Below are 51,451 nucleotides of genomic sequence, written 5' to 3' on the forward strand. Positions count from 1 at the left end.
TTTTGGAATATAGTGAAGTTGTCAATTTTAAAATTGGCAAACCGTCTTTGTCAACTGTATGTAGGTTACTGTAAAAAACAACATAGTCTGATTTGGAAGTGTCAGCAAGAGTTTTCAAGCTTCCTATATCTGTCCTTTGATTTGGTATTTCAATTATCGTCGAGAAAGGTTCGTATTCGTTGAAATAGAAATTATAAACCTGTGTGGAATATTGAGAAATTGTTTGATAGTATTTAAACTTCTTGACATTTTCCTCTTGAGCTTTCATCAGTGGAATTTCTTTTTGCAATCTTGTTTGCGTCTCTTTAAAAGATTTTTCCATTTCTTTTGAGTAGTCCTTAAAATTCAAAAGGTCTTCATAACGCTTTAATGTAGAATAATAGGATTTTAAATTGTCGGCTTCAACACTGTCTCTGTCGCCAAATAATGATTGGTCAATTATTGCCGTGTCTGGCTGAATAACTAAAAGTTTAAAAGGTTTCCATCTTCCTTCTTGTCCGTATGAAGCCAAACTAAAAACCAATAAAAATGTCGTGAAAATTTTTTGCATATTAGGGTATCAAAATTTATTGCCTACAACGAGAAAGTGTTGCTGTCAGTAGGTGCATTTGGAAAACTGCAGCTTTACTCTCATTTTGTTGCAGATTAAAGATAAAAAGTTAAACGAATATACATTAGCACCTATTGCAGTAAAACTATGTTAGCGGCTTTGTAGTTTTGTTTTCAAAAATGTATTGTTCCTTTTCTAATTCCAAGTCGAATTAATAAAGCCATTAGCAATATAATTGACAATGTCAGGCAAACTGGCAATATTTTCCTTCCTCTGTAGATTTGGCTGTCGGTAACAGGGACTTTATCTAATTTTTTTGGATTAAAAACAGTCGAAATTAACAGTATCGGTAAGCCAAAATATAAACTTGCTTTGAACCATTGTATGCCTTTGCTTTCGTCTGAGCTCCAAGGTATAATGAATTTTGAAGGAATGTCGAATATAAGAATAACGGAAACTATGTTCAGAAAGAATAGGAATACAATAGTTGTGATAGCTCTAAAGTGTGGAATATCCAATCCACGGTCATCATAAGTTCGATAAATTATCGCAAAGAGTTTATAAATAAAGTTCATCCTGATTTTAACTTAAATAATGGCTGCTATAACATTGCCGCTAACGGAATGGGTATTTATGCAGTGGTGGCATTTCTTGTTCCGTCAGTTTTGGTTTAAAGATATAAAGCTGAATTGAAAATCTAAAGCCAGTAATATGGACGTCAGCCACCATTGCATGAATACTATGTTACCTGCTGTTTTCGTCCTGCTGCACAAAAGAAAAGCCTTTTGCAATAATGTATGTGTCACCCAAGAACAAAACCTTTAAGTCTTGGCTCTCCAAAATGTATTGCTCGCCGTCCCAATACTTTGCCGGTCTTTCTCCGACAATTGTGAAGTCCAGACCATTTTGCTTTAGGCAGTCGGCATATTTCTCCATTAGCTTTTTTGAGCCTTGTGTCAAAAGTCCGTTGCTGTACTGGAAAGGCTTGAAATAGGGTGTCTCCTCTCCAAAGGAAATGTTGAAGCATTGATGTTTGCCGAAAAGCCTTTTATGTGTAGCATAAAGGTCGAAAAACAGTTTTGCAGTGTCTTTACATTGCCCTGTAAAATAGAGTTGACATTGTGTATCGGTAAATTCCCAAAGCAACGGGTGGTCGTCCGTTATTTGCATGAAGTCAGCAAAGTCAAAAGACACATGGTTTTTTCTGTGTCCCGCTACTTTAATTGTCCAGTTTTGAGATATGCCGCCTCTTTCATTGATGTCCTGAACATTGAGTGTAAAGTCAGTAATGAAATTGTCACCCGAAAAGTCGGCTCTTGTAATGTAGAGGTCAAAGTCGTCTTCGTCAAACTTGCTAAATATGTCTTCTAATTCTTTTGGAAACACGGGGTGACTGTTTTAAATAGCAGGTAACGGTTAAGAGCTTTGCGAAGAAGTGGCAATAGAATTACAACTTTTCAAAACCCCATGTCGTTGAATATTGTTTTGCTTTTGAAATTTAGTGCAAAAGCCACTTTTTTGCAAAGTTCATGTTAGCTGAAGCCTTTTAGTAGTACCAGTTTCCCTCTATTCTTTTTGCTGGAAATTGATTGACGTGGTCAGTAGAGGGAAAATAGTATATACCTTGATGCTCATCTAAAAAACCAGAAAGGCAGTAAAAAATACCTTTTGTGTCCTTCATAATAAAAGCAACCCTAGATTCTTTAAAGAACTCATTAAGGGTTCGCTTTTCTGAGTCACTAAACTGGTCGGACAGATAGCTTTCAAAGTTGGAAGCTATGTTCATATCTCCTTTAGTCAATAAGATGGCATTGACATTTTCTAACAGCTTTTGGTTTTGGTCAATATAAGTTTTGAAAGACGCTTTAATAAGGTTTGGCTCAAACAATTGTTCTACCAAAACAAAGAGAACAACGACAATAGTCCAAATTATCTTATTTATCTTCTTGTCCTTCCATAAAACCAGCATATAACCAGCAGCCGACAATAGTAGGCCGATGATTAAAAGCAATTCATATTGACTGTGCTTCCTTCCAAAAAAGTAAAAACTGATAAAAACAGCACTTATGCCAAATAATAAAACAATATGTCTAAGTGAAAACCGCATAAGGTTTCAGCTAACGTTTTAAAGCTTTAAGCAGTTGCGGCATTCATTGATTTTTAATCCACTATTACACAAATAGCTGCGTAAAGATATTTCGCTGAACCTTTGTAGTCAAGCCGCAATTGCTAAAAGCTTCTGTTGGCCGCTGTCCGTCCAATTAAGCACTCACCAATTTCATTCTTCTCAATTCTTCAACGTGTTGGTTGTAAAATTCGGCTGAACAAGAAAAACAATCTGGATGATAATCATCGGCTATCAGAAGTTGCATCTTATCATCGTTGTAAACTGAAAGTGCATGTGAGTTTGTGACTATCTGTCGTGTAAATTCCAGCGACGCATTTCTTGGTTCAAAAGCGACAAGTAAACTACTGTCACTATAATTGCGTCCTGCAGTTTTGGGAAGGTCGACAAGTGCGGCATGCTCCATCAGCGTCGCCATCATAGCAGGCTCTGAATATTCCACTACGCATATCGAATGACGAAGATCGGCTTGGTCTAACGCCCACTTGACAAATTTGTCTATGTTAGTCGGTACAAAAAACTTTTCCATTAGAGAACATCCGATTGCGGCCAACGCAAAGGGTTGGCACAGTGGTGGAATTCATAGCTTCCATGTTCAGCCCTTAATTAAAAGATAAATATAGTTACATATGTTTAGCTTCTGTTCGTCTGCCACCATTTGGCCAACCCCATTGTTGCCTGCATGTGCTTTTGTATATGCGTCACTGTGTGTTGTCAGCCGAAACCAACTTTAAATATTTATGGCTTTTCCCAGTCCAAAAGGAATTTTGAAGATACCTTTCTTTGTCTTGGTAAACGATTTCAAATGATAGTTGGCTGCTGTCGACAAATGTAAGATCCACTTCGTCGATGTCCCACCGGCGATACTGCCACTTTCCCTTGCCAAAGCTATTGATGCTGTCAAGTTTTGCAAGTTCAAATGTTTTGTCAGCATGAAGATTGAGAACAACTTGTCCGGTGCTGTCAAGAGCATAACTGCCGATTAACGACTTTTCATTTCGTGTCTCACCCTGATGAACAAGAAATGCATGAAGAAAAGGTAGCGATAAGAGCAGAAAGCCAAATCCAATTCTTTTGCGTCCGTGTCCTTTGTCAGCATTGAAGCCTTTGAAAAGAAAAATGATACCAGTCGCCGGTATTATGAGGTAGAGTGGTATCATCCAAACAAATTCCATTAATTGTCTTTTTTGTGTCTGACTGAACTAAATGAGTGCTTGTGTCAGCATTGCAGGCAACGTTAGTATTTCTGCTAATATACGCTGTTTTTTTATCCACGACAATATGACATATCTCTTGTAAATGAGGCAGATAGAATAATAAACGCGGATTATCCTTTATAGCGCAAATACAACTTATAGTAGCTTTAGATCATCCAGAGGACTGACAATCTTTAATATATTTTTATTGCTGGTATGCAGATAGCGTAGGGTCGTTTTGATACTATTATGGCCCAACAACTTTTGGATCATAGTAATATCAGTTCCTCTTTCAATTAAATGTGTGGCAAAGCTGTGTCGCAATAAATGAATGCTCCCAGGTTTCAATACACCAGCCTTTCTTTTTGCTTCCTGGAGCACCTCCTGAAGACTCCGGCTACAATAAGGGCTTCCTTTGTGCCTGCCTTCAAACAAATAGCCCTTTTTATCGGGCTTGTATTCTTTTGCATATTCTCTAAGCATGACCAGCAGCACCGGGCTTAAAGGAATTATCCTGTCCTTTTTGCCTTTAGACCTTTGCAGAAATATGATCATCCTGTCACTATCTATATCTATTGTTTTTAAAGATACCACCTCGCTTACCCGTAAACCACCGCTATATGCAAGCATCAGCATGGCTTTGTGCTTTATATTTTTTACACTATTCAGTAAAGCAGCCACTTCAGCCTGGCTCAAAATTTTAGGTAATGTTCCCGGCTTCTTTGGCCTTGGTATTTCCCAAAAAAACCTCTCTCTTCCCAGCACCTGTTCAAAATAAAACTTAATGGCATTGATACGGCTATGTAAGGTATTTTCAGAAAGGTGAAGCTTCTCAAAACAATAAACAAAATACCTCCGGAGGTCATCCGTGGTCAATGTATCTACAGGTTTATTTTTCAATAACTGCAGCAATTGCAAAAATTCGTTGCGGTAGGTCTTTAATGTGGAAGCACTATAAGCTTTCAATTTCAATTGTTCTATAAACCTTTGAAGAGCAGCAATATTTTCCGAACACAATTTCCAGTCAGCAGACCTGGTTATATTCCGATTGGGCTTTATACCGGCACCAGAACTAAAAGAAGCTAACCGGGTTTTTATTACCTGTTCCTTCTTTTTACAATACTGTATCAACATAGTATCGTCTAAAACTGCAATTTCTTCTAATGATTCTTTTACCAGCTTTTGTGCAGTTGGAGTAAAAGGCAGGTACCAGCACCGGTGTGATTGGCTCCATTTGATTCCTTTGATTTGCCGGATGATGGTTTCCAACTCCCGGGAAAGTATACATTGAATAGCTATGGATTCCTGCCCTTTATAAAACAAAGGACATAAACTAACAATAGCCTGCATGACAGTTTAGATTTGGATGCAGCATTAAATTAAAATAAAATTTGATGTTGTCCAAAACCTATAAAGTGGGGGAATAAATAATACATTTTACGCAGCATGTACCAAGTATTTGCCATTGCCCATAGAAGAAAATCCCGGCTGGACGTTGAAACGCCGCTGGAAGAGATGTTTAAACATCCTTAACCGATGGTACTCCCATACCAACCAGGGCTCTGCCAACTCCCTAGATATCCCAAAGATATCCCATAGATGTCCCATAGTTGTCCCATAGATGTCCCATAGATGTTCCAACTTTATAAACATTGGGACATCTATGGAAGGTCTATGGCAGATTTATGGAAATTATGTGTGACAACTATTGCTTTTTTGGTCATTTAATATTAATTTTTCCACTTATTAGTAAAACTTACCCTATGGCCAAACTAAACGGACCCTTTGATTTTGAAGGTAAACTGGGCGGTTTATCCGCCTATAAAATGAAAGGAGTTAAAAAAACGATCCTACGCAGACCTGCTGGCCCTTCCAGCAAGGATATCAAGACAAAAGACAGTTATGGCATTACCAGGAGAAACAATTCAGAATTTGGTGGCTGCTCCAAAGCTGGCAAGTTTACAAGAAATTGTTTTCATCCATTGAAGCCTGTTTTTAACTTCAATCCTACCGGCTCTATTAATTCGCTTATGCAAAGCATAAAGCTTCTGGATACCGTGAGTGAATTTGGTAAACGTAACGTGCTGATCTCCAAAGCTGCCTACCTCCTGGAAGGTTATAATTTCAATCAAAGGAATCCATTTGAAACCATGGTGCGCAATCCCCCGGAAACTTCAATAGAAAGGTCCACATTGAGTGCATCAGTGAAGTTTCCGGCGCTTATCCCCCATGTGAATTTCTTTCCTCCCGGTTCTCATTCCTATTTCAGAATTGTAGCGGTGCTGGCGGTGTTGCCCGATATTTTTCATAAAGAAGAAGCATATGCTCCCGAAGGAGAATTTTCATTCTATCCTGAAAGGGTTGTGAGTGAATGGCTGGTTGTAAAGACAGGGTCTGAGGCCATGCAACTGGACCTTCAACTTCCTGGTGCTCCCTCCTTCAACAGCTATAGCCTGGTGCTCTCTGTAGGTATAGAGATGGGCAGGGCTGGCAATGAAGGCGCCATTGAAACCATCAGGCACACGGGTTGTGGAAAGATACTGGCAACAGCTTGACCTTTAATTCCTGAACATGAAATGATTGATCGATATTTCCTATAAGGAAAGAAAAAGATCAATGAAACGCACGGCCTACCAGGTAAACAGGCAAATGATATTTGATTCCCTTCAGGTAAAGGTTGATGGCATCTGAAGCTGGTGGATCTTCCAGAAGATCATATACCTCTTTCGATACAACAAAGCTGTTATTTAATTCCCTTGTTGCAGCCTGTAATCTAGATGCTACGTTAACTGGTAGCCCCATTACCGTCAGGTTATTATTGACGCCTATGCCCACATTTCCTACAATGACATTACCGGCATGAAGCCCGATGCCTACCTGGAAAAAATGATTGAAATACTTTCCCAGGTATTGCTCATTGAATTTATCCAGCTCCTCCAAAATAGAAAGGCCTGCCTTTGAAGCATTGTTAACCGAAGTGGTAATATCTTCCTTAAAACCAAAAACAGCATAGAGCCCGTCACCCGCGGTTTCGATGATCTGGCCAGCGTGCATCTCAATACATTTCCTGAACAATCCAAATAAACGGCGCATCACATGTATCACATCAAAAGCAAGGTAGTTTTCTATGAAGGGCGTAAAATTTTTTATGTCAAGAAACAGTAAAGCCAGTTCTTTTTCTTCACCAATGTTTTGAAGATCAGATTGTGTATCCTCATCTATATACAAATGGATGTCGGTTTCGTCGCGGATTATGCGGTGCACATGTATGGGCGATCCCTCTACGTAACTCTGGCAGGCCAGGCGAACATTGGGAGGAAAGAAGAGTATTTTTTGCAATGCTTTTTCAGCTTCGGTTTGCGGAGTGATATGCTCAATGCCTTTTATCACCAATATGCGGCAGGTGGAGCATTTGGCATTGCCCCCACAGGCATGGTAATGTGGAATGCCGGCCGCCAGGGAAGCACTTAAAATGGTCTGACCTTCTTCTACCTTAATAGAGCGATCACCAATAAACTCTACCCAATAACTTCTTATTGCATTCATTGATTATATACCTGCATTAAAATTAGACAGGAAAGGTGAACATTCAGCCCTGGCGATAATAGCCCGCTATTGGGATAATTTTTTAACCATTTACATGTATGGGATTAACTACTGGTTAACCTCATCTTAAAGATCTAATGCCTAACTTAACTGGTTCATTCAGGCACAGTTTTTAATACACATATGTGTATAAGTAAGCCGTAAAAATTACGGATTGTTTTATTTATCTTGTTAAGATAACAAGCATTTGTACCTGGAGTAAACACCGGCTACGCCATGACACTGCAAATGATCAAAAAGGCATGACCGGCAATTTTGAACAACGAAAACCTGAAACGAATTTGAGAGACACAATTATCAACCTGGAGACCGTTAACCCTATTGAATTTTTTGGAGTGAATAACGGAAAGCTGGATATTTTAAAGAAGAAATTTCCCCTGCTTAAGATACTTTCCCGCGGAACACAACTGAAGCTGAGCGGAGCACCTGAACAGGTAGACGGGGCCCGGGAAAAGATCGACCTCATTGTGCAATACCTTGAAAGAAACGGCCATATGAGCGAAAACTATTTTGAACAGATCCTGGGTGGCGATGATGCCGAAACCGTGGACAATTTTGTGGAAAGAAACCCCAACGATGTTTTGGTGTTTGGACCCAATGGAAAAACGGTTAGGGCCCGTACAGCCAACCAAAAGCGACTGGTAACTTCTTCTGAAAAGAATGATGTTGTTTTCGCCATCGGGCCTGCCGGTACCGGTAAGACGTATACAGCGGTAGCCATGGCTGTAAGAGCTTTAAAAAATAAGGCGGTTAAAAAGATCATCCTGACCAGGCCTGCGGTGGAAGCAGGTGAAAGCCTTGGCTTTTTGCCTGGCGACCTGAAAGAAAAGATCGATCCGTACCTGCGTCCTTTATATGATGCGCTGGACGATATGATCCCTGCTGATAAGCTTGGGTATTATATGAGCACGCGTACCATAGAAATAGCGCCTCTTGCGTATATGCGCGGTCGCACCCTGGATAACTGTTTTATCATATTGGATGAAGCACAGAATGCCACCGACCTGCAATTGAAAATGTTCCTTACCCGTATTGGCGCCAATGCCAAGGCGATCATAACAGGCGACCTGACGCAGGTGGACCTGCCACGCCATCAACGAAGCGGGTTGGCTAAAGCCAGCAGGATACTGCGCAACATAGATGGTATAGGCTATATAGAACTGGATGAAGAAGATGTGGTGCGTCACAAACTGGTGAAAGCTATCCTGAAAGCCTATGATAAAGAAGGACAGCGGGAAGCTGAAATTGAGGAAACAGAAAAGAAGGAAAGAAAAGAAAGGCGCTGGGACAGGCATGATTCCTGATGCTCGTAACAATGAATAGTAAAGTGCTCCTGGACAAGGAGCACTTTTTTTATAAACCGGATCTATATAAATTGATCAACAGGTTTCGCTGCCATAACCAATAGCTCTCAATGTTGGGCGTTACCTTATTTTTGCGTTATGAGAGGATGTACATGGATCTGCCTGGCCTTATTTCTTGTAATGGCAGGTTGTGCTAATGACAAGGAGGAGAACAAGGAAGTCACTTCAGAGAATGATGTAGATGCAGCAAGGAATTTCATTCGTTCCGCACTGGATGGGAACTGGAGGGAAGCGCGCAGGTTCATGTTGCAGGACTCTACCAATACCCAACTGCTTGATACGTATGAGAATAATTACCAAACGCATATGAACAAGGAAGATAAAAGAGGTTACAGGGAAGCTTCCATAACCCTTTTTGATACCCGTGAAGTAAATGACAGTGTGGCGATCATTAAATATTCCAACTCCTTCAAAAAACAAAAGGATTCACTGCGCGTGGTGCGCATGGATGGCACCTGGCTGGTGGACCTGAAATTTTCATTTCCGCAAACCGATACCTCTGCACATGCTCATTAATATCATATTAGTGGGATTGGGCGGTGCTTCAGGAAGCATTGGAAGATACCTTTGCCAGAAATGGGTGAATGAATCGTATGACCATAGCTTTCCATTGGCCACCTTCCTGATCAATATTACTGGTTGCCTTTTGATAGGCATTCTGTATGCGCTGGGTGAAAAAGGGAATATCTTATCCCAACAAACAAGACTGTTGCTGATCACAGGATTTTGCGGGGGCTTTACAACGTTTTCAACCTTTGCTTTTGAAAATGTCAGCTTAATTCGAACAGGCGATCTTTTTTACTTTTTACTATATAGCATTGGCAGTGTGATAGCTGGAATTATAGCTGTGTACCTGGGTAGCCTGGTAATCAAACTAATTTAAGATGAAGCTGCAGGGAGAGTCAAAGTTGCTACGCATATTTGTTGGTGAATCTGACAGGATAGGCCATGACCTGCTGTACGAGATGATATTACTTAAAGCCAGGGAAAAAGGACTGGCGGGCGGCACTGCCATAAAAGGGATCATGTCATTTGGGGCCAGCAGCCATTTGCACAGGGCCCGGTTGATAGAGTTATCAGAAGACCTGCCAATAGTTATAGAGATCATTGATCATGCTGAAAAAATAGAAGCCTTCCTTCCCATCGTTAACGAGCTGTTTGAACAATGCGGAAGAGGAGGATTGATCACCCTTGAAAATGTAGATGTTATTTATTACCAATCGAGGAAATAATTATGGAAAAAACAGTTTTACACCCATGGCACGGAGCCCATTATGGAGAAAATCCTCCAGAAAAAGTGAATGCATTGATAGAGATACCGCAAGGCTCCCGGACAAAGTACGAGATAGATAAAGAAACAGGGTTATTAAGGCTTGACAGGGTTATTTATTCCTCCTTCCATTACCCGGTCAATTATGGCTTCATTCCTCAAACACTGGGACATGACGGCGACCCGCTTGATATACTGGTGTTGTGCTCACAATCCATCCAGTCGCTTTGCCTGGTGGAAGCGACAGTCATCGGCAATATGCAAATGATCGATTCGGGCGAGAAAGATGATAAGATCATTGCAGTGGCTACCAATGATCCATCAGTTAACCATATTGCTACCATTGATGACATGCCACCGCATTTCATTAATGAGTTGAGGAATTATTTTGAACAATATAAGGTGTTGGAAAATAAACAGGTGTATATAGAGGAATTCCAAACCAAGGAGATCGCCTACCAGATCATTGAAGAAGCCATTGAGTTTTATAAAAAGAAGTTTGTGAAATAAGAACACCTACTTATTAAAAAGGGTCGCTTTTATGGCGACCCTTTTGTTTATAATCAATCTTTTGTGCAGTAATTAAAAGAATCGCCTGAGGGAATGCAACTGGTGTGTTCTTTTACCAGTAGTGCTGCTTACAATGCCTTCCTTATCCAGGGTATCTATTCTCACCCTGCCCGATGCATGTATGATCTTGTGTGTATCCCAAACAAGACCAACATGTGTTATACGTCCTGCTTCATTGTGAAAAAAAGCAAGATCTCCCAGCTTTGCTTCTTCTAATGTAACAGGCAGTCCCTGCTCTGCCTGTTGGTAAGCATCTCTGTAGAGCCTTATGCCAGCTAATTTAAAAAGCGTTTGAACAAAACCGCTGCAATCAACCCCCATTAATGTTTTGCCGCCCCATAAATAGGGCGCATTCAACCAGGCATGTGCTGAACGCACAAGGAGGTCTTTGTTAAATGGTTGCCGTATATCTTTAACGGTGCCATGGTATTTATAATCTTCAGTCCATAACAGGCGGGTTTCTGCATCATAGCCCACAAGGGCGGAGCCCATGGGTGCATTGAGTAATGAATCGGTCAATGTGATGGGGTTTGTTAATCCCGTAGCATAATAAAATACTTCCTGCCGGGCGATGCTTTCGGGTATTTCCTGGATCAAATGCCAGGTAAGCCAACCCTCGTACTGATCATACATACCCTTTACTTTCAGCCACTCACCTTTTTCTTCCAGCACTTCCATGGTATCACCAAAAAGTAATTGATTACTCATTTCAGAGCGATGTGAAGGTTCAGTTCTTACGGGAGCTGCAGGAACATTGCAAATAGCAAATTGCATAAACGTTTACCTATTTAATTATGCAAATTTGCAGCGTTTGCATCTTATTACAGGACACTATTCGTTAATAACCTGGTAAGGCTCAATAAGAAATATTTCCGGACCATGGCAGGCATTAAGTAGTAAGTTTGGAATGGCAGTACAATATGAAATCTATATAAATTGATGTGAAAGCAGGGCGTGTTGACCATATGACAGATTCGGAATTGCTGGAGCTATACTACCAGGATAAAGATCCTGAATGGATAGGCAGGTTACTGGAACGGTATACCCTGTTGTTATTGGGTGTATGCATGAAGTATGTGAAAGATGAGAACGAAGCAAAGGATTGTGTGCAACAGATATTTCTGAAAGTATTGACAGAAGTATCTAAATACCGTATAGATTATTTTAAATCATGGCTGTATATGGTAGCAAAGAACCATTGCCTGATGCGACTGAGGAATAATGGTATAAAGGGACCGAAAGAGTTGAAGGAGGAAATGTTGGTGCACACGGAGCCGGAAAAGGAAGAATTGATCAAAAACGAGCAGACTTACGATCTTTTGGAAGATGCCATTACCGAATTAAGTGAGGAGCAGCGACAATGTGTAATTTTGTTTTATCTAAAGAAGAACAGTTACCAGCAGGTAACAGAAAAGACCGGGTTTAATCTGCTTCAGGTAAAGAGTTATATTCAAAATGGCAAACGAAACCTGAAGATCATCCTGGAGAGAAAGCTAAAGGAAAAGAAAGCGCATTAAAATGAGCGAAAGCCTTAAAGACATATTATCCAATTTGAACCCTGACATAGACCAGGAAACCTTGCTACAATACCTGCAGGGCAAGCTATCTGCGGAGCAGCAACACGAGGTGGAGAAGCAAATGATGGATAATGATTTTGAATCTGATGCCCTGGAGGGGCTGGAAGGCTTTAGCGACAAGAAAAAACTTTCCAGCGTTTTGGATCAATTGAATTATGATCTGAAACAAAAGACCCTGAAAAAGAAAAAACGCAGGGGCAAACCGGAGCTATCTATTGATCCGTGGATCCTGGTTACCGTGCTGGTAATATTGATATTGGTGATCACCAGCTTTTTTATCATACACCGTTATTTACAGCATTAATATTATTTATAGAAAGGGCATTAAAAAGCCCCTGCCTTACCGGTCAGGGGCTTTTTAGATATTTATTACCGGTTTATTGGTATTGAATGTAAATAGGCTTGGGTTTCAGGTTCAATACATCCTGTTGAGACATCATCTCTTTCTGACCTGATTTTTCAGTGTCATTGACATAGAAAAGTTTAAATCCTGTGAACTGTACCGGCTGCGGAGCGATCCAGCTATAGTAGGTGCTGCGCTTCTTTTCAGGATAGCCCCAGCCATCCATATCCATTACAATTTGAAGTTCAGGTCTTGTTTTGATCTTATTGGCATTGGTAACCATTCCCTGTGTAAAACGGTGCACCATAAAGATCTTGGGAGGCAGGTTATTCTTTTTCACCAAACCAGCCAGGTAATCGCCTACAGCATTGATATCGGCTGCATCCAGGCTGCCGATAACACTTCCGGGTCTTTTATTTCCTTTGGCTTTCATGGCAAACTCGGGGTCTATACCCAGGTGCACATTGGGAAGGGACAGGTATTTTTCAAATACAGGAACTTCTGTCTGAACATCGCTCAGACCTACCTGTATGTCTATAAATACGATAGCATTGATCTCCTTAGCCCAGTTCAACAAGGTATCAATCTGGTGGAGCGGCATGCGGTAGCGCCATTTACCATCCTTACCAGGAGCTCCCTGGGCAGTAACGGCAATGTAGTGCAGGGCAGGAATAGATTTGATCACAGTATCGGCCTGGTTCCATTTCTTAACCTCGGCCAACAGTTTTGGGATCATTTCATTTTTAGGCCATTTGCCAAGGGCACCCATCCTGTTGGAATAAAGATTACCATAATAAGCAACTACACGGTTAAAGGGCAATATGGCACCAGGCAAAGGGTATGGAGCTTTTACCGGCCATCTCCCCGATGTATCTCCGTTAGCCAGGTATTTCTGCAGGTAATTATACCGGGCGGTATCCAGTGCAGGATATCCGTTGGAGCCCGTTTCAACTTTGGTTTCAGAAGCAGTAGAATCGGTTTGCTTAGCTTTTACTTCAGGTGCTGCAGAGCTGCCGCATCCCAATGAAAACAAAGCTATAGCAGGAACCAGTAAGTTTTTCATTCCCATGATATTGAACAATTGTTACGTTTTGTCAAAGAAAATGAAAATTATCATTGCACTGCAAGAGTTTCGACGATTTTGCAAAACTTTCTATGGCATGGGTTTTTAAATTACTTTGAAAAGAGACATATGGAAGACAAAGACAAAAAAGTAATACGCAACCGCCCGGCTGAAGATGGCAGGAGAAATGATCCCGATCTTAGAGATGAATCTGCAGCTCAGCCTGGAGCAAGTACCATCAGCAACAGCCCTACAGATGAGGAGAATGAACACCTTACCAAAACAGCAGGAGACAGTTTCAGAGCAGGTATGCCAGACAGGAATGCTGATAAGAAATTTGATGATAATACGGGCAGCGGGGAAGAATAGAGAGGGAAATTCAATATTACTACTTACAGGCCGGTTGGTAATTAACCCGGCAATTGAAACATAATGGAACTATAGTTACATTAAATAGATACGCCTGGATGAGATCCAGGCGTATCTAATGGTTACCAAGTCTGCACAATACCTATTCAGCACTACCACCGTTCTTTTGGCCACGCCTGTTTCCGGAGCTTTGACCACCTCTTCTTCCAATCTCACTCATGTGCTCGCGATTGCGGCTAACGATCTGACCGCCTTTGCGCCCAGCCTCCCTGGCTTCATCACTGCTCCATTCATGAGCTACACCCTGGCGGTGCGCTGCACGTCCACCTTCACTTGCAATTTCTTTCTGCTTTTCCGGGTCCATTGCTGCAAACCCCCGGTTAGAATTTCTTCTTTCCCGTGCACTTTCATCATCCCCCCTTCCATTTCCGGAGGATTGACCATTCGTTCTTGAAATGTCCTGTTGCTGATCATTCATAGATCCAGATCCGCGCTCCATCTGCTCTTCTCTACCCTGGTTTTCTCTTTCTGCCATAACACATTATTTTTTAAAAGGTTAACAATGGTGTTGGTTTAGAGTAAGACAACAAAATAGTGCCTAACCAACCTAAAGCAGAACAATGACCCCTTTGGGTAATTTTTGCTATACTCTTCAACATATTGAGCAATAGAGTGGGTAAGCGAGGTGAGCAGTCATTTTCAACGCTTTACAGATATAAAAAGCATTAATAACGGACTACCTGGAAGGAATTATAAGAGTAATCTTCTGTTTCGGTCACCTGCACTTTGGTGACTACAGCTCGTGGAGGGCCTTTTTTGCACCAATCAATAAACTGTTGAACCCTTTCCCTTTCCCCAAATGCCATGATCTCCACTTCCCCTGCAGGTGTATTCTTTACCCATCCTTTTAGTTGAAGCAATTCAGCCATTTCCTGGGCTGTGGCCCTGAAAAACACTCCCTGCACCTTACCCTGCACCAGCAGGTGCACAGATCTTAAATTATTCATACCAGGCAAATTTCGTTGATGGCATAACATTTTACCCTTTTACAGAAATCAATTTTTATGCTACCAGGTGATAAAAAGCAGGAAGAAACGGCCAAAAACGCTAACCAGCCAGGTGAAGAAAAACTGGCACAGAACCCAAACCCAAGGGCCAATGAAAACATCAGGGAGCGTACGGAACTGCCTGGAACTGAAAGCGCCGACATGGAGGATGAAGTAGGCACAGAAATCACAGATGGAGAAGATGGTTAATTGAACAATAAATATAAATTATGGAAGCAAAGAATGACAAGCAAAATGCCCGTGGGGCAGATACGAAGATCTATCTGACACCGGACAGCACCCTTCAAACTCCGTCGGAATCCCGCGAGGATGAAGGACATGATGTAAGAAGGGATGATTCCATTTCTGTATCACGCGATGACCTTCATGACCCGAATACAGAAAGGCAAACCAGTGATGAGGGAAAAGACAGCGAGGATTGATGAAATTTGATCCTCACCAATCAATAAGACCCTGTTCTTTTTCCTTTTTTATGGTGCGCAGCATTTCTGAGAAAGTACTACCGGCACTAAGGAAGCGTATGGTATAAACTATGCGCTTTGCTTTTGTGGCATCTGTTTTTGCAGATTCGATCCACTTGCTGAAATAATTCTGATGTCCTTTAGTAAGGCTATTAAATTTTTTCAATGCAAGGGGTTCGTCGGCAAGTATCTCCAGTAATTCGGAAGATGGCTTTAATTCTTCTGTATCTAATTCCATTTTCACAGAAAGCTGATCGCCTTTTTGTTTTTTTATTCCTTTTCTCATTTCAGCATTAAGGGCCATGATGAAGGCACCTTCTCCCATGGGCAATATGGCCACTGCCTTGATGGGGTATTTATCTAATTTCCCCTTAACCCTGAAAGACTTCTTTACACCAGGATTTAAACGATCAGCCATTTCCGGGGATATATCAATATAGGTCCATCCGGTTTTCTCACCCTGGCGGCCAAATTTTTGAATAGTAGTAATAAAAGAGACCATGATTATGCTTAGTAATTTGGTACCATTCTCATCTGTTCGGCATGTAAAATGATGAACTAATTTAGTAATACTACTCCACCTGGATGGATACTTTTAAAATAATTAATTATGGATAATAGAAGAACGATACTGATATGCGATAATGATTATGCATTTTTAAATGAAATGGAAAAAGGGCTTTCAAAAGAAGGCTTTGATGTGGATACCATTGACAATGCATCTGATCTTATTCCCAGCGCTATTCGCTTGCAGCCTCATGTTATCCTCGTAAACCCGGATCTGCCTGGGTTCAATGAATATGATGTATGTAAAAACATCATCCAGGAACAGCGCGCCCAGGTGATATTGCTGGTGGATCCACACTCTACTACAACGTCTATGGTGGGAGAATGCATGATAGAAGATGTATTGACCAGGCCAGTCAAGCTTGCAGACCTTGTATTCCTGGTGGTTAAGCATTTGTCAGTGGATCAATAGATACATGGGTTTTTAACTTGCCTGAAACATTCATGGCATCACTTTGGAGGCAAAGTGGCAAAAGGCGCAGTGATGAACAAGATGAATCTGGGAAGTAAATTCATGTTTGCAACGGGCATAGAAAACAGCTATCCAACCATACAGTTACCCGATGGCAGCATCAAAAGAGTGGATGAAATGGAAAAGTGCTGCCATTACAAAAACTGGGAAAAGGATTTTGAATTGACCAAAGAGCAGGGAATAGAATTTCTGCGCTATGGCCCGCCCTATTATAAAACGCATACTGGCCCGGGAACTTATGATTGGGACTTCACCGATGCAACATTCAATCGCTTAAAAGAACTGGATATTACGCCTATTGTAGATCTATTACATTTTGGTGTGCCTGACTGGATGGGTAATTTTCAAAATCCAGAGTTCCCTGAATTATTTGCAGAATATGCAGGTGCCTTTGCGGAACGATTTCCAGACCTGCAATTATATACTCCTATCAACGAGATATTTATTACTGCATTGTTCTCTGCACAATATGGATGGTGGAACGAAAGACTAACATCAGACCACGCATTTGTGACAGCTTTGAAGCATTTGTGTAAAGCCAATGTTATGGCCATGCATGCCATATTAAAAGTAAGACCAGATGCCATCTTCATTCAAAGTGAATCATCAGAGTATTTTCATCCAATGAGGCCGGAAGTGCAGAAACAGGCCAACTTCCTGAACCGTAAAAGATTTCTTGCGTTGGACTTAACCTATGGTTATCCTATTTCTGTGCAGATGTATGAGTACATGTTGCAGAACGGTATGACATCAGGGGAATATTACTGGTTTGAACAAAACCAGGTAAAGGCAAGGTGTATCATGGGCAATGATTACTATGCTACCAATGAGCACCTGGTGTTGCCCAATGGAACAACGGAGGGTTCAGGAGATGTCTTTGGTTATTATGTGATCACGCATCAATATTATAACAGGTACCGGTTACCGATCATGCATACGGAAACCAATATGAAAATGCCCGATTCTGTGAATTGGCTGTACCGGCAATGGGCCAACCTGCACCGGTTAAAACAAGACGGAGTTCCTATAGTGGGTTTTACATGGTATAGCCTCACACACCAGGTAGACTGGGATACTGCCCTCAGGGAGGATAATGGCCGCATACACGAAGTGGGATTGTATGACCTGGAACGCAATATTACGCCTGTAGGAAAAGCTTACAAAAGACTTATAGAACAATGGAAGGATGTACTGGCGGCAGAAACATTCGGTATGGTTTACACCCATTAAATGGTGGAAAAGATTTCCTATTGTTCTGCAGCTGTAAATACTTGCGTCAAAGCATAAACACTGATTCTTTTGTCATTCTTAAAAGACACATTGATCATTGCTTTGGCAACAATGCTTGCCGGTACAGGTTTTTGCTTTAAGGCAATTCCCATTTTGTTGAGCAGCCGGATAACATAGAGACCTATCTTTTCCCCTGGACGGTTTTCTTTCCTGTTTCCTTGTAGCATGCCGGGTTGCATGATATGAATGGCCTGGAACGGCAATAATTGAATATCTCTTTCCAATTCGCCCTTCATACGGGTATAAAATATCCGGGATGATACTGAAGCCATAGCCGATGATACGAGTACATAAACTGGCACCTGGTTTTGGGCGGCGGCCTGCGCGAAATTATATTGATAGTCATGGTCTATTATATATTGGGCTTCTTTAGAGCCTGCTTTTTTCAACGTGGTACCTAAGGCAGAGAATAAAACATCACCTTTCACCAGGTGGCTCCAGCTTTGGGGTTCATCAAAGTTGATGATGAACTCCTGCAGCTTTGAATGCGAAATACCCATTGACCTGCGCACAAATACCAGCACTGCACCAAACCTGTCATCTGCCAATAGCTGGTGCACCAGTTCATTGCCTACAAGGCCTGTGGCGCCAATAACAAGGGCTGTTTTTTTCATGTAATAAAGTTATTGAACAATCATGTCAGCATCCAGGTAATTAATTATCATACCTGACATGGGGTATGTTAATAGGAGTAGTAACTTGAGGAATGAGACAGATAGAGGTTATACAGGGAGACATTACCAGGATGAGTGTGGATGCTATTGTGAATGCAGCGAATAGCTCCTTAATGGGTGGCGGTGGAGTTGACGGCGCCATTCATCGTGCAGCAGGTCCGAAGCTATTAGAAGCATGCAGGCAAATAGTGGCCAGGCAAGGTGGCTGCAAAACAGGTGATGCTGTAATTACTACTGCAGGAAACCTTTCTTGTAAGTATGTCATTCATACAGTGGGACCAGTATGGAGGGATGGGAACAATGGTGAAAGAGAGAAATTGGCAGCCTGCTATAATAATTCACTTGACCTGGCCGTAGCAAATGGTATCAGGACGATAGCCTTTCCCAATATCAGCACCGGCATATATGGATTTCCAAAAGAAGAAGCTGCAATGATAGCTATTGCCAGTGTGCACTCTTATGTAAAAAAAGAGACCACTATAGAAAAAGTGATCTTTGTTTGCTTTGATGCAGAAAATCTAAGGCTATATTCTTCTGCAATCAAAGGCTGAAACCATAAGATTTTATGAAAGTCTTTTCTTTAAAGAAGGATTGAGGGATGGAAATAAAATGGCTGCCCATTTTACCAGGAATGATGGCTGATCCTGCACTTTTTGACCTGCAGGCTTATAATAAGCCAGGTCACCCTTCAGGGCAGCATGTATAGCCGATTCAAAATCATGCAAAGCAAAGCCCATGTCTGCATCTTCATAAAATGCATGTCCATTTGTATGGGAAGCATGAAGACTGATACGTGTATACTGATCATTTAAAGGAAGTATCCTTACGTCAATAATGTATTGCAGTTTTTTATCTGCTTTATCATAAGTAAACCTGTAGGATTCAATGACAGGATTTTCAGATACCAGGACTATATGTGATACATAGGCTGGTATTGAAGAGAGCGTCTCCCTGGTTTGCTTTTCAGTAGCATCTACAAAAGATTCCCTGGAAAGAAAAGTTTGTCGTGGCATGGGTTTTCATTTTAAGGATACGGCGTTACGGATGCAAAATAGGCAAAGCATAAGGTATTGTCAATGGGTAAATACCTTTACTTATGGCAAGTAATTTCCCTATATGCCTGGTAGTAAGAAAAGAAAAAACATATGTCTGCGGCTGCCAGGTTCGCTGTTTAACACAAATAAGAACCACAGGTATCAAAGCTTATTAATAAAGGTTTTGATAGCATTTAAGATGGCACGCCTTTGGAGAGCCTATATAAGTACAAAGAATGAATTATGCCTACACAACAAATGAATGCCAGTGAGTTCAAAAGCAAGGTTTTTGATTACGATAAAGGTGAAGAATGGGAATATGCAGGAACGCTGCCTGCCATAGTTGACTTTTATGCTGACTGGTGTGGTCCATGTAAAGCCATTGCCCCTGCCCTTGAAGAACTGTCAAAAGAATATGAAGGCAGGCTGGTGATTTATAAAATTGATACAGATAAAGAAACAGAGCTATCGGGTCTTTTCGGCATTCAAAGTATACCAACCTTATTATTTATTCCCACCTCTGGCGCCCCAATGTTGCAAAAAGGCGCTTTACCAAAGAATGTTTTGCAACAGGTGATAGAAGAAAAATTATTACCCGGTGTCACTGCGGATAATAAGGATCAACAGGAATAAAGAATCATTTCCTGGTGATCAGCTCTTTTAGCCTGTCAGACACAAAATGTCCAAAAGGAGGATTGCTGTTTGAAAGGATAATGACAACGCTCTGGCTTTGGGGATAAATGTTCAGCTCTGTACATTCATTGATAAAACCCCCACTGTGCCCAACAACATGTTCTTTGCCTAATTTGTAATGTTCAGTCCCCCACCCGTATTGATCATTCAAGGGAGAGGTGTAGTTTAATAACTTAGACGTGGTATTATGGTTTAGGAGTTTATCGTTCAACAAGGCCCTGGCAAAGCTATACAGGTCATTAACAGTAGAAGTTCCTCCTCCTCCACCGCCGCCTGGCACGGAATGAGTCATCCCTGCTTTTGAAAAGATATTTTCCCTGATATAATTTTCATAGGAATCTCCTGTTATCTTTTCTATGATGATACCTAGCAAGACGAACCCGGTATTACTATATTGCCAGCTTTTGCCGGGAGAAAAAGCAAGCTTTTCTTCTTCTATGACCGGCAACAAGCCCATTTGGTCTTTAACACTGTCCTTTATCCTGTTGTAGGTGGGGCTCTCAAAAAAATCTCCCATGCCTGAAGTATGCGTTAATAATTGCTCTATAGTAATTGCTGCTACAGCCTTATTATTTAATTCTGGCAGGAACTTGCCAACAGCATCTGAAATATTTAATTTCCCTTTTTCCTGGAGCTGCAGGATGCTGATGCTTGTAAATATTTTACCCATTGAGGCAAGGCCAAATGCCTGGTTGATATCATTAGGCGCTCCTTTATCATTGTTACCATAAGACCTGGAGAATAGTACTTTGTCCTTGTGACTAATAAATACATTACCTGAAAACTGGTTACCTAATTTCTGATTTATATAGCTGTCCACCTGTTCACCAAGCTGTGAGAATTCCTGTTTACCAGTATGTACAAAATCATTGGGGAAACGGTCAGGCTTCACCAGTCTTTGTTGAAAGCGTTGGTTTGAGTCTGTAAGGATTGAAAACTTCCACCAGGAATCAAATTGTGCGTCTTTGGCCCATACATCTGCCTGGGTGGGAGATAAAAAATTGACCTTCTTTACCGTAACCTTTCCAATGATTGAATAGGTGAATTTATATCTATCCAGGAGGTGGTTTAATTCAGCACTGTCTTTGACAACCGGGTATAATAACTGGTAGTATTGAATACTGTCTCCTGAATTATATATTTTGAAGAACTGGTCAACTGTTTGTCCAAGTTTTTGCTGCTCATTGATGGATTGGCCCCGGGAATAGGAGCATATGCAAATTGAAACAAGGACGGCACATAATAGTTTTACTGACTGTAACATAGATCATAAGACCAAAGGGGTCCATTCCAGGTTACAGCCTGAAGTAAAATTATTTAATTACTATTTAAATAGCCTTTATCGCCTGTCCTGGCCTTTCTTCCTGCCTTCCATTGTTTCCTTATTACTGCTGGTATCTTTGTCCTGGCTAATGCTCCCTTTATCGGGTGAGCCATCCTTATTGACTTTTACAAAGGCTTTATCTGTATTTTTCAAAGGAGCGTCCTGCTCTTCAAAGCGTTGTTGATCTTTATTCATAAAGATTTGTTTTTATTAGCTTACGTAGTTTGCCCTTCCTGGTTTGTATTTTGATCATCCTGGTCAAAGTTGCCGCCTGTTGTACCATTATCCATATCCCCTTCTTCGCGGTCTAATTCACTAATATCCCGGCTGGTGTTTGCCGTTTCAGCTTCCTTTTCCTTTATAAAATTAGTTCGGCCAATTCCACCCAGGTTTGTTTTAGGGGGGTAACTTTCCTTGTCATTCATATTCTTGTTTTTTATTTCAACTTAAAAAAGAATTATGCCATTTTAATGAGTATGGATGCATGAAAATTATGCACATACATGTTTTGCGCTGAGCTAACTATGGTTATTTATTGGTGCTTAGTAGAATCACCCGGTGCCTTTTGTTGCCGTAATCTTGTGCCGTAGGGTCCTTCACCCGTATAGGGACTTTTGCCATTTACTCCTATAAAAGGACTGACCGTTCCAATGCTTCCCGGACTGCTGCCTGTACCTACAGCGCCACTTCCGGTACTCGTGCCAGTAGAGGTTGCCCCTTGCTGATACAAGCTTATTTTGCCATTGGCAAAACCGTAGGTACCAGAAGGCACTCCTATTAAGGATGATTTATCAATTGTAAAGGGAGATTCCTGAGCTTTTGCATTGAGCAGGTTAATTACGGGATCTGTTATTTGCAGGTTAGGTTTAGGAGCTGCATAAGCACTGTGAGATGAAGTATGCGAAAGGGTGTACTTCTTACTTTCCCTTGATTGTTCAAGATTTAAGTGGATATTCTTTTTTTGTGCTGATGCTGGGTTATAAGAGGAAATGGTCGAGTTTTTTTGCTGAGCCATTGATCTGTCCAGGCCCAGGAGAAAAAAGGTAACACCGATGAGCAAATATTTCATACCATGGCATTTTAATAATATGCAGCAAATGCATTGCCATATAATTACCAGGTGCACATCAATTGCGGTTGAGTTATATAGGTTTATGGCTGGGTTTACTGCATAAAAAGCCCCTGTGGAAACAGGGGCTTGCTTTCAAAACGTAATATTTACCTGTTTAGTAAATAAAGTGCAAAATGGCTTATTTTATGAAATAATGCAATAGTATTACTACCACGGTTATGTGCAGCCTATAATAGTATTATAGCTTAGTAATATGGTTATAAAGAATTACCAGAAGAACCAATATTGTTGTTCTTATTTTTCGAATCTCTTTCCATGCCTTGTCCAGATGATCGCTGTTCTTGCTGGCTTTCCATATTACCCTGGCTTGCCCTTCCATAATCGACAACGGGTGCACCAGGATCATTTAAAGTTTCATTTTTATTTTCGGTGCTCCTGGTTGAATTGTTTTCTAATTCACTTCCTTTAGATTGATTTTCCGGCATAATGTTGATTTTAATAAATGTCATCAGGAGTATTTCCCCTTTCGTCTCCCTGTATTCCTTCGCGCCATTGCTTTTGTCTATCTTTTAATGCTTTTTCATCGTGGTTTTCATGCTTTCTTTCATCGTCAAGGTAATTGATATGCTTTTCACGATTGGCTTCTGAAGGTGTGCTTAAAGCTGGGTCTATCCCAGGTGCAGGCCCTTGTTTCTTATCTTCTCTCATATAACTTTTTTCAACTAACCACCAATATGGTGCCACTAACAACTTGCATAGGTTGCTTAGCAGATATTTTGCCGGTATGAAGTTTATTTAAGTTGAACGGTATTGCAATTAACCAGGTCAAGCTTTTGACCAGCCTGGTAGTTAATTGAATTGTGATCTTTGTATAAAACGGTATCGCCTTTATTCACCATTGGACCTACACCTCTTATTAAACTATTACCAGATCTTAATAAGGCAATTTCCATCACAGACTGCATACCCTCTGAAAAGAAGTTATATAAAACGTAGATAGTATCCTTGTGCTCATATCCTTTTATGTCGCCATGACTTGAATCTTTTTCATAATTATCAAAGGACATTGCACCACTTATGGAGTCTCCATTTTGGTGAAGCTGGAGAAGTATAGAATCACGTCCGATCACATACCGGTAACAATTTACAGCCTTGCTTACCAATTGTAAAGTATCAGTATTACCTGGAGTTTCCAGGGAATCGGATCCACTTATTTGTGTAGAAGGACTTTGATTACAACCAATTTGTACCAGAACCAGGAACGAACATATAAATAGTATAACGTTGAATTTCATTACAATGTAATTATGGTAATCACCATTTTAAAAACAGGTATTACTATAACGTGGAATGACGGATCAGCAATGACCCAATAACCAATATATCAGGATGAAAACAACGATGGTACCTAAACAACCACCACCCATTTTTTTTGCTCCATATCCAGCTATTAAAGCCCTTAACCAATTTTGCATAGTCTATAAATTATAAGGCAAGCAGGTTAAAAAACTATGCCATATTCTTTTATCTACAGCCTTAGAATTAATTATGATGAACAAAAAGCATCATTGAACCTGCATACCGGGACAACATCAACATGTACAAGAACTAAAAGAAAAAGCCATTTCTGGTGAAATGGCTTTACTATAACACATGAGAGAAACAGACTGAAGTGCAATTATCTAAAGACAAAATTGATGATAGTAATACATATTAGCAACAGTATTAACACGTAAATATTACCGTTTTTATACGGTAATATTGGAAGCAGGTAGTATAAGCTTCTCCATTTATCCTTTTAGAAAAGCTATTAATCCTAATAAACATTATTAATTTTGGATTTACTTCCTGGTTCCCCCTTTTGTTTTGATTAGAAATCCCAAATAATCCTCATGCGCTCTAAGTGATTGATTACATGGCATTAAGCTAAATTTTTACCTCCTTAAATCTCCTTTGGTATCAAACAGGCCCTTCAGCAATAACTGCCATAAGTACAATGTGGATAAATTGCAGGAATGGGTTTATTTCTTTAGCCATTAACTTAAACCCTGTATGTGAATAAATTGTTTCCTTCAGGGTATGTGTACTTTCCACACACTTTTTATTAGATTTACTTTCGTCTAAAGTCTAAACCACCATGGAAAAACGAACCCTTAAGTTTAACTGCCTTATCAATATGGCTAAGTTTTCTAAGATGGTTGCTGTCGGGTACCTGATGAACACTAATAATTTTACACTGACAGGCCGCTTTTCAGATTCAGATATAATGCTTGCATCTGAAGAATATGGAGCCATTGAGATTGACACAACGGAAAAAGTATTTTCTTATGAATCCATGTAGTCTATCTGCTTATTATTAAATAAAAAACCCGGACTATGCCGGGCTTTTTTGTGAATATTGCTTTTATACTGTTTGAGGCTGTTCTACATCATTCCGGAATACCACTACCCCATCAAAAACATCTACCAGCACCGGGTGCATTTTATCAATATCACCAGCAAGGATCTTCTTGCTCAATGGATTGACGATCTCTTTCTGAATGAGTCTTTTTAATGGTCTTGCTCCAAATTGTGGATCAAATCCATTTTCCGCAAGGTAATCCAACAGGTAATCAGAGAATTGAAGCTGAATGCCGTTCTGGCCCACCAGTTTCTTTAATCCATCCAACTGTATTCTTATGATTCCGCGTATATCGCTTTTCATCAATGGCTGGAATAAGATGATCTCATCCACCCTGTTTAAAAATTCCGGACGGATCGTTTCTCTTAACCTGGCCATGACTTCCACCTTGGTTCTTTCCACTACCTGCTCTTTATTCTTTTCTGTTACATCGGCAAAGTTTTCCTGGATAATATCACTGCCCATATTGGAGGTCATGATGATTATAGTGTTTTTAAAATTCACTACCCTTCCCTTGTTATCAGTAAGCCTTCCATCATCCAATACCTGCAGTAATATATTCCATACGTCAGGGTGTGCCTTTTCAATTTCATCCAATAATACCACCTGGTAAGGTTTACGGCGTACTGCTTCGCTCAACTGGCCTCCTTCATCGTAGCCAACATATCCCGGAGGTGCACCCACCAGGCGGCTAACCGTATGTTTTTCCTGGTATTCACTCATATCTATACGGGTCATCATGTGCTCATCATCAAAAAGATAATCCGCCAATGCCTTGGCCAATTCCGTTTTACCTACCCCTGTTGTCCCAAGGAATATAAAGGACCCAATAGGCCTTTTGGGATCCTGTAATCCTGCCCGGCTTCTTCTGACTGCATCAGCAACGGCAGTAATTGCCTCATCCTGGCCAATTACTCTTTTATGGAGTTCATCTTCCAGGTTCAGTAACTTGTCCCGCTCACTTTGCAGCATTTTGCTTACAGGTATACCGGTAGATTTGGCTACGCTTTCGGCAATATCTTCTGCATCTACTTCTTCCTTCATCAGCCTGCGGCTATTAGCACTCAATTCATTCAAGCCCTCCTGCAATTCGGTTATCTTCTCTTCCTGCTCCTTTACCCTACCATACCTGATCTCAGCAACCTTACCATAATCTCCTTCTCTTTCAGCCTGTTCAGCCTGTTGCTTTAACCGCTCTATTTCGGCCTTTGCATTTTGTATTTTTTCTACCAGGTCTTTCTCTTCCTGCCATTTGGCTTTTAGTGTATCTCTTTCAACATTTAAGTTGGCAAGTGTTGTATTCAGGTCTTTCAGCTTGTCATCATCATTCTCTCTTTTGATTGCTTCCCGCTCAATCTCCAGCTGGCGTATCTGTCTTTCTAACTTATCCAGTTCTTCTGGCATGGAATTCATTTCCAGGCGCAGCTTGGCTGCACTTTCATCAATAAGGTCTATGGCCTTGTCAGGAAGAAAACGATCTGTTATATAACGCACTGAAAGTTCTACTGCAGCTATGATCGCTTCGTCCTTGATACGTACATGGTGGTGTGTTTCATAACGGTCTTTTAATCCCCTCAGGATAGAGATGGCATCTTCCACAGATGGTTCATCTATCATCACCCTTTGAAAACGCCTTTCTAAAGCTTTATCTTTTTCAAAGAACTTTTGGTACTCATTCAAAGTGGTAGCTCCTATGGCCCTGAGTTCGCCCCTGGCTAAGGCAGGTTTTAATATATTAGCCGCATCCATAGCGCCTTCTCCGCCACCAGCTCCAATAAGAGTGTGGATTTCATCTATGAATAAGATGATATCGCCTTCGCTGGTTGATACTTCTTTTACGACCCCTTTTAGGCGCTCTTCAAATTCTCCCTTGTATTTAGCACCGGCAATCAGCTGTCCCATATCCAGTGCATATATAATCTTGGACTTCAGGTTCTCCGGTACATCTCCATTTACTATCCGCATGGCCAGGCCTTCTGCAATAGCAGTCTTACCCACGCCCGGCTCACCTACCAGGATCGGGTTATTTTTACTACGCCTTGAAAGTATATGTAGGGTACGCCTGATCTCTTCATCCCTGCCAATTACAGGATCCAGCTTGCCCTGCCTGGCTAATTCATTTAAATTCTTTGCATACTTATTTAATGCATTGAATTGAGTTTCCTGCGTTTGCGAGGTCACTTTTGATCCTTTGCGCAGCTCATTTATGGCAGTGGTAAGCCCTTTTTCTGAAAGACCAAAGTCCTTTAATAATTTGGCCGTATTATCGTTACCCTGGGTTATTGCCAATAAAAGGTGCTCGGGTGTTATGAATTCATCACCAAACTGTTTTAATACTGCACCTGCTCGCAATATTACATTATTAGCTTCCCGGGATACAGACTGGGCGGGCTCCCCGCTTACTTTGGGTAGCTTTTCTATCAAATTGTCAAGGCGACTCTCCAGTTGCTGTGTATTTACTGCGTTTTTCTTAAGCAGGTACTCTATTGGTGAATCCTGCTGGTCAAGCAACGCTTTAAGCAAATGTTCCGTTTCTATATTCGCATTACCCAGGTTAAATGCCAGCTGTTGCGATTGCTGAATTACCTCGGCGGCTTTAATAGTGAAATTCGATAAGTTCATATTTGAATATTATAATTTGATTAGTAAATTTTCGTTCTATATTGTTTACAGAAAAATGGGCATAGTACCCTTTCTGCTGGTTGACTATTAACGCCACAAAGAACAATCCAAGCACAAATTCACCGTAAGAATGTCATATAAAATATATATTAACTGCCTGAAATTCAGTTTCCTTGCCTGTTTCATGTTATTTCTTCAGCCTGTCTTTGCCCAGAAAAATAAAAAGAATGATAAAGAATGGGGAATTGAAAAATATCAGCAGCTTAATGATTTGCTGGTTCAAAATCAAAAAGCTTTGGGTAATGATGTTGTTACCCTGGTATGGACAGATACCATTGTATTTAAAAAAGAAATGGGTGAGCTGACCGCAAAATCAGAATTACCAATGGCTGAAGCCAGTCAATGGTTAACAGCGGCGCTGATCTTAAAACTGGTGGATGAAGGGCGCTTATCCCTTGACGATAAAGTAAGTTCCTACTTACCCATATTTGAAAAATATGGCAAAAACTACATTACACTAAGACATTGCCTTTCTCATTTTACAGGAATACAGGCTGAGCCTGGAGTAATGGGTTTTTTCCAAAAAAAGAAATTTGCCTCTCTGCAGGAAGAAGTGGAATCTTTTGCTAAAAAAGAAATTCAAACCAACCCGGGTACTGAATTCAGGTACAATAATATTGGCCCTAAAATAGCCGGGCGGGTGGCAGAAGTAGTCATGAAGAAAAACTTTGACCAGTTGGTCAAGCAAAAGCTTTTAAATCCGCTTGGCATGTCTAAAACAACCTTCAGCACTTTAGATGGTTCAGCTGTTGATCCAGCTGCCGGGGCAAGGTCTATTCCGAATGATTATATTAAATTTCTTGCCATGCTATTACATAATGGAGCTTTCAATGGCAAAGAAATTTTAACAGAGAAGTCAGTAAAAGAATTGAGGACCATTCAAACCTCACCACAAAATATTAAATTGACACCAAAGGCAGGCAATGGATTGAATTACACATTAGCAAGCTGGGCCCTGGAAAATAATGATAAGGATAGCTCTAACCTGGCAACTGCTCTAAGCTCCCCCGGTGTTATTGCCAATTGGCCCGTTGTAGATTGGTGTCGTAATTATGTTTTTATGGTTTTTACCAAACCAGGCAAGGAAGAACAAAAGCCGGAACTGTTTCAGCAAATGAAAGCTGCTATAGATGAAACCAGGCCCATGAAATGTAGCACTCAGTAATAATGGCAAGCTTTAAATGACATTGCCCAATCCAGGGATTGGGCAATGTCATACCATGTAATATATCCTTAAGGATTACTTGTTTTTTTCACAAACACCATTTTGCTCCTGTCTGACCTGTAAACAGACTCAAAAAACTCCGCAAGTGCAACACCTTCTTTAGCTGCATACCTGCCTGCAAAATGCTCCCTGACCCGCTTATAAGTGATCTTATGACCAACAAGTTTCACACTGCTGGTATAGGTTCCAAACTTTGATTTCAAATTGATCTCAGATGGGGCAGATTCAAGTTCATACCCTTCCGGAAGGTCTATTTCATAAGTATCTTCCTGGCGAAAGGGATTATCATACACATAATCAAATGCCCTGTCCTTTTGATCATTTAGAACTACACCACCCCTGTTCAATATATTGGGCATGATAAATAAGCGCTTACCACTTATGGTTGCGTATTTGCTTACCAGGATCTCCAGTTGTTCATCTACTTTTGGCAGCACTTCTTTAGTTTCCTCATATTTGAAACTTTGTATGTCATAAGTAGAAAGCTCCAGTTCTTTTTGTAACACTTTCTGCACCTTTTCTTTTGAAAGCGCATTAATCAGGGAACTTACGTCATCCTGTTCAGTGCCACCATAACTTGCTTTCACACTCATGTTTAGATTTCCATCTTCATCAAGCTTTGCTTTAATAGCCCTTATTTCTGTATTTTCTTTGATGCCGTATTGAGGGGTTCTTACCACTACACCACCCTCCTCAGTAATCATTAATGCTTTCCTGTTTCCTGTAAAATCAGACATATAACCTGCAGGCAACGTCTGGCTGGTACATTCCAACCATACACTATCCTTTGCAAGAGGCACACAAAGAATTACGTGGTTAAACCTGTTGCTGGGGAAATCCTCGATCAATACATCTTTATTGGACCCGGCATACACTAAAGTATAGTTGGATTTTATGCCTGCAGCTTTTAATAGGCTATACATATAATTGGTCAAACCCTTACAGTCGCCGTATCCTTTGGTAGCTACATCTGTTGCCGGGAAAGGCTGCCAGCCACCTATGCCCAATTGAATACTTATATACCTGGTATTCTTCTGCAGGAAATTATACAGTATCCTGATCTTTTCTCTGGTATCAGACACACCTGCAGTAAGACGGTTTACTGTTTCTGAAATATTTGCCGGCAACACATCTCTGCCTGCATTCAAACTTGCCTGGAACTTTCCAAAATCCTTCCATGAACTCATGTTCCCTTTATAACCCTGGATCTCAAATTCGGAAGGGGCAAAGTATACCACTGTGGTCATTTCTTTCCAGGAAGGCGAAGCAAAAGGCAGTTTGATGGCTGGTACAGAGGTAATGTTCCAGCGCATCTTCTTTTTACCCTTTTCCATTGTAACCTCCGGCTCGCCCTTATAATTAAACGCCCTGAATCTTATGGAATAATCTGCAGGGCAAATAATGGTATAGCTACTTTGCTCAACAGCATATTTTTCATCTTCCTGCGGATACCAGTTGGGAAAGAATAAAGTATTACTAAACTTTTGTTCTACTTCATATTCAACTGTATATGGATACTCCCGGTAATAAAAATGGTGGGACTTCATACGGCTGTCATCAATAAGATTATTACCATTAACAGCGCTTAAGTCTGAAATATCCTTATTCTTTGTTCGCTTCAATACTTTTCCTGAAGCATCATATAAGGTGCCTTCCATTGAGGTGATGGTAATGAGCTTATCATAATATTCAGATATACCTGCATACTCATCGCCATTCTCATTTAATATAGTGAGCGCATATTTCTTATGCAATATGGTTTCACCGGTACTAATGATCTGGAAGCTAATTTCTTCCATACGTTTCACCACATCAGCGTCCTTTTTCAGGATTTCAGGAATAGCGCTGACAGGGTATTTGGGATCAGCAGCTTTCAGAGCTGTTACACAAAACAATAGACTCCATACTATTAAAATACGCATACTATATCTTCTTTTTCAATACAATTTGTTCACTTTGTTTGCTGACCACCATATTAAAGAACTCACGAAGGTTGGGATATTCTTCCGGCAGGTATAAGGATCTATTGAACTTTATCCGGCAACGGAATGAGATCCTTCCCTGGGAATTAGATATGCGGTATTCAAACAAACCCGATCCCTCTTCATCTACTTTGGCTATCATTTGTTTGGGCAATTCATCAACCTCGTATCCTTTAGGAACCTCCATACTCAATACAAATGTTTCGTCCATGGTATAAGGCATTTCTACAGGATAGTACCTTTCTGCTGCTGTAAAAAGATTCTTCTTGTATCCTTCTCCAAACATAGGATTCACATAAATGGTGCTCTCCCCATTAGTTAAGAATTCAACATCATAATGTAATGCAACCGGTGTTTCATAATTCTTTAAAGAATCTATAGAGGGAGATAAGATTTTTATATCAAGGCCAAAAGCTTTTTCAACCTCCTTAAAAAACTCTTCCTTTCCCTTGTCTTTTACTTTCTCCCTGATATCATAGGAGCCATAGTAGCCCGGTGTTTGCGACATCCTGCCTTTCCATTTTCCATTTTCATCATTATTGATGATGAGCAGGGTTGTTTTAGATTCAGTCAAAGAGTCCGGACTGAATACCAATGCATCAGCAGTTTCATTTACCACCCGCGCATGCCCGTTATAACAATCAAGCGGAAGCCTGTTAAAACCTAATAGGTTATCACTGGCATCAAGATAAAATACCTTTCCATTATCCTTCAGTTGAACAATAACATAATCAAAGCTGCTGGTCATTGGCGAGTATTCAATAGCATAACCATGCTTGGTGGTGCTTAAAATAACAGGTGTAGCATCAAGACCGGAATAGCGCAGCATGGTTGTAAGTAACAGGTTGATCTCTGCAACTGTACCTTTCTTAGTTTTAAGTACATTTTTTAGAGATTGGTCCATATAGATATAACCTGATTTACCAGTGCATGAAAAGTTATCTCTTACATAGTTGTATAATCTTCTTGCTTTTTCTTCACCAGAGTTTACACTGGCATAAACAGGCTTTATATCATCAGATAACCAGTTATTGCTATTATTCAAAATGCTGCCGAAGCTTTCATTTTGCAATAATCCTTTTGTCAACTCTGTCCAGCTTGTCCGGAAGTTTTGCACTTCCAGCGGATATTGCTTGGACGCAAGTTGAAATTCCATCCGCGAAATATGATTCATGATAGAAGAAGTAAAACTCTCGGTTTTCAATTCCGGAACATCCTTCATTACCCACCTGAAATCTGTCACTCCTGCATTAAAATTAAAAGACTCCGTACTGCTCGCTGTTTGTGTTTGCCTCACAGTGAAACTGGCAGTTCTGTCCTTTCTTTCATTGATGTCAATTCCATGAAAGCCACGGCTTAAAAAATTGTAGCTGAAGAATTCCGGAACAGAAAATACAAACTCACTCCATAGTGTTGGGGAAGAGGTACTTTGAAAAAGCCATGGGTCTAGATTACCTATAAAATCTGAAGTTACCTGGTAATCATATTCAATGATAGAGCCTTCTTTTACATTTGGCATAGTAAACTTTTTCACCAGCCTGTTCTTATTGATCTTTTCTTTAAATACCGCCGACTTTTCCATGCTCGTTTCAACCACCTTTCCATTCTCAAGGTTGTAAGTGACAGCTTTTACTTTATCTAATTTTTCCTCATCACTGCCATTTGTATATAAATGAATTTCTACATTGGCCTCATCATATCCATTCTTATTTAAGATGTGCACTACTTTGTGCTTCCTGGTAACAAGTGAAAACCATCCTTTAGAATTTCCTTCTAAAGATGCAGAGCCTATATCACTTAGCACTATGGCATTGGCACCGCTGTCAATGGCATAAACCTTAGTAGCAAAAGTGGAAGCGGATATCTTTCCGAATTTTGTAAATGGACTTTCCTTTTGTGAAAATGCGGGCAAGGTAAGGGTACAAAAGATCACTAGTGGGATCAATCTCATGAGAAGTTAGTTTTAATTGCAGCCAATATCTTAAAAAAAAACTGAATTTGAAAGCTTTAAGGAAATAACATAGTTCTTCTAAGTGTTTTCATTTAGCAAATAAGGTGGTGCATATTTGTAGTACAATAAAAAAGAAATGTACGAACACAGATCACAAAAAATATTGCCGATACACCAGTTTTACCAGCGTGTACTCAAAAACTTATTGGTTGCTTCAGTCATTCTTGGCATCAGTCTCATAATAGGAGTTGCCGGCTTTTGTTTATCTGCAGGATCTACAATAATTGATGCCTTCCATAATTCATGCATGCTGTTGAGCGGAATGGGCCCTGTATTGAACATTACCAATACTACAGGAAAGCTTTTTTCTTCTTTTTATGCATTGTTTAGTGGTGTAGTATTTATAACCAATATAGGTGTGATCCTGGCACCTGTCATGCACCGTATCTTTCACAGGCTGCATTTAGAAGACAATGATGCAACTTCGCAGTCAAAATAACATCTATAGCAAGTGTCAGTAACAGCAGAACATTCAGGATTGGTGAAGCAAATGGCTGTACAATATGGCTTTGATTACTGTGGCATAGCCAAAGCTGTACCACTGGATGAAGATGCCCGCCGCCTTGAAAACTGGTTGAACCAGGGCATGAATGGAAACATGCACTACATGGAGAATTATTTTGACCTGAGGATTGACCCTTCGCGGCTAGTACCCGGTGCCCGATCTGTAATTACGTTACTTAAAAATTATTATCCTTCTGAAATACCCGAACAGGAATTGAAAATTTCCAAATACGCATATGGAAAGGATTACCATGAAGTGCTCAGGCCAAGGCTACAATCAATGATCTCAGCATTGCAGGATAAAATTGGTCAATTCAATGGTCGGGGCTTCGTTGATTCAGCTCCTGTGCTGGAGAGAACCTGGGCCCGTAAAACTGGCCTGGGGTGGATTGGCAAGAATGGAAATCTTATTAACAAACAAAGTGGTTCCTTCTATTTCATTGCCACGCTGATCACAGACCTTGACCTTGATTATGATGATCCCATGGCCAAAGATTATTGCGGAAGCTGCACCAAATGTATTGATGCATGTCCCACAGAAGCTATCCTGCCGGGAAAGGTCATCAACGGCAGTAAGTGTATTTCTTATTTCACTATTGAATTAAAAGATGAAATCATTCCTTCAGAAATGAAAGGCAAGTTTGCCAACTGGATGTTTGGTTGTGACATCTGCCAGGATGTTTGTCCCTGGAACCGGTTTAGTCAGCCTCACCACGAAGAGGCCTTCACACCTTTGCCTGAAATACTGAACCTTACCACAAAAGAATGGGAAGAATTAAGCGAAGAAGTGTTTCGAAAGCTCTTTAAATTTTCTCCGCTTAGCCGCAGTAAACATAAAGGCATACAGCGAAACATTCGTTTTTTAAAATCCTAAGCCGGCTTTAACAGATATTCTTCTGAATGTATAATCAAAGGTCATTGCATTGTTCCATGTGTCCGTATCATAAGGAGGAAAATCCCTGTATACTTTTGTATACTGTGTTTCATGCAATGATTTCTGCGAATATCCCACGCTAAAATTAAAAAACAGGCGTCCTTTAACAGGCACTTTATATCCTATACCTGCTTCATAAAATATCCCCTTGCTAAACTCACTTCGATGCCAGGTATTGGCATTTACACCTTTGATCCAAGGCAATGAACTTCCCAAAGCAGCATAAATAAAAGGAGACTCCTTTTTATGAAACAAATCTTTTCTCACTTCCCCAAAAACCGGGACTGTTCTGTAATAATAATGGTCAACACCTACACCAATACCTAATGAATAACCATTATACCGAATCCCATTTATTGATTGATACTGCAATGCATCGTTATTGCGGCCTTTTAAAAAGCCCACCTGGTTCAGTGTCTGGAATTGTACTTTATGTTGTGCACACAATTGAAAGCACACTAACAACATGGAAACAGTTATAATGCTCTTCATATACCTATTTTGACAAACTAATCTTGCTTAACAACCTGATATCAGAAGGATTTGAATAGTCATATTGATACAATCCATCCCTGGCAACCACGAGGGCAATTGAATTATACGCGATAACATCATAGGTCTCAATACCTTCTATATGTTTAATGAGACTAAGGCTTGATAAATTTGTTGCATTATATATTTTAAGACCATCAGCTCCATCACAAATAAATAGCGTATTTCCATCTTTTGATAAACCATGAGGATTAGTCATGGGGTATACCTTGAGCAAGGATGGATTCACTACGTTGTTTATAAGTAGTATCTCCAATTGATTGTTAAATCCCTGGCAGGCAGTACCAGACCTAAGGGTAACATAAGCAAATTTATCATCGGCAATTACAGGATCGCAGCTTTGCACATGGCTAAACTGACCTGTCTGAACCGGGTGATCAGGATTGATAATATTATAGACAAACATACCCGACTGTGAGCCTATGAAGAGATTATCTTTAAAAGGATAGATAGTCTCTATGCTCCTCCCGATTTCATTGTGTGCAGTTAGTATTGGGTCTTGCGCATTGGCAATATTAAAAACAGTTAGATCTGTCAGGCCAACCGTATACAATCGTTCTTTCGCCAAAGTAAACCTGGCCATAGATCCACCCGCTCCATAAGGTGCTACAGCCGCCGACCCCGCGTTTTGCATTGAGGGTATTCCTGAATTTTGAGAAAATGCTGCATAATCCACAAATATACCCCCCCGGTTGTTTTTCAACCAGGTGTCTGCATCTCCTTTATCCCTGATAGTAGTATCTCTTCTCTCCCATGATGCTATCACCTTTGAAGAATCAGGTGTAAAATATCCATTGTAATAACGATGAGGAAATACATCTTCCACTGTTTTTTTAAGGACGGCATTCTTGGGATCCGAAATATCTATTACAACCAGGTCAGTGTACAAATCTGCATATAATATATTGCCTTTTACTGCAAGGTCTAAATTGCCGGGAATATCAATAAATCCAGTATTTCTTGGTTGGGCAGGGTTAGAGTTATCAATGATGTGTATGCCCTTGTCAATCTCATTCAGGAAAATATAGGAACCATACATATAAATTTTACCAGGACGCTCCACATTTTGAGGGGCATTGGATTTAATATTCCCCCTTACTTCGGCGGTAGTTTTGTATACAGGCTTGTAATAAGTATAAGTATATGTTCTTTGAAAACTGTCTTTCAGGCATCCCTGCAGTAGCCACAGGCCCAAAAAAGCCAGCAGTACGGGAAGGAACAAATATTTTTTCATACACCTTGTTTTCGACCTTGACAATAGCTTCTTACATACCGTTGCGTGCGTTATGTATTATTTTTTAAAAAAGAAATGTGCTTGCAAACCAGCATACACTAAATGGTTGGAGGAACCATTCTTTTCCATTTGGCGTAGTCCAAATTGTGCCTGCGGCCCAAAGAATAAAGATGAGCGCAGCAACTCATAGTAAAGTCCCAGCCCTGTCATCAACTGTGTTTTATTATGAGCGGATTGATCTGTATAATAATTACCAGTCCTACTATTAAAAATCAACCCATTGGTGTGTATCATTTGTTGCAAAGAAAAACTGGCCTCAAGGTATAGTGGTATATGGACACCTGTTTTCCACTCCAATGAAACCGGAAGTGATAAGAAATGATATTGATTTGAATAATTCTGCAAATCAGGTCCATAACCCATATAAGAACGGCTGGGGCTATTGTTCAATCCAATAAGCGTATCCTGTAATTTCTGACCGACCTTTATCTGCGTACTGTAATAACTATAATCAACACCCAAAGCAAAGGATACCCGTGAAGACAAATTCCTTTTGGCACGTGCCCCTATTGCATAAGCATGATTTTTTGTAACCGGGGAGTTCCTGTATCCATTATAGTTATTACTACCTGAAACTGAACCAACATCTGCCTGCATAGAAGCAGGAAAAACATGAAATCCTTTACTGAGCCCTGAAAAGCCTGCACTGGCAATGATGCCCATTTGCCACTTGGTATTTAGAATTTGTTTTGCCTTTGCCAGAGGGGTATCAATTGAAATGAATAATCCAGGTATAACTTGTCTTGGCTTTACACTATCTATCAACAAGTTGAGTCTGGCATGGATCAATAAGCGTTCTGAAATATAAGGAACGGGGGGCCTGGAAATATATTCATTGTTATCAAGCCCAGGAGTAGGCTCATCTGTTTGTAATAATCTTGTCAACGGTTCTGCTCCTGGCTTATTAGCAATGCTATTTCTAAACTCTTTTGCATTCTTGCGATGTAGAGCACGTGAATACCTATTACTGTTATTAATTCTTACAACCCGATGCTTTTGTAAAATATCGGTGACAGGAAAAATTGTATTAGTCCGGTCTTTTCCTGTGTTAACCAAATCATTCTTACGGATTCTCTTTTCTTTATAATTTGGTGTTGAAAAATTATTTGTCCTGTTTTCTATGGCAACAGTACCTCTATTATCTATATGAGATTTTCCATTTCTTAACATCAAAATGCAAGATCCTGTTAGCAGAATAATAATAGGCAACCACAATAAGAACCTTCTGCGTTCTTTTTTTGCACGGATCTGCTTTTGAATTTGCTCCCAGACAGGTGCAGTTGGAACGAATGTCAGTTCGTCCATTTTTTCCTTTACCTGCTTTTCAAAATTATTTGGCATATGCCGTCTTTTTTATATCATTATTCAATTGCTCTATCCATTGGATCAATAAGGCCCTGGCACGGGCATATTGCGACCTGGATGTACTTTCCCTAATGCCCAGCATTTTCCCAATCTCCACATGATTATATCCTTCCACAGCATATAAGTTGAAAATGGTTTGGTATCCGGGAGGTAATTGCCGTACCAGGTCGGCTAATTCTTTTGCCTGGAGCTTTACTTCAGGGTGATGGTCATTGTTTACAATATGTAAATGATCTTCAGTAAAAATCAGCTCACTCTGGTACCTGGCATTGCGTTTTAAATAATTAATGGCAGTAGTTACCATGATCCTGCGGATCCAGCCACCCAGTTCACCCTGGAACTTATATTGGTGCAGGTTCAGGAAAACCTTTACAAATCCTTCCTGCAACACATCTTCTGCATCGGCCATAGACTTGGTATAGCGGTAACACACGCTAAGCATAAGCCCTGCAAATTGGTCGTACAATTGCTTTTGGGCTGAAGGTTTCCCCTTGAGGCAGTCTTTTACTAATGCATAATGATCCATGAATAGCTATACGATGCCTTGACAACACTGGCTACAAAAGCGTTGCAGCATTATGAAAATAAAGTACAAATAAAAAAGGTTGCCCGAAAGCAACCTATCATATTTAATCAAAGTGATACATTAAAAGCTTGGATCAGGAAAATTCAATGAAGGATTATTATCCCTTTCCCTGAATGGATAGGGCATAAAATTCCGGGTCCTTTCTGCATTAGGCCTGTTGAAACGACGCTCATCTTCAATCCTTAACCCGGACATATACAATTCTATGCTCCGGAATTTATAGATCAGGTCAAGAATTTCTGCCTGGGTATAGGGACCTGTTAAAGGTGGAAGATTGGCACCCACACCAAAAGGATCACTGGCGGGTGTTTTTGTCACCACCTTGTTCAACTCTGCCAGGGCGTTGGTCAGGTCAGGTGGATTCATCCTGGCATAAGCTTCTGCTTTAATTAGTGTAATTTCTCCCGGAAGGTATATGGGGAAAGGTGTAGTAGTGGCAGCAGCAAATCCCTTCATGGCATAAGGTGTGGCAGGTGACCCGCTGGGAACCATATAAAAAGGGACACGCATATCTGCCGCATCTGGTTTTAAACCGGTTGGCAATCCCATATCAGGACCAACAGGCTGGTAAACATTAAAGTTTGACCCCGCTACATCATAAATGGGGTTTGGATTGGCAGCTTCAAAATTCAGCACAGATTTTTTGGTCAGGTCCACAGCATTAGCTGCGGTTAATGCCTGGGTATAATTACCACTAAACAAAGAATACCTTGCTTTTAAGGCCTGCAAAGTGTTAACAATGTCAATACCAGCCGGTATGCTGGAAGTGAAAGAAGCACTGATAGGATTGGCATTAATTGCTGCCAGGGCATCATCTATCACTTTAATGGCTTTTGCATATCCATCCATCCTGGAAATAAATCCTACATTCTGTCCTATTCCTTCAGGGATCTTTTCCCAAAACATGGATAAAGCACCTAAGGATAAAGCCTTGAAAATAGAAGCATACCCGATCAAACCGCTTGCATAATTCTTATCGGCCAAACCAGCAGCCTTACTGATCACGTTATCAGCGTCATAAATGATCTTGTTGCTGGAGGTCCATAGGCCTGCCAGCATAGTATTGGTACCATCTACCTGTGCCCCGCCCTGTGCCAATTGGTATTCAGGCAAATTACCAGGATTCAGTAAAACCAGCTCTTTGGTTACCAATCCATTTATTGAAACAATATTATAAAGCGAACTGGCGCGCCCCAGGGAATAGGTGCGTTGCAAACCCACGGCAACACCTGTTAACCCACCAGGTGAGGAAAGAACCTTGTCCTCCGTTGCTCTTGAGGGATCAGAATAATCCTTTTTACAGGAAGCAAATGACAATACTGATAAAAGCAGTACTGAATAAAAATATGTTGAGTGTTTATGTATCATCTGCATTGATTTAGAATTAAAATTTGGCTTGAATTCCAAAACTATAGGTACGTGGAATAGGTACGGCACCAAAATCAATACCCCTTAATATGGTGCTTTGGCCTCCGGCATTTACTTCGGGATCGTATCCTTTGTAATTATCCCAGGAAATAAGATTCCTTCCACTTAGGGAGATACTAAGGTCCTGGAAAATATTCCTGATCTTTCCAAAGGAATAACCTAGTGATACTTCACGCAGTTTTACAAACGATCCATCATCAATACGCCATTGTTCAATTCCGTATACGCCTATCACATAACCTCTTGGGATCTCACCTTTCTGTTCCTGTTCTGCCACCTTTCCATTACCTACACCCTGCCTGGTGCGCCAGTCGGCATTAAACACATCTACACCATGAACGGCATCCAGCTGAACCCGCAGGCTCAATTTTTTATAACCTACCTCATTTACCAGGCTTGCAGTATAATCAGGATTAGGATCACCGATAACCTTTCTTAATACAACAGTACCTGTGGTCAAAGGCAGTCCGTTAGCATCCCTTTGGGGTGTGTAAACCAGAGGGGAATTTTGAATTCCCCGTTCGGTAAGAGGTATACCCGTAGGATTCTTTATCTGGTTGCCATTATTGTCAACAGCGAAGAATGTACCATAGAATACGCCAATAGGTTGCCCTTCTAAAATGGCTACAGGCGCCCCACCGTTGGTGCTCAATAAAGTCAATGCCTGGCCGATCTTTACTGCCTTATTACGGTTATGGTTAAAGATGCCTGTGATATCCCAGTGCAGGTCGGTCTTCCTTACGGGAGCAACGTTTACAACCACTTCAAACCCCTTGTTCTGCAATGAACCAAAGTTGTCAAGAAGGTTAGAAAATCCTTGTGTTGGTGCTATCACGCGGTTAATCAACAGATCACTGACCTTTTTGATGTAATAGTTGAACTGCAGTCCAAAACGGTTGTTTAAAAAAGCCATGTCAACGCCATACTCTGTTTCCTGCTGGCGTTCAGGTTTTACATGCGTATTGGCCAATGTTGAACTGGAAAAGAAGGAAGTCTTGCCCAGGAAGGCAATGCTGGAATAACTATTAAATCGATCATAGGCACCAATACCTGTAAGGTTTCCTGATTGACCATAGGCTACCCTGAGTTTTAAAAGGTCCCACCATTTATTCAATCCTGAACTGGCCCAGAAATCGGTACCTGAAACCATATAGCTTCCACTGCCTTTCAGGTACACCTGGTTACGTTCATTTTCACCAAATACCGATGATCCATCCACCCTGACTGCGCCTGTCAGGAATAAATGATTTTTGTATTTAAAGTTTTGCTGTACATAACCCCCGGATATGGACAATTCACCACGGGCATCTGTTGAAGGTAAGGTTGTACTGGCCCCATTTACTGTTTCTACAAAAGGTGCCAAACCTCTTCCCTGTAATAAGGAGTAAGTAGACTTTTCATATTGCAATGAGTATCCAACCTGTGTAGTGGAAGCGAGATCTTTTGTGATATCCAGGTTGTAAGTGCCATTAAGCTCATTATTGATCTGGAAATAAGTACTTGTAGCAGTGCTGGCATAACCATTCTGAGCGGGGTCAAGGCTTATTCCCCCTCCATAAAACCCGGTATTAACAGGATAGGCAAAAGGAGGAATTAATGTTTTACCATTCTGGGTATAATTATCAATGCCCATAGTGTAGTCAATAGTAAAGTTCCTGAAAGGCTTGATCTTTAATCCTGCATTGGCCAGTATACGATTGGTTTCCTGGCGTTGCCTGATGTCTTCAATTACAGAAACCGGGTTCACTCGTTGCCTTTCACCGATTGCTTTAATATTACCTAATGCATCCCTGGCAAATATGTCGTGGAAGTTTCCAATGATGTTGATGGAGTTGAGTGGAGAGAAGAAAGAATTGCCATCAGGCTTTTCATTGGAACTGCTATTGATATAGTTGAGACCCAGGGTAAAACTGACCTTATCATTTAAAGCCTGGTCCAGGTTACTTCTGAAACTGTATCTTTTAAAATCAGTATTTCTTACAATGCCTTGGTTATAAAAATAGGAACCTGAAACATAATACTTGGTTCTGTCGCGTCCACCACTTACAGAAACATTGTTATCGGTGCCTATACCTTTGCGGAATATATAATCCTGGTAATCGTAACGGGTTACAGGAGTTGTAGTTGTTTGCAGGGGTGTCGTGATCACATCCTGGGTAAAAACATCTGGTGAACCACCAAACTTAACCGGGGAATTATTTACCGGAACCTTTTTTCTTAGTTCGTTGCGCATGATGCTGGTAGAAAAGCTCACCACCGGCGCTCCTGCACTTCCACGCTTGGTAAAGATCTGCACTACCCCCGCATTGGCCCTTGATCCATATATGGCTGCAGCAGCCGCACCATTTAAAACTTCTATCCTTTCAATATCAGCAGGATTAATATCTGCCAACCTGTTTTGACCAATGGTGCCCACAAAATTTTGTCCATCATAATTGCCGGAAGTATTCGTAACCCGCGTAGTAGCATTATTCACAATGATCCCATCTACAATGTACAGGGGCTCAGAAGAACTGCTGATGGAACTGATACCTCTTAATCTGACAGATATACCTCCACCAGGGTCACCACTATTCTGTATGATCTGGGCACCTGCGGTTTTGCCTTGTAAAGCTGCCAATACATTGCCTGTTGCGCCTTTTGTTAACTCATCGGCTTTTACAGTACTAATATAACTTCCTAGTTGACGCCGTGTAGTTCCCTGGGAAGTACCCGTAACCACTACTTCATCCATTTTCAGAAAGTCCTGCGTCAACTGTGCATCTGCGGTATAAGACCCATCGCCACTTACCTGCAAAGATCTTGTTGCACCTTTAAATCCCACTCCCGAGAAAATAAGCTCGTAATTCCCCGGCTTTAGATTGGATTGTAATGAATAATTACCCGATGCATCCGTTGCTGTGCCTAAAGTAGTATTGCGAACCGTGACAGAGATGTCAGGTATCCCCTTATTTTCTTCGTTGGTCACTTTACCGCTGATACGCACCTGGGACCAAAGCAATAATGATAAACATTGAAATAGTAATAGTAGGGAAACATGTCTATGTCTCCTGGAAATAGCAGAGTGTTCAATCATATAAAAGCAGTTTTAATGAAGAATCTTCAGTTAAATTACTGCTTTCTAAGAAAACAAGTCTACCATCTATACTAATTATTGGATAGCTTTTTCAAATTGTTCAGGCCTTGTTCCATCATCCTTCCATATGTACCTTCATAAAGCAGGCTACCAAATTTTTGCCAGGGATACCAGGGCAAATGAAAATCCATATACCATTGAAGTGTTAACGAATCTGTAGAAGCATGGTGGTAAACCTTCCAACCGCTCATTATCGGTCTCTTTCCGGGAAGTTGCATCTGGTACAATACCTCTGAGTCGTTATCCAGCCTGGGTGTAATGACCATGTTGCTATTACGATTAGAAGTATCCTGCATAAAAGCAGGATGCCATTGTGGCCAGGTATTTTTGTTCCTTACGTAATAGAGGATCGATTCATTAGTGCCTCCCATATTGATAGCCTTTGAAAGCCTGATATGTGAAGGAATGAGCAATGAAATACCTGTAATGACCAGGAACAAAAAAACTATACTTATTAAGCCAAGTTTTATCAGTTGCACAATTGGTAATTTATTCCCAGCGAAAAACTCTCGCTGTGATAGCATATATAAATATCCCCCAAACTGAAAGTATTAGTACCTGCGGCCAGCAGCTTGACAATGAAGCACCCTCAAAGGCCACATTGCGCATAGCATCATTCAACGCTGTCAGGGGAAGGAATTGGATAATAGGTTGCAAAAATGCCGGAAGCGCAGTTTTGGAGAAAAATGTTCCAGATAAAAAATACTGGGGGAACATGAACAGGTTAGCATATATAGGAATGACATTCTGGTTCTTTGCAATGCCTGTTATAAAAAAACCGAAACCCATAAATACAAGCAATGCCAGGAAGCTCAAAAAGATCATATCCATGAAAGTGAAAAATCCATTGGCAAGCGTAAAATGATAACCATAATATCCAAACGCGATCAACACAACAACTGTCATTAACTGGAAAAGCACTTTTGCCAGGCTTTCACCCAAAATGATGTATTGCTTTTTTACGGGTGTGGAATACATCCGCTTTAATACCAGGGTTTCCCTTAAAGAATAAAAGCTGAAGGCAATTCCAAAAACAGCAGCCCCAATCAACGAAAACCCTATCATACCCGGTAAAAAGAAATCGATCATCCGGTATCTCCTTCCTCCTTCTATCATGGTTTGGCTTACCGTAGCAATGGTGGGCCGGTTCGCGTAGGTTGTGTTGTCTATGCCTGCTATGCTTGAATTGAGCGCAGATATCAACAACCCGAAATCTTTCTGCGCTGCCGGCGAGGTGCGCAGGTGAATATCATAGGGTGCATGTTGTGCCGTATCCCTGTGCCTGGTAACACTGATCACAGCTGTTACCCTACCTTTTCTTAGTTCATCTTCTACATCTTTTTTGTTTTCGTCTACAAAATGGAGAACGGGATTATGCAGCAGCGCTTTGGAAACAAGGTTATTGCTATCAACACCTTTTTCCCAGGCTACATCCACCTTTGGCGCACCATTGCCTCCTAATGACCCGAATATCCATATCAGAACAATAGGAAAGAATAAACTGAAAAAAATAGATTGCGGGCTTCTGAAAGTAGCTTTCAGGCTTGCCTTTGTTATGGCCAGCATGGCCCTGACCTGGCTATAAGGTTGTGGCATGTAACAATGTAAAATGGCTTTGATGAAGAGTTTATGGTTTTTCCCAATTTGATAAGAGAGCCCCGGAGGTCGTGCATTATTGCCTTTTTCTCCTGGCAGGCTTACTTACAAACTCTAAATAAGCGCAGCAAAAGTAGTATTAATGTGTAATGAAATCAAAAGGCAGTCTCGCCTGCACTGATCCCGTAATTTCTTTAATGCGTATCAATTGCTGGTAGATCCTGAAGTTTTCCTCTCCCACCTGTTGCTTTATCAAAGCTTCTGGTTCTGATTTCTTTTTATTGATAAACTGGTTGATCCAGCTTTGTCTTTCCGGGAATTCTTTAATACCATAACTCTCCAGTTTAGACATGCGGGAGGCACAATTTATAGCATCCTGCAAATTTCCCAGTTTATCTACCAGTCCTAACTGTAAAGCATCTTCACCACTCCATACCCTTCCCTGCGCAATACTGTCAATATAGGTAATCTGCTTTTTCCTTCCCTGGGCCACTCTTTGTTTAAATTGTAAGTAGGTACGGTCTACCCCTGCCTGCACCAGTTTTTGTTCTGTCTCATTCAAGGGCCGGTACACACCTCCGGCATCCGCATAAGGAGCAGTTTTCACTCCATCAAAGGTTACTCCCAGTTTATCCTTGAAAAAAGATTCCATATTAGGTATGATACCAAATACGCCAATAGATCCCGTGATGGTATTGGGATTGGCAAAAATACTGTCAGCACCACAGGAAATATAATAACCTCCTGATGCTGCCACATCACCAAAACTTACCACTACAGGCTTACCATCTTCGCGGGCCAATTGCAATTCCCTCCAGATATTTTCACTGGCCAAAGCGCTGCCCCCTCCGGAATTCACCCTCAATACAATAGCCTTGACAGATTTATCCAACCGTACTTTCCTGATGATATTACGGAAATTATCTCCACCTATATTATTGTTTGAGCCCAGGCCATCCACTATATCTCCTTCTGCATAGATCACCGCAATGCGATCACTTCCTGTTTTTCTAAGGCTTACGCTTTCATTGTAGCTGTTCATGGGAAGCAAATTCATCTTATCATATTTGCCTATTCCCAGCTTTTTCTTGATCTCATCCTTCACCTGGTCATCATACCTTACACCATCTATCAATTTGTGAGCAACAGCATCCTGGGGAGTTTGTATGGCAGCATTGTTGGCCAACCCATGTAAAGTAGCTGTGTCTATACCCCTTGACTTACCTGATTGCACCAGGAAGTAACGATACATATCCCCCAGCCATTCCAGCGTCTGCAGCCTGTTCTCAGGGGTCATTTTATCCACCCTGAAGATCTCCGTAGCGCTTTTAAACTTACCGGCATAAAATATCTGCGCCTTTATTTCCAGCTTGTCCAGCATGCCTTTTAAAAACGGGAGAGTGACACTATAACCTGTCCAATCTAATTGACCTGAGGGATTAACGTAAACTTTATCAGCCGCACTGGCAATAAAGTAGGCTTGCTGTGACATTACATCACCCTGGGCCAGTACAAACTTCTTAGACTTTTTAAAATCCAAAATAGCATTGCGTATCTCATTGCTCGAGGCAAAACTATTGGCATTGTTATCAGCCTTAATGTAAATACCAGCTATATTATCATCTTCCCTGGCATGTTGTATCAACCGCACCACATCAAACAATCCCGGTGCCTCACCTTCCTGGGAAAGGGCATTAAATGGTGGTTGTGATTCATGTTGCTCCTTAAAATGCTGACCTAGGTCAAGCACCAATACAGAGTTTTTGGCTACATCAGGTTTTTCCTTGGAAGTGAACTGGCTCACTACTGCCAGCAAAAGAAATATAGCAACAAGGCAAAATACTATGATAGAAAGCAGGGAAGCAAAGAACATTTTAAAGAAGCTACTCATATCGGTTCATTCAGTTTTCAAAAATAAAAGATATTTGATGCCTATTGAATAAACAAATATGAACTCAGTTTATTTACTGATAGGTGGAAATATGGGCGACAGGTTCAATTATTTGCGCCAGGCTAAAGATGCAATAGGCAAAAATGCAGGTAAAATACTTGAAACCTCTGCCATTTATGAAACAGAAGCATGGGGACTTACCAACCAGGATAAGTTCCTTAACCAGGCTTTAAAAATAGATACTCAATTAAATCCAAAGGATCTACTGCATTGCTTATTGCAGATTGAAGAAAGCCTTGGAAGGAAAAGGGATGTAAAATACGGCCCAAGGATTATAGACATTGATATCCTGTTCTATGGAAACGAGATCGTTTCCGCGCCTCATTTGAAAATTCCGCATCCCGAAATTCAGAACCGCCGCTTTGCCCTCCAATGCCTGCAGGATATAGCGCCCACTTTCTGTCACCCTTCATTACACAAAACAATTAAGCAATTACTGGCTGAATGTGCAGACCCGCTGGTGGTGAATAAATTTAATTGACCACGTGCGCCAACAATCTTTATTTTGCCGCCTCAGACCACAAACAATGACCAGGATTGACTGAAACCCCTGATAGATCTTCAAATCATCCTTCAAGGGTTTAATGCAGCAGCCAACAGGGCTGTGTGGTGCCAATAATATGAAGTACACATTTATTACAATTGAAGGAAATATAGGTGCGGGTAAAACCACTTTGTCACATTTGCTTGCAAAGCAATTCAATGCACGGTTGGTACTGGAACAGTTTGCTGACAATCCATTCCTTCCAAAGTTTTATGAGAATCCGCAACAATATGCCTTTCCGCTGGAGCTATTCTTCATGGCTGAACGTTTTAAGCAATTGAAAGAGTTAATCCAGCAAAAAGACCTTTTCCAAAACCTCACCATATCTGATTACCTGTTTACCAAATGCCTGTTATTTGCCAAGATCAACCTTTCAGAAGAAGAGTTCAGGCTGTATCAACGCCTGTTTGACATCATGTACCAGCAACTGGTGCAGCCGGAGATATTGATCTACCTACATGCCCCTGTAGCAAAGCTTCAGCAAAACATTAAGAAACGAAACCGTCCCTACGAACAACAGATCCCTGACGATTATCTTTTCAGCATCCAGGAAACCTATACACATTACATCAAGCAACATAATCTAAAGACCATCTATGTTGATGTTTCCAATGCCGACTTCCTCGGCAACCCCGAGCACCTACATGTGATCATCGATGCTCTCGATAAGGAATACCCCGAAGGACAGCATTTTCTTAGCCTGCCTTGATAGAGTCGGGAGTCGGGAGTCCGGAGCCTGGAGCCTGGACCTTTATTAGAGTAACCTTCAAAATCCTTCCCAATCCTATTAATCTAAGTTCTCTCTTCCTTGAAAATTGAACATTGAAATTGTTCATTGAAAATTTTTCTTTTATTGACCTAAAATATGACTGCTATATAAAAGCCTCTTCAACCCAATCCTTCATCATTCAATATTCCTTGTTCGCCTGTTCGATATTCCCATCCCTCCTCAATAATCCTTTCAATCTTAGAAATCTTAGTTCTCACTTTAGTTCTCTTTTATCTTTGCCCCTCATGGAATTTAAAACCCTTAGCCTTTCTCCACTTAACCATAAAGAGTTTAGGTATTATATAGTCGTCCGGTTTTTTTATACCATGGCCTTGCGCATGGTAGCAACAGTAGTTGCCTATAAATTATTTCACTTAACAAAAAGCTCCTTTGCCATCGGCATAGTGGGGCTGTCAGAATTTATTCCTGTTTTTTCACTGGCCTTATATGCAGGGCATGTAGTGGACCGTTCTGATAAGCGAACACTACTGCTTAAAGGCATTCTTTCCTATTCAGCCTGCGTACTGGGTCTGCTGGTGATCACCATGCCTTCAGTGGAATCAGGTCTATCAGTATCAAAGCTTACTTTGTTGTTTTATGCCATTGTATTTTGTACAGGCATAATCAGGGCATTCGCAGGACCTACGTCTAATGCCATTATTGCCCAACTGGTACCAAGGGAGAACCTGCAGTTTGCCGCCAGCATCAGTTCTACTTCCTGGCTGGCAGCGTCAATTACGGGGCATGCAAGTGCAGGTTTTCTCATAGCTTTCCTTGGTGTACATGCCACTTTTTATGTGATCCTTGTATACGTCCTTGTAGCAGCATTTATATTGTCAAGAATTGAGAAGAAACCAATACTGCATACCGACCTCACCATCAGGGCATGGGACAGTGTGAAGGAAGGATTGAGATTTGTATTTAACCATAAGATCCTTTTAGGAGCCATCTCACTTGATCTCTTCGCTGTGCTGTTTGGAGGAGCCGTAGCATTGATTCCTGAATTTGCAGATCGCATTTTAAAAGTAGGTGCTATTGGTTTTGGCTGGCTGAATGCTGCCATTGACATTGGTTCCATCATTATGATCATTACCATAACGTTTTTCCCACTACTAAAAAAACAGGGCAGAACATTAATGATGGTAGTAGCCGGCTTTGGCCTGTGCATCATTGTTTTTGGTATTTCCCGCTTCTACTGGCTTTCCTTCGCTGCATTGGTCATAGCAGGAATGCTGGATGGAATAAGTGTAGTAATACGCGGCACTGTATTGCAACTTACCACACCTGATGTCATGCGGGGCCGTGTAAGTTCTGTAAACTCCATGTTCATTAATTCCTCCAATGAATTGGGGCAATTCGAAAGTGGTTTCACAGCTCGCTTAATGGGAGCTGTGCCAGCCGTCGTTTTTGGAGGGTCAATGACTTTATTGGTTGCAATTGTTTCATGGGTAAAAGCTCCGGGTTTACGTAAATTCGAATATTAAGAACTGGCATTGAACTTTTAGGCTGTAAACCTGTTACTGGTTTATAGCCGATAGTAATCATTAAACCCTTTTTCCATGCATCGCAGGCATTTCCTTCATCAAACAACACTCCTGGCTTCAGCCAGCCTTTTATTTCAACAAAAAGCTATGGCCTCAATTCTGCAAACCGGCGACTTCCAGGTAAAAATGTTACGCAATAATGTGGGCATCTTCACAGAAAGAGGAGGAACCATTGGCTTCCTGTTGTCTAAAAATGGAACTATAGTTATTGATGCACAATTCCCCGACACCTCCAGGCATTTAATAGATGAATTAAAGAAACAACAACATGCAAACTTTCTCTACCTCTTAAATACGCACCACCACGGCGACCATACTGCCGGAAATATTACTTACAAGGGATTGGTGGAACACGTGGTGGCACAGGAGAACTCCCAGGCAAATCAAAAAAGAGTAGCTGAGTCCAATAATACGATGGATAAGCAATTGCTGCCTGACATGACCTTTAAGGAAGACTGGAAGCTGAAGCTGGATGATGAAAAAATAAAAGCTGAATATTTCGGGCCCGGTCATACTAATGGAGATGCTGTATACCACATTGAAAATGCAAATATTATTCATGCCGGAGACCTGATGTTCAATAAACGACATCCTTTTGTAGACAGGTCAGCCGGGGCCAATATAGGCAACTGGATCAAAGATCTCGATGGCATATTAAAAATGGCAGGTAAGGATACCATTATCATATTTGGTCATTCACTAAACCCCGGAGAAGAAACAGGAACCATAGAAGATGTGAAGAAATTCCAGGACTACCTTGGCAAGGTGCTTTCCTTTGCCGAAGCAGAGATTAAAAAAGGCGTCAGCAAGGAAGAATTCATTAAGAATACCAGTATCCCGGGTGTAACTGAATGGACCGGGCAAGGCATAGACAGGCCGCTGACTGCAGCTTATGAGGAACTAACCGAAAAAAAATAAATCAGTACCCTTCTCCACACATTTCCATTAGGAATCAACTGTTGCGCGACTTTCAGCAGTCACAGGGCTTATTACATTCCTGATCTCTTCTATACGATTAGCAGGAAAGCCACCTAGTTCAGCGTGTTGTTTTATGATTTCCTTATTAGGAGCATTATAAACACAATAGATCTTATCATCCGTGACAAAGCTTTCCACCCATTGAATCTTTGGTCCAAGGTCGCTGATCACATCACAGGATTTTTGGGCTATAGCTTGCAGTTGATCCTGGGAAAGTTGACCTGCCCCCGGAATTTCTCTTTCAATAACATAACGTGGCATATAGTTAGGAGTTTATGCCTAAAAGTTACGAAATCATTTATCAATAGAATGCTGGTTTAAATGCAGGCAGCAGTACAATTATTTTAATTTCTGAAGCAGCCCTTCCAAAACATAGTAGGTAATAGGACAAAAGGTAGAATTAGTAAGGGTTAGCTTTTGTCGTTTAATGATCACATCTTCATCAGTATAGGGAAACCGGGCGCAATCTGAAGGTCGCTCCTCATATATAGAACAGCGGTTATCTTCCCCTAAAAACGGGCAGGGTGAAGACTTCACCACAAAGTCACCTTCATCATCAACCCTTAAGTAGGTTTCAATAAAATTACTTTCCTTCATACCCAGGTATTTGCTGATACGCTTAACATCAGGGGTTTTGAAACGGGGGGAGTAATTTTTACAACAGGCAGCACATTTCAGGCAATCCACTTTTTCAAAAGCTTCCTCATGAAGATCTGGCAGGTGCTTCAATACTTTATTTTTATCCGCCCTTTCCAGCATTTGCTTATACTGCTTCTGCTTTTCCTTGCTTTTTTTCTGCCAGTTATGTAAAGTGTCGCCGGACATGTTGCAAAGAACCGAAATCAAACGTTAACACATAGGTAAACGCCATTCTAAAAGTCAATTACCCACCTTCAAATTTTATTATTTTGATTGTCAACGGTTTATAATGTTTATTTCATTTCTCCTCTAAAAGCATAAACAATAGTTTACCTAAATTTTAAAATGGACGGAAAAGTGTAGAAAATCTATTTGTCTCGTTCCAGAAAAAGTTTACAGACAAACTGTCAATTTTATGGAAAGGTTCATTAAAAAACACGGCAAGCGGTGGGTATGGAGTCCAACTTTTAAGATGCATGTAGCAAGGACTGTTCTGGATAAGGGTTTATCTTACCTGGAGGCAGCAGAGCTATTTAATATTAAGCGGGTAAAAACTGTTGGTGAATGGGTTAAGCAGTTTCGTAAGGAACTTGCAGGTTCAAATGCTATCGACATGGTTACTCAGTCCTCCCCAACTGGTGCT

At 40.8% G+C, this 51,451-nt stretch carries 58 protein-coding genes and 1 pseudogene; 24 read left to right on the forward strand and 35 right to left on the reverse strand.

The window, feature by feature from the left end:
- The 6 genes from BUA53_RS19395 to BUA53_RS19425 all read right to left on the reverse strand — a co-directional run.
- A partial coding sequence (locus BUA53_RS19395; RefSeq protein WP_139256511.1) for a hypothetical protein occupies nt 1–550 on the reverse strand: 550 nt, incomplete at its 3' end.
- A 744-nt stretch (nt 551–1,294) separates the two neighbouring features.
- Nucleotides 1,295–1,936: a hypothetical protein gene (locus BUA53_RS19405; RefSeq protein ID WP_072837059.1), complete on the reverse strand. Its 642-nt coding sequence runs from the start codon at nt 1,934–1,936 to the stop codon at nt 1,295–1,297.
- A 160-nt stretch (nt 1,937–2,096) separates the two neighbouring features.
- Nucleotides 2,097–2,657 carry a hypothetical protein gene (locus BUA53_RS19410; protein ID WP_072837060.1) on the reverse strand — a complete coding sequence of 187 codons (561 nt, stop codon included), beginning with the start codon at nt 2,655–2,657 and terminating at the stop codon, nt 2,097–2,099.
- 154 nt (nt 2,658–2,811) lie between these two features.
- A complete protein-coding gene (locus BUA53_RS19415; RefSeq protein WP_072837061.1) occupies nt 2,812–3,204 on the reverse strand; it encodes a hypothetical protein in 393 nt (130 codons plus the stop codon).
- A 172-nt stretch (nt 3,205–3,376) separates the two neighbouring features.
- Nucleotides 3,377–3,850, reverse strand: coding sequence for a hypothetical protein (locus BUA53_RS19420; protein WP_072837062.1), 474 nt, complete (start codon nt 3,848–3,850; stop codon nt 3,377–3,379).
- Between the two features lie 177 nt (nt 3,851–4,027).
- The gene (locus tag BUA53_RS19425) at nt 4,028–5,221 is read right to left on the reverse strand and encodes a tyrosine-type recombinase/integrase (protein WP_072837063.1); all 1,194 of its coding nucleotides are present in this window, start codon (nt 5,219–5,221) and stop codon (nt 4,028–4,030) included.
- A gap of 413 nt (nt 5,222–5,634) precedes the next feature.
- On the opposite strand from BUA53_RS19425, the gene BUA53_RS19435 reads away from it, so the two are divergent.
- Nucleotides 5,635–6,426, forward strand: a complete 792-nt coding sequence (locus tag BUA53_RS19435) for a hypothetical protein (RefSeq protein WP_072837065.1) — start codon at nt 5,635–5,637, stop codon at nt 6,424–6,426.
- Between the two features lie 58 nt (nt 6,427–6,484).
- Here the strand turns inward: BUA53_RS19435 and BUA53_RS19440 are convergent, their stop codons facing one another.
- Nucleotides 6,485–7,417, reverse strand: a complete 933-nt coding sequence (locus BUA53_RS19440) for an adenylate/guanylate cyclase domain-containing protein (protein WP_072837066.1) — start codon at nt 7,415–7,417, stop codon at nt 6,485–6,487.
- Between the two features lie 302 nt (nt 7,418–7,719).
- On the opposite strand from BUA53_RS19440, the gene BUA53_RS19445 reads away from it, so the two are divergent.
- From BUA53_RS19445 to BUA53_RS19465, 5 genes are all read left to right on the forward strand, one after another.
- Nucleotides 7,720–8,781: a PhoH family protein gene (locus BUA53_RS19445; protein ID WP_084080290.1), complete on the forward strand. Its 1,062-nt coding sequence runs from the start codon at nt 7,720–7,722 to the stop codon at nt 8,779–8,781.
- Between the two features lie 138 nt (nt 8,782–8,919).
- Nucleotides 8,920–9,357 carry a nuclear transport factor 2 family protein gene (locus tag BUA53_RS19450; protein ID WP_072837067.1) on the forward strand — a complete coding sequence of 146 codons (438 nt, stop codon included), beginning with the start codon at nt 8,920–8,922 and terminating at the stop codon, nt 9,355–9,357.
- The gene (crcB, locus tag BUA53_RS19455; protein WP_072837068.1) at nt 9,347–9,724 is read left to right on the forward strand and encodes a fluoride efflux transporter CrcB; all 378 of its coding nucleotides are present in this window, start codon (nt 9,347–9,349) and stop codon (nt 9,722–9,724) included. Before BUA53_RS19450 ends, crcB begins: the two co-directional genes overlap by 11 nt.
- Before the next feature lies 1 nt (nt 9,725).
- Nucleotides 9,726–10,073, forward strand: coding sequence for a DUF190 domain-containing protein (locus BUA53_RS19460; protein ID WP_072837069.1), 348 nt, complete (start codon nt 9,726–9,728; stop codon nt 10,071–10,073).
- A gap of 2 nt (nt 10,074–10,075) precedes the next feature.
- Complete coding sequence (locus BUA53_RS19465; RefSeq protein ID WP_072837070.1) at nt 10,076–10,621, forward strand: inorganic diphosphatase; 546 nt, start codon at nt 10,076–10,078, stop codon at nt 10,619–10,621.
- Between the two features lie 72 nt (nt 10,622–10,693).
- On the opposite strand, the gene BUA53_RS19470 is transcribed toward BUA53_RS19465, so the two are convergent.
- Nucleotides 10,694–11,455: a C40 family peptidase gene (locus BUA53_RS19470; RefSeq protein WP_072837071.1), complete on the reverse strand. Its 762-nt coding sequence runs from the start codon at nt 11,453–11,455 to the stop codon at nt 10,694–10,696.
- A 191-nt stretch (nt 11,456–11,646) separates the two neighbouring features.
- On the opposite strand from BUA53_RS19470, the gene BUA53_RS19475 reads away from it, so the two are divergent.
- Entirely contained in the window at nt 11,647–12,198 is a 552-nt protein-coding gene (locus BUA53_RS19475) for an RNA polymerase sigma factor (RefSeq protein WP_072837072.1), read from the forward strand.
- Nucleotide 12,199: 1 nt separating this feature from the next.
- Entirely contained in the window at nt 12,200–12,562 is a 363-nt protein-coding gene (locus tag BUA53_RS19480) for a hypothetical protein (RefSeq protein WP_072837073.1), read from the forward strand.
- Nucleotides 12,563–12,635: 73 nt separating this feature from the next.
- On the opposite strand, the gene BUA53_RS19485 is transcribed toward BUA53_RS19480, so the two are convergent.
- Nucleotides 12,636–13,664 carry a hypothetical protein gene (locus tag BUA53_RS19485; protein ID WP_072837112.1) on the reverse strand — a complete coding sequence of 343 codons (1,029 nt, stop codon included), beginning with the start codon at nt 13,662–13,664 and terminating at the stop codon, nt 12,636–12,638.
- Nucleotides 13,665–13,793: 129 nt separating this feature from the next.
- On the opposite strand from BUA53_RS19485, the gene BUA53_RS19490 reads away from it, so the two are divergent.
- Nucleotides 13,794–14,033 carry a hypothetical protein gene (locus BUA53_RS19490; protein WP_072837074.1) on the forward strand — a complete coding sequence of 80 codons (240 nt, stop codon included), beginning with the start codon at nt 13,794–13,796 and terminating at the stop codon, nt 14,031–14,033.
- A 142-nt stretch (nt 14,034–14,175) separates the two neighbouring features.
- Here the strand turns inward: BUA53_RS19490 and BUA53_RS19495 are convergent, their stop codons facing one another.
- Nucleotides 14,176–14,568, reverse strand: coding sequence for a KGG domain-containing protein (locus tag BUA53_RS19495; RefSeq protein ID WP_217653035.1), 393 nt, complete (start codon nt 14,566–14,568; stop codon nt 14,176–14,178).
- 190 nt (nt 14,569–14,758) lie between these two features.
- Nucleotides 14,759–15,040: an acylphosphatase gene (locus BUA53_RS19500; protein WP_072837075.1), complete on the reverse strand. Its 282-nt coding sequence runs from the start codon at nt 15,038–15,040 to the stop codon at nt 14,759–14,761.
- A gap of 57 nt (nt 15,041–15,097) precedes the next feature.
- On the opposite strand from BUA53_RS19500, the gene BUA53_RS19505 reads away from it, so the two are divergent.
- Together BUA53_RS19505 and BUA53_RS19510 are read left to right on the forward strand one after the other, a co-directional pair.
- On the forward strand, nt 15,098–15,289 hold the full coding sequence (locus BUA53_RS19505) for a hypothetical protein (RefSeq protein WP_072837076.1): 192 nt from the start codon (nt 15,098–15,100) through the stop codon (nt 15,287–15,289).
- 20 nt (nt 15,290–15,309) lie between these two features.
- Entirely contained in the window at nt 15,310–15,522 is a 213-nt protein-coding gene (locus tag BUA53_RS19510; protein WP_072837077.1) for a hypothetical protein, read from the forward strand.
- A gap of 13 nt (nt 15,523–15,535) precedes the next feature.
- On the opposite strand, the gene BUA53_RS19515 is transcribed toward BUA53_RS19510, so the two are convergent.
- Nucleotides 15,536–16,063 carry a YdeI/OmpD-associated family protein gene (locus BUA53_RS19515; protein ID WP_072837078.1) on the reverse strand — a complete coding sequence of 176 codons (528 nt, stop codon included), beginning with the start codon at nt 16,061–16,063 and terminating at the stop codon, nt 15,536–15,538.
- Between the two features lie 108 nt (nt 16,064–16,171).
- On the opposite strand from BUA53_RS19515, the gene BUA53_RS19520 reads away from it, so the two are divergent.
- Together BUA53_RS19520 and BUA53_RS19525 are read left to right on the forward strand one after the other, a co-directional pair.
- Nucleotides 16,172–16,540: a response regulator gene (locus BUA53_RS19520; RefSeq protein WP_072837079.1), complete on the forward strand. Its 369-nt coding sequence runs from the start codon at nt 16,172–16,174 to the stop codon at nt 16,538–16,540.
- Between the two features lie 72 nt (nt 16,541–16,612).
- Entirely contained in the window at nt 16,613–17,830 is a 1,218-nt protein-coding gene (locus tag BUA53_RS19525; RefSeq protein ID WP_072837114.1) for a family 1 glycosylhydrolase, read from the forward strand.
- A gap of 17 nt (nt 17,831–17,847) precedes the next feature.
- On the opposite strand, the gene BUA53_RS19530 is transcribed toward BUA53_RS19525, so the two are convergent.
- On the reverse strand, nt 17,848–18,504 hold the full coding sequence (locus tag BUA53_RS19530) for an NAD(P)H-binding protein (RefSeq protein WP_072837080.1): 657 nt from the start codon (nt 18,502–18,504) through the stop codon (nt 17,848–17,850).
- Nucleotides 18,505–18,596: 92 nt separating this feature from the next.
- Between BUA53_RS19530 and BUA53_RS19535 the strand changes: the two genes are divergently transcribed.
- Nucleotides 18,597–19,115, forward strand: a complete 519-nt coding sequence (locus BUA53_RS19535; RefSeq protein ID WP_072837081.1) for an O-acetyl-ADP-ribose deacetylase — start codon at nt 18,597–18,599, stop codon at nt 19,113–19,115.
- A 12-nt stretch (nt 19,116–19,127) separates the two neighbouring features.
- Here BUA53_RS19535 and BUA53_RS19540 read toward each other — a convergent pair whose 3' ends face one another.
- Nucleotides 19,128–19,577 (reverse strand): hypothetical protein, encoded by a 450-nt coding sequence (locus BUA53_RS19540; RefSeq protein WP_072837082.1) that lies wholly within the window; start codon nt 19,575–19,577, stop codon nt 19,128–19,130.
- A gap of 264 nt (nt 19,578–19,841) precedes the next feature.
- On the opposite strand from BUA53_RS19540, the gene trxA reads away from it, so the two are divergent.
- A complete protein-coding gene (gene trxA / locus BUA53_RS19545) occupies nt 19,842–20,231 on the forward strand; it encodes a thioredoxin (protein ID WP_072837083.1) in 390 nt (129 codons plus the stop codon).
- Nucleotides 20,232–20,235: 4 nt separating this feature from the next.
- Here trxA and BUA53_RS19550 read toward each other — a convergent pair whose 3' ends face one another.
- The 7 genes from BUA53_RS19550 to BUA53_RS19580 all read right to left on the reverse strand — a co-directional run bounded on the left by BUA53_RS19550 (nt 20,236) and on the right by BUA53_RS19580 (nt 23,982).
- Nucleotides 20,236–21,555, reverse strand: coding sequence for a serine hydrolase domain-containing protein (locus BUA53_RS19550; RefSeq protein WP_072837084.1), 1,320 nt, complete (start codon nt 21,553–21,555; stop codon nt 20,236–20,238).
- Between the two features lie 75 nt (nt 21,556–21,630).
- Nucleotides 21,631–21,810 carry a hypothetical protein gene (locus BUA53_RS19555; protein WP_072837085.1) on the reverse strand — a complete coding sequence of 60 codons (180 nt, stop codon included), beginning with the start codon at nt 21,808–21,810 and terminating at the stop codon, nt 21,631–21,633.
- 20 nt (nt 21,811–21,830) lie between these two features.
- Entirely contained in the window at nt 21,831–22,040 is a 210-nt protein-coding gene (locus tag BUA53_RS19560; RefSeq protein WP_072837086.1) for a hypothetical protein, read from the reverse strand.
- A 107-nt stretch (nt 22,041–22,147) separates the two neighbouring features.
- Entirely contained in the window at nt 22,148–22,684 is a 537-nt protein-coding gene (locus BUA53_RS19565) for a hypothetical protein (RefSeq protein ID WP_072837087.1), read from the reverse strand.
- Between the two features lie 260 nt (nt 22,685–22,944).
- Nucleotides 22,945–23,172 carry a hypothetical protein gene (locus BUA53_RS19570; protein WP_139256512.1) on the reverse strand — a complete coding sequence of 76 codons (228 nt, stop codon included), beginning with the start codon at nt 23,170–23,172 and terminating at the stop codon, nt 22,945–22,947.
- 10 nt (nt 23,173–23,182) lie between these two features.
- Nucleotides 23,183–23,395 (reverse strand): hypothetical protein, encoded by a 213-nt coding sequence (locus BUA53_RS19575; protein WP_072837089.1) that lies wholly within the window; start codon nt 23,393–23,395, stop codon nt 23,183–23,185.
- A gap of 83 nt (nt 23,396–23,478) precedes the next feature.
- Nucleotides 23,479–23,982 (reverse strand): hypothetical protein, encoded by a 504-nt coding sequence (locus BUA53_RS19580; RefSeq protein ID WP_072837090.1) that lies wholly within the window; start codon nt 23,980–23,982, stop codon nt 23,479–23,481.
- A gap of 881 nt (nt 23,983–24,863) precedes the next feature.
- Here BUA53_RS19580 and BUA53_RS21350 point away from each other — a divergent pair.
- Nucleotides 24,864–25,028: a hypothetical protein gene (locus BUA53_RS21350; RefSeq protein WP_175546120.1), complete on the forward strand. Its 165-nt coding sequence runs from the start codon at nt 24,864–24,866 to the stop codon at nt 25,026–25,028.
- A 63-nt stretch (nt 25,029–25,091) separates the two neighbouring features.
- Here BUA53_RS21350 and clpB read toward each other — a convergent pair whose 3' ends face one another.
- Entirely contained in the window at nt 25,092–27,710 is a 2,619-nt protein-coding gene (gene clpB / locus BUA53_RS19590) for an ATP-dependent chaperone ClpB (RefSeq protein ID WP_072837092.1), read from the reverse strand.
- 130 nt (nt 27,711–27,840) lie between these two features.
- Here clpB and BUA53_RS19595 point away from each other — a divergent pair, with 130 nt between their 5' ends.
- Nucleotides 27,841–28,935 carry a serine hydrolase domain-containing protein gene (locus BUA53_RS19595; RefSeq protein WP_072837093.1) on the forward strand — a complete coding sequence of 365 codons (1,095 nt, stop codon included), beginning with the start codon at nt 27,841–27,843 and terminating at the stop codon, nt 28,933–28,935.
- Nucleotides 28,936–29,003: 68 nt separating this feature from the next.
- Here the strand turns inward: BUA53_RS19595 and BUA53_RS19600 are convergent, their stop codons facing one another.
- Nucleotides 29,004–30,917 (reverse strand): DUF3857 domain-containing protein, encoded by a 1,914-nt coding sequence (locus BUA53_RS19600; RefSeq protein WP_072837094.1) that lies wholly within the window; start codon nt 30,915–30,917, stop codon nt 29,004–29,006.
- Between the two features lies 1 nt (nt 30,918).
- A complete protein-coding gene (locus tag BUA53_RS19605; RefSeq protein WP_072837095.1) occupies nt 30,919–32,928 on the reverse strand; it encodes a DUF3857 domain-containing protein in 2,010 nt (669 codons plus the stop codon).
- A gap of 136 nt (nt 32,929–33,064) precedes the next feature.
- Between BUA53_RS19605 and BUA53_RS19610 the strand changes: the two genes are divergently transcribed.
- Nucleotides 33,065–33,427 (forward strand): hypothetical protein, encoded by a 363-nt coding sequence (locus BUA53_RS19610; RefSeq protein ID WP_072837096.1) that lies wholly within the window; start codon nt 33,065–33,067, stop codon nt 33,425–33,427.
- A 12-nt stretch (nt 33,428–33,439) separates the two neighbouring features.
- Entirely contained in the window at nt 33,440–34,366 is a 927-nt protein-coding gene (queG, locus tag BUA53_RS19615; protein ID WP_245793231.1) for a tRNA epoxyqueuosine(34) reductase QueG, read from the forward strand.
- Here the strand turns inward: queG and BUA53_RS19620 are convergent.
- The 9 genes from BUA53_RS19620 to sppA all read right to left on the reverse strand — a co-directional run bounded on the left by BUA53_RS19620 (nt 34,355) and on the right by sppA (nt 46,274).
- Nucleotides 34,355–34,918, reverse strand: a complete 564-nt coding sequence (locus BUA53_RS19620) for a hypothetical protein (protein WP_072837097.1) — start codon at nt 34,916–34,918, stop codon at nt 34,355–34,357. The two genes, queG and BUA53_RS19620, sit on opposite strands and share 12 nt — an antisense overlap.
- Before the next feature lie 4 nt (nt 34,919–34,922).
- Nucleotides 34,923–36,212, reverse strand: coding sequence for an LVIVD repeat-containing protein (locus BUA53_RS19625; RefSeq protein WP_072837098.1), 1,290 nt, complete (start codon nt 36,210–36,212; stop codon nt 34,923–34,925).
- A gap of 57 nt (nt 36,213–36,269) precedes the next feature.
- On the reverse strand, nt 36,270–37,613 hold the full coding sequence (locus tag BUA53_RS19630) for a hypothetical protein (RefSeq protein WP_072837099.1): 1,344 nt from the start codon (nt 37,611–37,613) through the stop codon (nt 36,270–36,272).
- Complete coding sequence (locus BUA53_RS19635) at nt 37,603–38,163, reverse strand: RNA polymerase sigma factor (protein ID WP_072837100.1); 561 nt, start codon at nt 38,161–38,163, stop codon at nt 37,603–37,605. Before BUA53_RS19635 ends, BUA53_RS19630 begins: the two co-directional genes overlap by 11 nt.
- 120 nt (nt 38,164–38,283) lie before the next feature.
- A complete protein-coding gene (locus tag BUA53_RS19640) occupies nt 38,284–39,591 on the reverse strand; it encodes a RagB/SusD family nutrient uptake outer membrane protein (RefSeq protein WP_084080292.1) in 1,308 nt (435 codons plus the stop codon).
- Between the two features lie 16 nt (nt 39,592–39,607).
- Nucleotides 39,608–42,727, reverse strand: coding sequence for a SusC/RagA family TonB-linked outer membrane protein (locus BUA53_RS19645; RefSeq protein WP_072837102.1), 3,120 nt, complete (start codon nt 42,725–42,727; stop codon nt 39,608–39,610).
- Nucleotides 42,728–42,798: 71 nt separating this feature from the next.
- Nucleotides 42,799–43,266 carry an SRPBCC family protein gene (locus BUA53_RS19650; protein ID WP_072837103.1) on the reverse strand — a complete coding sequence of 156 codons (468 nt, stop codon included), beginning with the start codon at nt 43,264–43,266 and terminating at the stop codon, nt 42,799–42,801.
- A 10-nt stretch (nt 43,267–43,276) separates the two neighbouring features.
- Nucleotides 43,277–44,383 (reverse strand): ABC transporter permease, encoded by a 1,107-nt coding sequence (locus BUA53_RS19655; RefSeq protein WP_072837104.1) that lies wholly within the window; start codon nt 44,381–44,383, stop codon nt 43,277–43,279.
- Nucleotides 44,384–44,522: 139 nt separating this feature from the next.
- Complete coding sequence (sppA, locus tag BUA53_RS19660; protein ID WP_072837105.1) at nt 44,523–46,274, reverse strand: signal peptide peptidase SppA; 1,752 nt, start codon at nt 46,272–46,274, stop codon at nt 44,523–44,525.
- Nucleotides 46,275–46,332: 58 nt separating this feature from the next.
- Between sppA and folK the strand changes: the two genes are divergently transcribed.
- The 4 genes from folK (at nt 46,333) to BUA53_RS19680 (ending at nt 50,109) form a co-directional block, all read left to right on the forward strand.
- Nucleotides 46,333–46,815: a 2-amino-4-hydroxy-6-hydroxymethyldihydropteridine diphosphokinase gene (gene folK, locus BUA53_RS19665; protein ID WP_072837106.1), complete on the forward strand. Its 483-nt coding sequence runs from the start codon at nt 46,333–46,335 to the stop codon at nt 46,813–46,815.
- A gap of 103 nt (nt 46,816–46,918) precedes the next feature.
- Entirely contained in the window at nt 46,919–47,587 is a 669-nt protein-coding gene (locus BUA53_RS19670) for a deoxynucleoside kinase (RefSeq protein ID WP_245793233.1), read from the forward strand.
- A gap of 305 nt (nt 47,588–47,892) precedes the next feature.
- Nucleotides 47,893–49,131, forward strand: coding sequence for an MFS transporter (locus BUA53_RS19675; RefSeq protein ID WP_072837117.1), 1,239 nt, complete (start codon nt 47,893–47,895; stop codon nt 49,129–49,131).
- A gap of 75 nt (nt 49,132–49,206) precedes the next feature.
- Nucleotides 49,207–50,109, forward strand: a complete 903-nt coding sequence (locus BUA53_RS19680; protein ID WP_072837107.1) for an MBL fold metallo-hydrolase — start codon at nt 49,207–49,209, stop codon at nt 50,107–50,109.
- Nucleotides 50,110–50,136: 27 nt separating this feature from the next.
- Here BUA53_RS19680 and BUA53_RS19685 read toward each other — a convergent pair whose 3' ends face one another.
- The gene (locus BUA53_RS19685) at nt 50,137–50,430 is read right to left on the reverse strand and encodes a DUF4242 domain-containing protein (RefSeq protein WP_072837108.1); all 294 of its coding nucleotides are present in this window, start codon (nt 50,428–50,430) and stop codon (nt 50,137–50,139) included.
- Nucleotides 50,431–50,508: 78 nt separating this feature from the next.
- Nucleotides 50,509–50,994 carry a YkgJ family cysteine cluster protein gene (locus BUA53_RS19690; RefSeq protein ID WP_072837109.1) on the reverse strand — a complete coding sequence of 162 codons (486 nt, stop codon included), beginning with the start codon at nt 50,992–50,994 and terminating at the stop codon, nt 50,509–50,511.
- A 229-nt stretch (nt 50,995–51,223) separates the two neighbouring features.
- Between BUA53_RS19690 and BUA53_RS19695 the strand changes: the two are divergent.
- A pseudogene (locus BUA53_RS19695) lies at nt 51,224–51,451 on the forward strand (hypothetical protein); the annotation flags it as partial.

It is taken from the genome of Flavisolibacter ginsengisoli DSM 18119, from assembly GCF_900129295.1.
In the GTDB taxonomy this organism is placed as follows: Bacteria; Bacteroidota; Bacteroidia; order Chitinophagales; family Chitinophagaceae; genus Flavisolibacter; species Flavisolibacter ginsengisoli.

Excerpts from the sequence above, each read along its gene's own strand:
- BUA53_RS19410 (WP_072837060.1), bottom strand. The coding sequence starts at position 2,657 with ATGCGGTTTTCACTTAGACATATTGTTTTATTATTTGGCATAAGTGCT.
- BUA53_RS19415 (WP_072837061.1), bottom strand. The coding sequence starts at position 3,204 with ATGGAAAAGTTTTTTGTACCGACTAACATAGACAAATTTGTCAAGTGG.
- BUA53_RS19420 (WP_072837062.1), bottom strand. The coding sequence starts at position 3,850 with ATGGAATTTGTTTGGATGATACCACTCTACCTCATAATACCGGCGACT.
- BUA53_RS19425 (WP_072837063.1), bottom strand. The coding sequence starts at position 5,221 with ATGCAGGCTATTGTTAGTTTATGTCCTTTGTTTTATAAAGGGCAGGAA.
- BUA53_RS19435 (WP_072837065.1), top strand. The coding sequence starts at position 5,635 with ATGGCCAAACTAAACGGACCCTTTGATTTTGAAGGTAAACTGGGCGGT.
- BUA53_RS19440 (WP_072837066.1), bottom strand. The coding sequence starts at position 7,417 with ATGAATGCAATAAGAAGTTATTGGGTAGAGTTTATTGGTGATCGCTCT.
- BUA53_RS19445 (WP_084080290.1), top strand. The coding sequence starts at position 7,720 with ATGACCGGCAATTTTGAACAACGAAAACCTGAAACGAATTTGAGAGAC.
- BUA53_RS19450 (WP_072837067.1), top strand. The coding sequence starts at position 8,920 with ATGAGAGGATGTACATGGATCTGCCTGGCCTTATTTCTTGTAATGGCA.
- crcB (WP_072837068.1), top strand. The coding sequence starts at position 9,347 with ATGCTCATTAATATCATATTAGTGGGATTGGGCGGTGCTTCAGGAAGC.
- BUA53_RS19460 (WP_072837069.1), top strand. The coding sequence starts at position 9,726 with ATGAAGCTGCAGGGAGAGTCAAAGTTGCTACGCATATTTGTTGGTGAA.
- BUA53_RS19465 (WP_072837070.1), top strand. The coding sequence starts at position 10,076 with ATGGAAAAAACAGTTTTACACCCATGGCACGGAGCCCATTATGGAGAA.
- BUA53_RS19470 (WP_072837071.1), bottom strand. The coding sequence starts at position 11,455 with ATGCAATTTGCTATTTGCAATGTTCCTGCAGCTCCCGTAAGAACTGAA.
- BUA53_RS19475 (WP_072837072.1), top strand. The coding sequence starts at position 11,647 with ATGACAGATTCGGAATTGCTGGAGCTATACTACCAGGATAAAGATCCT.
- BUA53_RS19480 (WP_072837073.1), top strand. The coding sequence starts at position 12,200 with ATGAGCGAAAGCCTTAAAGACATATTATCCAATTTGAACCCTGACATA.
- BUA53_RS19485 (WP_072837112.1), bottom strand. The coding sequence starts at position 13,664 with ATGAAAAACTTACTGGTTCCTGCTATAGCTTTGTTTTCATTGGGATGC.
- BUA53_RS19490 (WP_072837074.1), top strand. The coding sequence starts at position 13,794 with ATGGAAGACAAAGACAAAAAAGTAATACGCAACCGCCCGGCTGAAGAT.
- BUA53_RS19495 (WP_217653035.1), bottom strand. The coding sequence starts at position 14,568 with ATGGCAGAAAGAGAAAACCAGGGTAGAGAAGAGCAGATGGAGCGCGGA.
- BUA53_RS19500 (WP_072837075.1), bottom strand. The coding sequence starts at position 15,040 with ATGAATAATTTAAGATCTGTGCACCTGCTGGTGCAGGGTAAGGTGCAG.
- BUA53_RS19505 (WP_072837076.1), top strand. The coding sequence starts at position 15,098 with ATGCTACCAGGTGATAAAAAGCAGGAAGAAACGGCCAAAAACGCTAAC.
- BUA53_RS19510 (WP_072837077.1), top strand. The coding sequence starts at position 15,310 with ATGGAAGCAAAGAATGACAAGCAAAATGCCCGTGGGGCAGATACGAAG.
- BUA53_RS19515 (WP_072837078.1), bottom strand. The coding sequence starts at position 16,063 with ATGGTCTCTTTTATTACTACTATTCAAAAATTTGGCCGCCAGGGTGAG.
- BUA53_RS19520 (WP_072837079.1), top strand. The coding sequence starts at position 16,172 with ATGGATAATAGAAGAACGATACTGATATGCGATAATGATTATGCATTT.
- BUA53_RS19525 (WP_072837114.1), top strand. The coding sequence starts at position 16,613 with ATGAACAAGATGAATCTGGGAAGTAAATTCATGTTTGCAACGGGCATA.
- BUA53_RS19530 (WP_072837080.1), bottom strand. The coding sequence starts at position 18,504 with ATGAAAAAAACAGCCCTTGTTATTGGCGCCACAGGCCTTGTAGGCAAT.
- BUA53_RS19535 (WP_072837081.1), top strand. The coding sequence starts at position 18,597 with ATGAGACAGATAGAGGTTATACAGGGAGACATTACCAGGATGAGTGTG.
- BUA53_RS19540 (WP_072837082.1), bottom strand. The coding sequence starts at position 19,577 with ATGCCACGACAAACTTTTCTTTCCAGGGAATCTTTTGTAGATGCTACT.
- trxA (WP_072837083.1), top strand. The coding sequence starts at position 19,842 with ATGCCTACACAACAAATGAATGCCAGTGAGTTCAAAAGCAAGGTTTTT.
- BUA53_RS19550 (WP_072837084.1), bottom strand. The coding sequence starts at position 21,555 with ATGTTACAGTCAGTAAAACTATTATGTGCCGTCCTTGTTTCAATTTGC.
- BUA53_RS19555 (WP_072837085.1), bottom strand. The coding sequence starts at position 21,810 with ATGAATAAAGATCAACAACGCTTTGAAGAGCAGGACGCTCCTTTGAAA.
- BUA53_RS19560 (WP_072837086.1), bottom strand. The coding sequence starts at position 22,040 with ATGAATGACAAGGAAAGTTACCCCCCTAAAACAAACCTGGGTGGAATT.
- BUA53_RS19565 (WP_072837087.1), bottom strand. The coding sequence starts at position 22,684 with ATGAAATATTTGCTCATCGGTGTTACCTTTTTTCTCCTGGGCCTGGAC.
- BUA53_RS19570 (WP_139256512.1), bottom strand. The coding sequence starts at position 23,172 with ATGCCGGAAAATCAATCTAAAGGAAGTGAATTAGAAAACAATTCAACC.
- BUA53_RS19575 (WP_072837089.1), bottom strand. The coding sequence starts at position 23,395 with ATGAGAGAAGATAAGAAACAAGGGCCTGCACCTGGGATAGACCCAGCT.
- BUA53_RS19580 (WP_072837090.1), bottom strand. The coding sequence starts at position 23,982 with ATGAAATTCAACGTTATACTATTTATATGTTCGTTCCTGGTTCTGGTA.
- BUA53_RS21350 (WP_175546120.1), top strand. The coding sequence starts at position 24,864 with ATGGCTAAGTTTTCTAAGATGGTTGCTGTCGGGTACCTGATGAACACT.
- clpB (WP_072837092.1), bottom strand. The coding sequence starts at position 27,710 with ATGAACTTATCGAATTTCACTATTAAAGCCGCCGAGGTAATTCAGCAA.
- BUA53_RS19595 (WP_072837093.1), top strand. The coding sequence starts at position 27,841 with ATGTCATATAAAATATATATTAACTGCCTGAAATTCAGTTTCCTTGCC.
- BUA53_RS19600 (WP_072837094.1), bottom strand. The coding sequence starts at position 30,917 with ATGCGTATTTTAATAGTATGGAGTCTATTGTTTTGTGTAACAGCTCTG.
- BUA53_RS19605 (WP_072837095.1), bottom strand. The coding sequence starts at position 32,928 with ATGAGATTGATCCCACTAGTGATCTTTTGTACCCTTACCTTGCCCGCA.
- BUA53_RS19610 (WP_072837096.1), top strand. The coding sequence starts at position 33,065 with ATGTACGAACACAGATCACAAAAAATATTGCCGATACACCAGTTTTAC.
- BUA53_RS19620 (WP_072837097.1), bottom strand. The coding sequence starts at position 34,918 with ATGAAGAGCATTATAACTGTTTCCATGTTGTTAGTGTGCTTTCAATTG.
- BUA53_RS19625 (WP_072837098.1), bottom strand. The coding sequence starts at position 36,212 with ATGAAAAAATATTTGTTCCTTCCCGTACTGCTGGCTTTTTTGGGCCTG.
- BUA53_RS19630 (WP_072837099.1), bottom strand. The coding sequence starts at position 37,613 with ATGCCAAATAATTTTGAAAAGCAGGTAAAGGAAAAAATGGACGAACTG.
- BUA53_RS19635 (WP_072837100.1), bottom strand. The coding sequence starts at position 38,163 with ATGGATCATTATGCATTAGTAAAAGACTGCCTCAAGGGGAAACCTTCA.
- BUA53_RS19640 (WP_084080292.1), bottom strand. The coding sequence starts at position 39,591 with ATGATACATAAACACTCAACATATTTTTATTCAGTACTGCTTTTATCA.
- BUA53_RS19645 (WP_072837102.1), bottom strand. The coding sequence starts at position 42,727 with ATGATTGAACACTCTGCTATTTCCAGGAGACATAGACATGTTTCCCTA.
- BUA53_RS19655 (WP_072837104.1), bottom strand. The coding sequence starts at position 44,383 with ATGCCACAACCTTATAGCCAGGTCAGGGCCATGCTGGCCATAACAAAG.
- sppA (WP_072837105.1), bottom strand. The coding sequence starts at position 46,274 with ATGAGTAGCTTCTTTAAAATGTTCTTTGCTTCCCTGCTTTCTATCATA.
- folK (WP_072837106.1), top strand. The coding sequence starts at position 46,333 with ATGAACTCAGTTTATTTACTGATAGGTGGAAATATGGGCGACAGGTTC.
- BUA53_RS19670 (WP_245793233.1), top strand. The coding sequence starts at position 46,919 with ATGCAGCAGCCAACAGGGCTGTGTGGTGCCAATAATATGAAGTACACA.
- BUA53_RS19675 (WP_072837117.1), top strand. The coding sequence starts at position 47,893 with ATGGAATTTAAAACCCTTAGCCTTTCTCCACTTAACCATAAAGAGTTT.
- BUA53_RS19680 (WP_072837107.1), top strand. The coding sequence starts at position 49,207 with ATGCATCGCAGGCATTTCCTTCATCAAACAACACTCCTGGCTTCAGCC.
- BUA53_RS19685 (WP_072837108.1), bottom strand. The coding sequence starts at position 50,430 with ATGCCACGTTATGTTATTGAAAGAGAAATTCCGGGGGCAGGTCAACTT.
- BUA53_RS19690 (WP_072837109.1), bottom strand. The coding sequence starts at position 50,994 with ATGTCCGGCGACACTTTACATAACTGGCAGAAAAAAAGCAAGGAAAAG.